A 56,097-nucleotide genomic window follows, 5' to 3' on the forward strand; every position below is an offset into this window, starting at 1 on the left:
TTGCATGCCCATGCGCCCGGCCAGCGGCGCGTAGATATCCATCGTCTCCTCGGCGATGCGCAGGCGCTTGGCCTCGGGCATATGGTCGAGGGTGCGCATGTTGTGCAAACGGTCGGCGAGCTTGACCAGCAGAACGCGGACATCCTCCGAGATGGCCAGCAACAGCTTGCGCAGGTTTTCCGCCTGCTCGGCCTTCTTGGAGACGAGATCGAGCTTCTTCAGCTTGGTCAGGCCTTCGACCAGCTTGCCCATTTCGGGGCCGAACAGATCGTCGATCTCGGCCCGCGTCGCGGTGGTGTCCTCGATCGTGTCATGCAGCAAGGCGACGGCGATCGTCGCCTCGTCCATGTGCATTTCGGTGAGGATGGCGGCGACTTCGAGCGGATGCGAGAAATAGGGATCGCCGGAAGCTCGCTTCTGGTGGCCATGCTTCTGCATGGCGTAGACATAGGCCTTGTTGAGCAGCGCCTCGTTGACGTCAGGCTTGTAGCGCGCAACGCGCTCGACAAGCTCATACTGACGCATCATGGGCGGGTTCTCACGGTGCTGAAATGATTGATGCGCCGCACTGATGTACGGCGCATCTCATAGATAGCCACGAAACTCACGGGACGGAAGTGCCGGAACCATATTCCCGGCAGGTCCAGGGCAGCGATTAGTAGTCGTCGCTCTTTTCCGGGGGCACCAGGCCCTCGATGCCGGCCAAAAGGTCTTCCTCGGTCATGCGATCGAAGGTGACGTTTTCTTCCGCGTCGTCGGCGTCGGTAGCTGCAACTGCGTTGCCGGTCTGGTCGGCGATCGCCTCGCCGTCGGCCTCGGGCTCGTCAACCTCGACATGCTTCTGCAGCGAGTGGATCAGATCTTCCTTGAGGTCGTCAGGCGACAGCGTCTCGTCGGCGATCTCGCGCAGCGCCACGACCGGGTTCTTGTCGTTGTCGCGCGGCACGGTGATCGGCGCGCCCTGGCTGATCTGGCGGGCGCGGTGGCCGGCGAGCAGCACGAGCTCGAAGCGGTTGTCAACCTTGTCGATGCAGTCTTCAACGGTTACGCGGGCCATTGATTGCCCCTTTCATGCCTGGATTTGATGGAAAACAGGCGCGGTCCATAACCCGAACGCCGCCGAAATACAAGCATTATGGCGCTGTGGCCTCGTGGGCTGGCGGATGCCAGTTTCTGGGCGCCGGTGAATGCCTTGCCGGCGAAGCCCGCCTACCGGCGACGACACGGCTCCGATCACAATTGCTTGCAGTGCGCCCCGGCACCCTTGGATTGCCGTAAAACTGGCGCTATCTCGGTTGACGATAGGTCAGCCGGCTTATTTACGAGCCCAGCGATATAACGACCCATTTCGATTAGTCCGCCACCTATTTCGAAAAAGGAATATTGCCATGTTCGACCCCCGTGAAAAGATCGCTCTATTCATTGACGGCGCCAATCTTTACGCCACGTCGCGCGCACTCGGCTTCGACATAGACTACCGCAAACTGCTATCCAGCTTTCAGAAGCGCGGCTACTTGCTGCGCGCCTATTACTACACCGCATTGGTCGAGGATCAGGAATACTCTTCGATCCGCCCTTTGATCGACTGGCTCGACTACAATGGCTTCAAGGTGGTGACCAAGCCGGCCAAGGAATTCACCGACTCGACCGGCCGCCGCAAGATCAAGGGCAATATGGACATCGAACTGACCGTCGATGCGCTCGAACTTGCCGATGTCGTCGACCACTATGTCATCTTCTCCGGCGACGGCGACTTCCGCACACTGGTCGAAGCGCTGCAGCGGCGCGGCCGCAAGGTCTCGATCGTCTCGACCATGGCTTCGCAGCCGCCGATGATCTCGGACGATCTGCGCCGCCAGGCCGACCATTTCATCGATTTGACCTCGCTGAAGAACGAGGTCGGCCGCGATCCCTCCGAGCGGCCGGTGCGCAGGCCCGAGCCGGCCGAAGTCGAAGAGGAAGACTATTGACGGCGCGGCCTTGGACGCCGCTCCCGAACCCGACCGCGACTGCCCCCTCTGCCCACGCCTGCATGATTTCATCGCAGACTGGCGGCAGCGCGAGCCGTCGTGGTTCAACGCGCCGGTGCCGACCTTCCTGCCGCCTGATGGCGAGGACGCCGTCGAGCTGCTGATCGTCGGGCTGGCGCCCGGCCTGCGCGGCGCCAACCGCACCGGGCGACCGTTCACCGGCGACTATGCCGGCGACCTGCTCTACTCAACGATGATCGCTCACGGTTTTGCCCGCGGCGAATTCAAGGCGCGGCCGGATGATGGGTTGCAGCTGGTCGGCACCGCGATCACCAATGCGGTGCGCTGCGTGCCGCCTGAAAACAAGCCGATCGGCGCCGAGATCGCCACTTGCCGCAGCTTTCTGGTGCCGACGATTGCACGCTTTCCCAAACTGCGCGCCCTGCTGGCGCTGGGCTCCATCGCCCACCAGTCGACCGTCAGGGCGCTGGGCCAGCGCGTCGCCGCCTATCCGTTCAAGCACGGCGGTCAGTTGCCGGCCGGCGGCGTCACGCTGTTTTCCAGCTATCACTGCTCGCGCTACAACACCAACACCGGTGTCTTGACGGAGACGATGTTCGTCAAGGTATTCAGCGAGATCGCGTCGTTCCTGCGGAACTAGACGCTGCCTCTCAAAATCCCTCGAGCACGATCTTGCCCTTGGCCTTGCCGGTCTCGATCAGCGCATGGGCGCGCTTCAGATTGGCGGCATTGATTGGGCCGAACGTCTCGCCCAGCGTGGTGCGGATGGTGCCGGCGTCGACAAGGCGCGCCAGTTCGTTGAGATGTTCGCCCTGCGCGGCCATATCGGGCGTTTCATACAGCGAGCGGGTGAACATCGGCTCCCAGTGGACCGAAACGCTCTTGCGACCCAGTCGCGGGTTTCGGGCCGCGATGCGGTGGCGATCATCGTCAGATCGGTCAGCTGGCGCGCGAGCTGGACCGCGATCGACCCGACGCCGCCGGCGCCGCCGACGATCAGGATGGTGTTCGCGGCGCCGATGACTAGCTTCTTCACATTGAGGCGGTCGAACAGCGCCTCAAAGGCGGTGATCGCCGTCGTCGGCAGTGCTGCCGCCTGCGCATAGCCGAGCGAGCCAGACTGGGCTCATCGCCCGCAAGCTCTATGCGCAGATGCCGCCGAAGGTCGAGTACAGCCCGACGCCTCGTGGCCGAAGCCTGGAGCCCGTGATCACCGTGCTGAAGGTCTGGGGCGATGCGAATGTGACGCTGGCGCCGGAGGTTTCCCAGGCCGCTTGAAGCGGAGGCGTGGCAACCGCTTGCGTTGGTCCGGCCCTCACACCGGCAGCAGCGCGTCCGGCTTCACGTCCGATATCGACGCATAGGTGTGCGTTTCCCTGACACCCGGCAGCGGCAGGATCACGCGCTTCAAAAAATCCTGATAGGCGGCCATTTCCGAAATGCGCGCTTTCACCAGATAGTCGAAGCCGCCCACGACCATATGGCACTCCAGCACTTCGGGGGCCTTTGCTACCGCTTCGGCGAAACGGTCGAACACATGCGGCGCCGCCTGGTCGAGCCTGACTTCGATGAAGACGAGCGTGCCGCGGCCGATCTTTTGCGGATTGAGCACGGCCCGGACCGCGGTGATGAAACCCTCACGGAAAAGGCGCTTCACGCGCTGGCTGGCGCCGGTCGGCGACAGGCCGACACGGGCTGCTAGGTCAAGCGTCGTGCGACGCCGTCCTCCTGCAGCAACCGAAGCAGGCTGCGATCGATGGCGTCGAGCTGATCGGATTCATGATTCACGTTTGCAGCGCCCATATCGCGTGACTTTCACTTCCACATTGCGAAAACAGCATATTTTGACGCACCATTTTCGACAATAGGCTGCGTTTTCAACGAAAGCCGTCTGGAGGAAGTACCCTTCCGCTGGCAGGATCGAGCGGGACAAGAATGCGCGTGACAGAGGACCGAAACACGAAGCCGGCAATCCTTGCTGGCCTGGCCATGATCGGCATCTACGCCGTGCAGTTCGTCGCCGCCCGCTTCAGCCTGCGGGAACATCTGACCGCGACCGATTTGGCAACGTTGCGCTTTGCCGGCGCCGGCATGGTCATGCTGCTGGTCGTCTGGAGAAACGGCCGGGCGACTGGCAAGGCATTGGGCTGGAGGCGTGCCTTGACGCTGGCGGCACTGGCCGGACTGCCCTACCCTATCATCATCAATTGGGGACTGACCTATGCGCCGGCAGCGCATGGTGCCGCACTTTGCCCTGCCTCGATCGTTTTCTTCTCATTCGTGCTGTCGCGCATCGCCACGAGGGAGAAAACCTCGCGCCAGCGAACCATCGGCGTCGCAGCCATCATCGCCGGGCTGATCCTGTTCATTGCACCCGTGCGCACTGGCGGCGGCATGAAGGATGTCCTCTTCGGCGATCTTCTGTTCGTCGGATCCGGCGCGATGTTTGCCACCTATGCCGTTCTCGTGCGGCGCTGGCGCGTCGATCCGGTTGCGGCGACCGCAACGGTGGTGCTGCTGTCATGCGTGCCGCTGCCGTTGCTCTATTTCTTTGCCCCAAGCGGCCTCCGCGCGGCATCAGTGGCCGAGATTGCCAGCCAGATCGTCATTCAAGGGTTTTTGGCAGGTGCGGCCGCCATGTTCCTGTACACCTATATCGTCCGGCAGCTGGGGTCGCAGGCGGCATCGCTGTTCATGCCATGCGTGCCGATCGCAACCGTGCTGATCGCGATGACGGTGCTCGGCGAGACGCCGACCGGCGCCCAGTTCGCCGCCGTACTGATCATGGCCGCGGGGATGGCTTTTTCGGCTCTTTCCAGGCCTGTTCCCAAGCCTGCGTAAGACTGCGGATGCCAAACTCAAGGCCAGCTGATTCGTTCAAGGCGATGGAGGCTTTTGCGAAGAGAGCGATGCGGGCGCAGCAAATAGCTCGGCCAGCGTTTGCTGCCCACCCTGCAGGACGTTGAGATCGACATCGCCCTCGATCCCGTCGACACGGCCCATATTGTGGTACTGCCAGTAAATCCAGCCGTCCTCGCTCGGCTTGAACGCCAGCGAGCGCAGCCAGCGCTGCCGCACTGCCATCTGTCCGGCATAGGCGTCCTCAGCCTCGTCGGTCAGGTAGATGATCGCCGGCTTGCCGAACGCAGCTTCAACCGGTCCGAGGAAGGCCTGGAGTTCCGCGCTCAGCTGCTCCGGCGACGGGCGTTGCGGGCAGTTGCCGCCGAATTCGATGTCGACGACCGGCGGCAGCAGCGGCTGGTCGTGCGGCACCACCGCGATGAAATTTTTCGCCTGGTCGGCGCCCGGCCGGCAGAAGGTGAAGAAGTGATAGGCGCCGACGGCAAGTCCGGCCGCGCGCGCCTCGCGCAGGTTTTTGGCGAAGGCATCGTCGACATGGTCGCCGCCCTCGGTCGCCTTGATGACAGCGAAGGCGACATCGTCGGCGGCAACGCGGCGCCAGTCGATCTCACCCTGATGATGGGAAACGTCGATACCCCTGACCGGATAGCTGTCACGATCGGGCGAGAAGGTCCGGAAATAGAAGAAGCCGCCTGCTGCGACGAGGCCGGCAAAGACCAGACTGGCCGCACCCCAGAGGATGATCCGGTTCTTCAAACCTTTCCCCATCGTGTTTTGCTGTTGCAGCTGTTCGAAACTTGAAAGCCGATGTCTGGCTTTTCTGGGGCTGCCTGAGATTCTAGCCGCGTTCCTTCATGAGCCGGCCCTTTTCGCGCGACCAGTCGCGCTGCTTTTCTGTCTCGCGCTTGTCGTGCAGTTTCTTGCCGCGGCCGACGGCGAGCAGCAGCTTGGCACGGCCCTGGTCGTTGAAGTAGATTTTCAGCGGAACCAGCGTCATGCCTTCGCGGTCGATGCTCTGCGCAAGTTTTGCCATCTCGCGCTTGTTGAGCAGCAGCTTGCGGCGCCGTCTGGGCTCATGGTTGAAGCGGTTGGCCTGCAGGTATTCCGGCAGATAGGAATTGATCAGCCAGATCTCGCCGCCCTCCACCGAGGCGTAGCTGTCCTGGATGTTGGCCTGGCCCTGGCGCAGCGACTTGACCTCGGTGCCGGTCAGCACAAGGCCGGCCTCGACGGTGTCGAGCACCTCATAGGAAAACCGCGCCTTGCGGTTTTCCGCAACGGTCTTGTTGTTGGGATCGGCTTTTCTGACCTGGTTCATGATGCGGAGAGGTGGCGCCTCATCCTTAATTTATCAAGCCGGCGTGCTTCATCGCCGCATCGATCTTCTCGGCGGTCGATGGCTCGATCGTCACCAGCGGCGAGCGCACCACGTTCTCGACCTTGCCAATCTTCGACAGCGCGTATTTGACGCCGCACAGGCCGGGCTCAAGGAAGATGGCCTTGTGCAGCGGCAGCAGACGGTCCTGCAATTCCAGCGCCTTGGCGCTGTCACCGGACAGTGTGGCTTCCTGGAATTCGGCGCACAGCCGCGGCGCGACATTCGACGTCACCGAGATGCAGCCGACACCGCCATGAGCGTTGAAGCCGAGGGCAGAGGCATCCTCACCTGAAAGCTGGATGAACTCCTTGCCGCAGGTGGCGCGCTGTTCGGACACGCGCTCGACCTTGCCGGTGGCATCCTTGACGCCGACGATGTTCTTGAAGTCGTGCGCCAGCCTGCCCATCGTCTCCGGCATCATGTCGATCACCGAGCGCGGCGGGATGTTGTAAATGATGATCGGCAGCTTGGTCGCCCTGGCGACGGCAGCGAAATGCTCGTACAAGCCGCGCTGTGTTGGCTTGTTGTAATAAGGCGTGACGACCAGAGCGGCGTCGGCGCCCGCCTGCTCGGCGTACTGCACCAGACCGACCGCTTCAGCGGTGTTGTTGGAGCCGGCGCCGGCGACGACCGGAGCGCGGCCCTTGGCCACATCGATGCAGACCTTGACGACATGGCGATGCTCGTCATGCGACAGCGTCGGCGACTCTCCGGTGGTGCCGACCGGGACGAGGCCCGTCGTGCCCTCGCCAAGTTGCCATTCGACGAAGGCGCGAAAGGCTTTCTCGTCGAAACGTCCGCTCTTTTCGAACGGCGTCACGAGCGCAGTAAGCGAGCCTCTCAGCATGTCGTCCAACTCCTTGGAACTTGTTTGTTTATGCGTGTCATCGTCCCAAAACCGGTTCCCGCTTTTGGGCGACATGCATCGGGCGCCTTCTAGCCGAAAGCGAAGCCGCGCACCATAGTCTCGACACTGTTGCGCGGCAAGCATGCCGATGGTGCCAGCAAGCGCAATTCGAACGGCCTCGATAACCCTTTGTTTACGAGCTCTTCACGACCTAAGTCTAGGCTCTCGGGCACCTGGGCTTGCCATCTAAAGTGCCGCAACAGGGAAAGATCAGGATCATGCCGGCCAGTCGGCCACTCCGCTTCATATTGCTTGGCGCCGTTGCCCTGCTGATAGTGGGAACGGCGGCAAACGAGAGCGTCGACGAGCAGACGACCTCATCGATCCCGATGCCTGACATGCAAGACAGAGCGCAGACCGATGCGCCCTCCGCCAATATCGCCGTGTTGAAAGGCAGTCTCGACGCGTTGGCGACCGGCGATATCGCCGCGGCACGAGCGGTGCGCGAAACATTGCCGGCCAGTTCGCTGGACCGCCATATCCTGGCCTGGGCGATCGCGCTCTATGGCGGCGACCGTGTGCCGAGCAGCGAGATTGCCGATACCGCAAAGATGTTGCCGAATTGGCCCGGCACCATCGCTCTGCGCAAGAACAGCGAGCGCGCGCTTTATCGCGAAAACCCCTCGCCGCAGACCGTGGTGAAAGCCTTTGACGGCAGCCAGCCGCTGACCTTTCAAGGCGTGGTCATCCTTGCCCGTTCTTATGTAGCTCTTGGCAACACCAAGGCTGCGCTTTCCGTGCTGTCGCCATTCTGGCGCACCGAGAAGCTGGAAGCCAGGGACGAGGCGGCCGTCAGCAAGGAGTTTGGCGCCATCATTCCGGCTGCCGACCATCGTTTCCGCATGGAGCGGATGTTTTATGCCGACCGGGAGAATTCGGCGCTGCGGGTCGCAACCCTTGCCGGCGCGCAACCGCTGGCCGATGCCTGGGCCGCCGCCTCGCGTGGCGACAAGAACGCGGCCAAGCTGTTGAAAGCAGTGCCTGCCGCACAGCAATCGGCCGGCTATTTCTTCGCGCAAGCCGAATATCTGCGCAAGCAGCGGAAGTTTGCGGACGCCGCCGCGGTGATGATGAAAGCGCCAACGAACCGCGACGCGTTGGTCGATCCCGATGCCTGGTGGGTAGAACGCCGCGTGCTGTCGCGCGCGCTGGTCGATCAGAGCGACTGGAAGACCGCCTACAAGATCGTTGCCGCGCATGCCGCCGAAAGCCCCGCCAGCGCCGCCGAGGCCGAATTCCACGCCGGCTGGTATGCGTTGCGCGGCCTCAACGATCCTGCGACGGCCTCGACCCATTTTGCCCGCATCGCCGATCTCGCGCAGGGGCCGATGTCGCTGTCACGCGCCTATTACTGGCTTGGCCGCGCGGCGGAAGTCGGCGGTCCCGGCAATGCGAAGGATTATTTCACCAAGGCGGCAGCCTATGGCACCACTTTCTACGGGCAGTTGGCGGCGGAACGGGTTGGCTTGCGCACGCTGAACATCGCCTATCCCGAGCCAAGCACTGTCGACCGCCAAAGCTTTGACGGCCGCGAAGCCGTCAGCGCCATCAAGCGGCTGCAGGAGGCGGGCTACGACCGCTATGCCGAGACGCTTTACCGCGACCTCGCCGGGCAGTTGACCAGCCCCGGCGAGCTGGCGCTGCTTGCCGTGCTGGCGGAAAAGCAGGGCAATCATTTCATGGCGCTGAAGATCGGCAAGATCGCCGGCGCGCGCGGCATCGATGTCGGCGCGCTGTCGCATCCGCTGGGCGTCATTCCCGACACCGCCGACATTTCCGGCTCGGGCAAGGCGCTGGCCTACGCGATCGCCCGCCAGGAAAGCGAATTCAATGTCGGCGCCGTCTCCAGCGCCGGCGCGCGCGGCCTGCTGCAGCTGATGCCGGGCACCGCCAAGCAATTGGCGAAGAAGGCAGGACTGAGCTTTTCCCAGGATCGGCTGACCAGCGATGCCGGCTACAATGCGACGTTGGGGGCTGCCTTCCTCGGCGAGCAGCTCGACCGCTTCGGCGGCTCCTATGTGCTGACCTTCGCCGGCTACAATGCCGGCCCCAACCGCGCCAGCCAATGGGTAGCCAAGTACGGCGACCCGCGCGGCAAGGGCATCGACGCCGTCGTCGACTGGATCGAGCGGATTCCCTACACCGAAACAAGAAGTTACGTGCAGCGCGTGATGGAGAATTACGAGGTCTACAAGATGCGTATTTCGGGGAAGTACGACATCGTTGGGGATTTGGTGAACGGGCGGGGTTGAGGCGGCAGAGCTGTCGCCATGGGCAGACGTTGGCTTCGCGCCCCCCTCTGGCCTGCCGGCCATCTCCCCCACGAGTGGGGAGATCAGCTGTCGTTGCCGATTTCGCCAATCTCCAACGTCGAAGGAAGGGCGTAGCGCCTGAACCGCCAATCTCCCCCCTCGTGGGGGAGATGTCCGGCAGGACAGAGGGGGGCGCTGTCCCTCCGACATTTCCAAGAGTGTCAGCTTGCCGACAACCCTCGATTTGACCGCTCCCACCCTCGCCTGTAGCAGACGGAGACAATCCGGCCAGGGAGTCCTTTCAATATGTCGAGCACCGACGGCTTTTCCGATTTCTTCTACACAGCGCCGGACGGCCTCAGACTTCACGCTCGCATCTACGGTGAGACAAACTCGGGAAACTGGCCGGTGGTCTGCCTGCCCGGCCTGACCCGCAACGCGCGCGACTTTCATGAGTTGGCGCTTTATTTGTCACAGCGGGCCGACAATCCGCGCAAGGTCATCGCCTTCGACTACCGTGGCCGCGGCCAGTCCGCTTACGACCCTGATATCGGCCACTACACTATCGGCATCGAGGCCGGCGATGTCCTCGCCGGGCTGGCTGCCCTGGACGTCGAGGAAGCGGCCTTCATCGGCACATCGCGTGGCGGACTGATCATCCACGTGCTCGGCGCGCTGCGGCCAGCCATACTGAAAGCCATAGTGCTGAACGACATCGGACCCGTGATCGAGGCCGCGGGGCTGGCCCATATCCAAACCTATCTCGACCCGGCACCGAAACCGAAGAGCCGCCATGAGGCGATCGATGCGCAACGCGTCGCGCACGGCGCGGATTTTCCCGCTCTGACCGCGGCGGATTGGGAGCGGATGGTGTCGGCCCTCTACCGCGAGACGGACGAAGGCCTCCTGTTGCCGGATTTCGACCCCCAACTGGTCGAGACGGTGGCGGGCCTCGACCTCAGCAAGCCGTTGCCGGATCTGTGGCCACAGTTCGAGGCGCTGGCGGCGATACCTTTGCTTGCCATTCGCGGCGCCAACTCGAAACTCTTGTCGGCCGACACACTCGACGAGATGCAAAAGCGTCATCCCGGCATGGAAGCGACCACCGTCGAGGGCCAAGGCCATGCCCCCTTCCTGGAGACAGGCAACCTGCCGGGCGCTATCGCGGCCTTCCTGGATGGAGTACTAAATACGGCCCAGGAACAGTAAACCCCAAGATCAAATATGATCCTGGGGTTACCATGGCAGTATATGAAAGCCTTGGGTAACTATTTGGCTTTCGAGCTTTTCCGGGGCGTCTTGGGTGCCTTCGCCGCTGCCGTTTTGCTCTTTTGGGCAGGCGTTGGCACTGAGGCCGTGGTCAGCGGCGATGCGAAGGCCGAGCTTTTTCCATCGCCGGACAGCCCTTCGCCGCGTGGTGCCTCCAGCACGACGACGCAGCCGTCGAGATCGTTGGTGGCCAGATGTGCGTAGCGCATGGTCATCGAAAGCGTCTGGTGGCCAAGCCACATCTGCACGCGGCGGATGTCGATGCCGCCCTGGACCAGACGTGAGGCGCAGGTGTGACGCAAGATGTGCGGCACCACCTGGTCGTCGGCGCCGAGGCCGACCTCGGCCTTGGCATCGTTCCAGATGGCGCGAAACTGGGCCTGGCTGAGTTTGGTGAACGGGCCTTTGGGCCGGCGGCCCTCCGAGGGCGGCAGTTTGATCACCTCCTTGACCCGCTCGGTCATCGGGATGGTGCGGCTGCGGCCGGATTTGGTGATCCAGAACGAGACGCGGTGTTCCTGGATGTCGTTCCAGATCAGTCCGAGCGCCTCGCCGAGACGGCATCCGGTGTCCACGAGAAAGCACGAAAGACGGTAGGCGTCTTCGCTGCGGGTCCTTATGGCGGCGAACAGCCTTGCTTCTTCGTCCCTTTCGAGGAAACGAATTCGTCCCGCCCGCTCCTTCTGGCGGCGGAACTCGGGCAGGCTGTGGATATCCCCCATCTTGTAAGCCTTGCGCAGCAGTTTGCTGAGGGCAGCCATCTTTCGATTGATGGTTGCGTTGCTGTTGCCGCGCTGGCGCAAGGTGCCGATAAGATTGTCCAGGGTGCTCTGGTCGAAGGCGCTGAACCGTTCTCCGAGGAGAATCTCGTCTATTTCGCCGATGAAGGAGCTGACATTGTATTTATGTCGCCCATCATCCCAGAGTATGTCTCGGTACGCTGAAAAAAGCTCTCCGACCCGGTGCGACTTTACTTCTCTAATCTTGTTGTAGCTGTATTTTATCTTCGCATTTTGAGAAGAGAACATTGAGAAATGTTCGGAGGGGTCGCCCTCTTGTATCGCGTCGATGGTCATAAATTGCCACACCCCCGAGTGGATAGAGTCAGACCTACCCGCTTGGAAGCGTCCTTTCAAGAGATTTAATCACGCAGTTGTGAATTCATCCGCCCATCAGCGGATCCCACGAACGCACCCTACGGACTGTTCAGCTGCCGATTCCCCCTGTTCCTTCTGCTTGTCTTGTCCAGTCACGAAACAAAAACAGCCCGGGCGTTTATGCGCCCGGGCTGGTATTCACCTGTATAAAGCCAGCCCTTAGAACGAGCGCTGGAAGCGGAGCATGCCGCCGATGGCGTCGTCGCCATCAGTAATACCGGTCCAGTTGTGGTTCGTGCCAAGGGTATCGACCTCATCGATCTTGCCTGCATTGACGTAGTCAACTTCGGCAGTGATCGTGAACCCGGGAACGACGTCGTAGGCGATGTTGGCTGCGATGCCGAGGTTTTCACCTTCGTCATACGAAACCTGAGCGTTGAACGAGGTCTTCTCGTTGATGGTGTAGGTGCCACCACCCCAGACTGCCCAGTTGCCATCCCACGGCTTGTAGAAGCCGCGGCCGCCGGCCGGGAACGCGTAGCCCGTATCCGTCAGGTTGTCGTCGGTGCCGTAGCCGCCCATGATGAAGAGCGACAGGTTCTGCATCGGGGTGATGTCCAAACGCACCTTGCCGGAGACTTCTTCATAGTTGCTGTCGTAAGCGATGACGCCGGTGATGGCGCCCCAGCCCTGCGTGTACTTCAAGCCGCCGACGACATGCGGAACGTAGCTGTCGATCGTGCCCACGCCGTAGGAACCGGCAGTACCGCCGCCCGCGCCTTCTTCGAGCGAGATCACGGCCGAGAAGCCGTTGCCAGCATCGAAATAGTACTGGATGACGTTGGTATCGAAATCACCGTAGGGAACCAGCGTATCCTGGATGACGTTGCCGGCATAGCCGATGAACGTGTTGAAGGCCGATTCGTCCTTACCGACGCGCAGGCCACCGAGCTGGATCCAGGCGAAGTTCAGCGAAACGGTGTCGCCGTTGCCAGCCGCATTGATGCTGGGGCCGACGGGGCCAACAGGATCCGCGCCCGCATCGCGATTGTTGTTCTGGAAGTTGAAACGGGTCTCGGTGTAGGTCTTCAAGGTGCCGAGCTCGGTTTCCTGGCCGGTCCAGGTCTTCAGCGAGAAACGGGCGTGCTTGAACCAAGTGTCGTTGCTGCCACCGTCCTCAACGTCGGCAGACGTCGCACCGTCGAACGAGCCGACGTCGCCGGCGCCGATGTCGTAGCGGATATAGCCGCCGATGCGCAGGCAGGTTTCGGTGCCGGGAATGTAGAAGTAGCCCGAGCCGTAAACGTCGCAAATCTTGACGTATTCAGCCGGTTCCGGCTCGGCGACGACGACGGCGTCGGCGGCGCGCGCACCGGAAACTGCGATCAGGGCCGCAGCGGAGCCGAGAAGAAGGCTCTTAATGTTCATTTTCTGACCTCCAGTCAAAAGTTAAAAAACGGGTCTGGGTATTCTTTGCTGAAGGACAGCGTTCCCTGCCCCATCCCCACTACCGAAAAAGATGCGCACCGCGCCGCTCCTTCGAAATCGACATTACCCATGAGGCGGCGGCGTTCAACCATGATCGTACCGGCGAAAGGGCTGTGCGGGCGCTATCCCGATGCGTTGTTGCACAAATGACACGATTTGGCCTCAGTCAGAAAGCTCTCATTAACTATCGAAGGGCCGCAAGCCTTTGCCGCAGCGCCGGAATGCGGCCGAATCCGGCGAGGAACGGCCGAGATTGCGGCCATGTCGCCGAGTCGCCAGCCAGGGAACTGCCGCAGAATCGCCGCATGCAAAAGGCTGCGCTGCGGCCGAATCCGGAATTTTCAGAGATAATGGCGCCGGCTTGTTGATTGTGCCGGCGCTTTTCTTTATCCAGCGGCGCAACGGAGAGGTGGCCGAGTGGTCGAAGGCGCTCCCCTGCTAAGGGAGTAGAGGTCAAAAGCTTCTCGTGGGTTCGAATCCCATCCTCTCCGCCATCCTGCTTCGCTCTTCGAGCTTCGCAGGACAAGCCCAACCCTCAGCGCGAAGCAGGATGGCGGAGAGGATGCCCTCCGAAGCCTTGGCGTAGGAGGGCCGGACCGTGTGGTGTGCTACGGGCCGCACAGCGTAAGCCCAGAGAACCCCTTGCAAAATTCGATTGGCAGTCCTGCTTCGCTCTTCGAGCTTCGCAGGACAAGCCCAACCCTCAGCGCGAAGCAGGAAGGCGGAGAGGATGCCCTCCGAAGCCTTGGCGTAGGAGGGCCGGACCGTGTGGTGTGCTACGTGCCGCACAGCGTAAGCCCAGAGAATCCCTTCCAAAATTCGATTGGCAGTCCTGCTTCGCTCTTCGAGCTTCGCAGGACAAGCCCACCTCAGCGCGAAGCAGGATGGCGGAGAGGATGCCCTCCGACACCCGGCAAAGGAGAGCAGCTCATGTGGTATGTGTATCTTCTGGAGAGTGCGGCTGCCGAAGGCGAACGCTATATCGGCATAACGACGGACCTGAAACGACGGCTTGTCGAGCACAATGCGGGGAAATCCAGCCATACATCCAAGTTTCTGCCGTGGCGGATCGTCACCTATATGGCCTTTTCGAACCAGGCCAAGGCAGCTTCATTCGAGCGCTATCTCAAATCCGGTTCAGGGCATGCTTTCGCAAACAAGCGCCTGTGGTGATGGCCGCATCACCCGCAGCAAAGTCCATTTTTCAATAAACCTCAACAATAACAACTGATTACAGCGAAAACGCCTGTCGCCGGCTTCACTGTCTTGTTCGATTCTGACTGGAGGTCAGAAAATGAACATTAAGAGCCTTCTCCTCGGCTCCGCTGCGGCCTTGATCGCAGTTTCCGGTGCGCGCGCCGCCGACGCCGTCGTCGTCGCCGAGCCGGAACCGGCTGAATACGTCAAGATCTGCGACGTCTACGGCGCCGGCTACTTCTACATTCCCGGCACCGAAACCTGCCTGCGCATTGGCGGCTATGTCCGTTACGACATCGGTGCCGGCGACGTCGGCTCGTTCGACGGTGCGCGGTCGTTCGACCATAAGGATGGCGACGAGCAGGATACCTTCTACAAGAATGCCCGTTTCACGCTGAAGACCTGGACCGGCCAGGAAACCGAACTCGGCACCTTGAAGACCTACACCGAGACCCGCTTCAACTTCGGCAATCGCAACGGCTACCCGTCGGCAGACGATCCGACGACCGAAGCAGACGAGTTCAACTCCAACCCTGCCGGCAACAAGAACGTTTCGCTGAACTTCGCCTGGATCCAGCTCGGTGGCTTGCGCGTCGGCAAGGACGAATCGGCCTTCGACACGTTCATCGGCTACGCCGGCAACGTCCTTCAGGATACGCTCGTTCCCTACGGCGATTTCGACACCAACGTCGTCCAGTACTACTTCGATGCGGGCAACGGCTTCTCGGCCGTGGTCTCTCTCGAAGAAGGCTCCGGAACCGTTGGCACCATCGACAGCTACGTTCCGCATGTCGTCGGCGGCGTGAAGTACACGCAGGGCTGGGGCGCCATCACCGGCGTCGTCGCTTATGACAGCAACTACGAAGAAGTCGCCGGCAAGGTGCGTTTGGACATCACCCCGATGCAGAACCTGTCGCTCTTCATCATGGGCGGCTACGGCACCGACGACAATTTGACGGACTCGAGCTATGCGATCGACGCCGGCGGCCGCGGCTTCTACAAGCAGTGGGGCGGCAACTGGGCTTTCTGGGGTGGTGGCACCTACACCATCAACGAGAAGACCTCGTTCAATGCCCAGGTCTCGTATGACGAATGGAAGAATCTCGGTGTTGCCGCCAACATCGCCTACGACGTTGTTCCCGGCTTCACGGTCACGGCCGAAGTCGACTACCTCAATGCAGGCAAGTTCGACGACGCCAATTTCTCCAACTTCACCAACGCCGACAAGAAGAGCAGCATCGGCGGTCTCCTCCGCTTCCAGCGCTCGTTCTAAGACGCTCAGCCTGGCTGAAAATCGAACCCGGCGGGCAACCGCCGGGTCTTCTTTTTGAAGCGCCCGTCGCCATTGGCTGCAGTGCTGGCCTTCAAAAGGGTTGCCGCCTACCGGCGGTCAGGTCGTAGAGCGTGGCCACCCGCGCCGATTTCATCACGGGCGTGATGGCCACTATTTCCAGCCGCGCCAGAACTTGCGCCGTCCTATTGGGCACGCTAGCAAGAAGGCCCATCTTCTCGTGAGCCTTTGCCATGCGCCAGCGCCCTGCCCTCACGCCGCTTGTCGGCGCGCTTCCCTCGACGGTGCCGTTTGTCGGACCGGAAGCGCAGGAGCGCGAGCGCGGACGTGCTTTTCGCGCCCGCATCGGCGCCAATGAAAGCAGCTTCGGGCCTTCGCCGCGCGTTATCGCCCGTATGGAGCGCGTCGCGCGTGACCAGTGGATGTATTGCGATCCCGACAATTACGATCTGAAGCAGGCTGCGGCCCGCCATCTCGGCGTCGGCGCCGAAAACGTCGTGGTCGGCGAAGGCATAGACGGGCTGCTCAGCCTGGTGGCGCGCATGTATGTCGCGCCCGGCGACGCAGTGGTCACCTCGCTCGGCGCCTATCCGACCTTCAACTTCCACATTGCCGGCGTCGGCGGCCGGCTGGTCACGGTGCCTTACGAGAACGACAAGGAAAGCCTGGACGGCCTGCTCAAGGCAGTCATCAAGGAGAAGGCGTCGCTGGTCTATCTCTCCAATCCGGACAATCCGATGGGCAGCTGGTGGGAAGCAGGAGATATCACCCGCTTCGTCGAAGCGTTGCCGGAAACCACCATGCTGGTGCTCGACGAGGCCTATGGCGAATTGGGGCCGGCCTCGGCGCTGCCGCCGATCGATGTCGCGCGACCCAATGTCATCCGCATGCGCACCTTCTCCAAGGCATACGGGCTGGCCGGCATACGCTGCGGCTATGCGGTGGCGGAAGCCGAGGTGATCCGTGACTTCGAGAAGATCCGCAACCATTACGGCGTCAGCCGCATGGCGCAGATCGCCGGCGTCGAGGCGCTGGCCGACCAGGACTGGCTGCACAGCGTGGTGGCGCGAGTCGCTGCCGGCCGCACACGTATAGCCGGGATTGCGGAGACGAACGGGCTGAAGCCGCTGCCATCGGCGACCAATTTCGTCACCATCGACTGCGGCCAGGACGGCGCCTTCGCACTGAAAGTGCTGCAAACCCTTTTGTCGCGCGACGTTTTCATCCGCAAGCCGATGGCGCCAAGGCTCGAACGTTGCATCCGCGTCAGCGTCGGCCTCGATCATGAACTCGACATCTTTGCCGAGGAACTGCCCGGCGCACTCGCCGCGGCGCGGGGAAACTAGCCCCGCCGATTGCCATCGCAACAGAGCCTGCCGAGGCCGCCAAGGCCAAAACAGAATCAGCCGCGACCCCGACTCCGTCGATCCAGCAGCAATCCGACACTCAAGCCTGTTGCTTTCGTCCGATTCCGCGCCAGTTTCTGTGCATGGGAGGCAACGATGGATGACCGGCAAAGGGCAGTGCAGGCGCGTGTGCATGGCAAGGTGCAAGGCGTCGGCTACCGGATGTGGGCGCGAGGCGAAGCGACAGGGCTTGGCCTCGTAGGTTGGGTACGCAATGAACGAGACGGCACCGTGACGACCTGGATTGCCGGTGCCGATGCTGCGGTTTCCACAATGATCGAACGGCTGCGGCAAGGACCAACGGGATCCTCGGTTTCGAAGGTCGAGACCGAGGAATTCGAAGTCCTCGACGCGCCCGTGGACTACCGGATCATCGTTAGACGGTTCTTATCGCCCACTTGAATTAATTGAACGTTCGTTTTATTCTTGCTGCATTCAGGGAGGCGATCATGGCACGCACAACGGGATCCGACGGCGAAAAAACTGAAGCGGCCGTCCGCGAGGCAGCGGTCAGCCTGATCGCCCGCTTCGGCTATGAGGCGACGTCGATGCGGCAGCTTGCCGCCGAGGTCGGCGTCCAGGCGGCCGCGCTCTACCGCTATTTTCCGACCAAGGGAGACCTGCTGTTCACGCTGATGCGCGAACATATGGAAGGGCTGATCGAAGCGTGGGACGCCGCACGCCCCGACGCTGCCGATCCGGCAACGCGGCTTGCCGCCTATGTCGAAAACCACATCGCTTTCCACATCGAGCGCCGCCACTCCACCCATGTCTCGAACATGGAATTGCGCAGCCTGTCACATGACCGGCTGACGCAGATCCTTCGCATGCGCACCGCCTATGAGAAGGAGTTGCGCGCCATCCTGCGCGACGGCGCGGAGGCCGGCGCCTTCAGTGTCGATGACACCGGGCTCACTGCCATGGCGCTGATCCAGATGATGACCGGCGTCATCGTCTGGTTCCGGCCGGGCGAGCGGCTGTCGATGGCTGAAGTCACGGCGACATATCTTTCAATGACAATGCGCCTGGTTGGCGCGAACATAGACGGCAAGACTTACAGCGCCGCGCGTCCCTTCGGACGCGCAAAGGACGCTGTAGCATTTTGATTTCGCGCATGATCCTTTCCGAAAATCAAAGTTGATTTCGGGGTCATGCGGCAGGAGGGAACGGCATGTACACGAACACACTCAGCTTCGGGCATGACGAGGACATCGAGGCGCTGCGCGATCTGGTGCGCCGCTTTGCCCAGGAGAAAATAGCGCCGATCGCCGCCGAGATCGACCGCAGCAATCAATTCCCCGCGCATCTGTGGAAAGAACTCGGCGCGCTCGGCCTTCTCGGCATCACCGCCGATCCCGATTTCGGCGGCAGCGGCATGGGCTATCTTGCCCACGTCATTGCGGTGGAAGAGATTTCGCGCGCCTCGGGCTCGGTTGGTCTCTCCTACGGCGCCCATTCGAACCTCTGCGTCAACCAGATCAACCGCTGGGCGACGCCGGCTCAGAAGGAGAAATTCCTGTCGGCATTGTGCTCGGGCGAAAGGGCAGGTGCGCTGGCCATGTCGGAATCGGGCGCCGGCTCCGACGTCGTCTCGCTCAAGCTGCGCGCCGAAAAGCGCAACGACCGCTATGTGCTCAACGGCTCGAAAATGTGGATCACCAACGGCCCCGATGCCGAAACGCTGGTGGTCTACGCCAAGACCGATCCCGAGCGGAAATCGCGCGGCATCACCGCCTTCATCGTCGAAAAGACCATGGCCGGCTTCTCGGCATCGCCAAAGCTCGACAAGCTCGGCATGCGCGGCTCCAACACCGGCGAACTGGTGTTCGACAATGTCGAGGTGCCCTATGACAATGTGCTGCATGAGGAGGGCCGCGGCGTCGAGGTCCTGATGTCGGGCCTCGACTACGAGCGCACCGTGCTCGCCGGCGGCCCGCTCGGGCTGATGGCGGCGAGCCTCGACGTTGCCGTCCCCTATGTGCATGAGCGCAAGCAGTTCGGCCAGCCGATCGGCGAGTTCCAGCTGGTGCAGGGCAAGCTCGCCGACATGTATTCGACGATGAACGCCGCGCGCGCGTACGTTTATGCCGTCGCGGCTGCCTGCGATCGCGGCCAGACGACACGCAAGGATGCCGCCGGCTGCGTGCTGTTTGCCGCCGAGAAGGCGACGCTGATGGCGCTCGACGCCATCCAGCTGCTTGGCGGCAACGGCTATACCAACGAGTATCCGACCGGCCGGCTGTTGCGCGACGCCAAGCTCTACGAGATCGGCGCCGGCACCAGCGAGATCCGCCGCTGGCTGATCGGGCGCGAGATCATGGCGGAAGGGGTTTAGCATGGCCGTACTCCAAACCCAGATCTCGCCCTCCTCCGAAACCTACCTCGCCAATGCCGAGCGCATGCGGGCGCTGGTTGCCGACATTGCGGACAAGGCGGCAACCGTCGAGCGCGGTGGCTCGGAGGAGGCGCGCGAGCGTCATGTTTCGCGCGGCAAGCTGTTGCCGCGCGAGCGGCTGGCGCAGTTGCTCGACACCGGCTCGCCTTTCCTCGAGATCGGCCAGTTCGCGGCATGGTCCATGTATGGCGAGGAGATTTCCTCGGCCGGCCTCGTCGCGGGCGTCGGCCGTGTCGAAGGCACCGAGGTGATGGTCGTGGTCAACGACGCCACGGTGAAGGGCGGCACCTATTATCCGCTCACGGTGAAGAAGCATTTGCGCGCACAGGAGATCGCGCTGCAAAACAATCTGCCTTGCGTCTATCTGGTCGACAGCGGCGGCGCCAACCTGCCTAATCAGGACGAGGTGTTTCCCGATCGCGAGCATTTCGGCCGCATCTTCTACAACCAGGCCAACATGTCGGCGGCCGGCATTCCGCAGATCGCCTGCGTCATGGGCTCATGTACTGCGGGGGGCGCCTATGTGCCGGCAATGTCGGACGAGACGATCATGGTTCGCAACCAGGCGACCATTTTTCTCGGCGGCCCGCCTCTGGTGAAGGCGGCTACGGGTGAAGATGTCAGCGCCGAGGAGCTTGGCGGCGCCGACGTGCACACCAGGCTGTCCGGTGTCGCCGACCACTATGCGCTGGACGACGAACATGCGCTGGCCATCTGCCGGCGCATCGTCAAAAATCTCAACCGGCGCAAGACTGTAAGCCTGACCTTACAGAAACCCATGCCGCCGCTTCATGACGCGCAGGAGCTCTACGGCATCGTGCCGACGGATCTGCGCCAGCCCTATGATGTGCGCGAGGTGATCGCGCGCGTCGTCGACGGCTCCGAGTTCGACGAGTTCAAGCAGAATTACGGCACCACGCTGGTCACCGGCTTTGCCCATCTTCAGGGCATGCCGGTCGGCATCATCGCCAACAATGGCGTGCTGTTTTCCGAAAGTGCTGTGAAGGGCGCGCATTTCATCGAACTGTGCTGCCAGCGCAAGATCCCGCTGATCTTCCTGCAGAACATCACCGGCTTCATGGTCGGGCGAAAATACGAGGCCGGCGGCATCGCCAAGGACGGCGCCAAGCTGGTGATGGCGGTCGCCACCGCCAAGGTGCCGAAGGTGACGATGATCATCGGCGGGTCGTTCGGCGCCGGCAATTACGGCATGTGCGGACGCGCCTACTCGCCGCGGTTCCTGTGGATGTGGCCGAACGCGCGCATTTCGGTGATGGGCGGCGAACAGGCGGCGACCGTGCTGGCGGTGGTCAAGCGCGAGGGCATCGAGCGCAAGGGCGGTGAGTGGAGCGCGGACGAGGAAGCGAAATTCAAGAAGCCGATCCTGATGAAATACGAGCATGAGGGCCACCCGCTCTACTCCTCGGCGCGGCTATGGGACGACGGCATCATCGACCCGGCGAAAACGCGCGAGGTGCTGGCGCTCAGTCTGTCGGCCGCGCTCAACGCCGGAATCGAGGAAACGAAGTTCGGCGTGTTCAGGATGTAGGATGAGCAAGTTCGGCGAACGGATACATGTCCACACCGGCGACATCACCAGGCTTGCGGTCGATGCCATCGTCAACGCCGCCAATTCCTCGCTGCTGGGCGGCGGCGGCGTCGACGGCGCCATTCACCGCGCCGCCGGCCCGGAGCTCGAATTAGAATGCCGGATGCTGAACGGCTGCAATGTCGGCGAAGCAAAGCTTACCAAGGGCTATCACCTGCCGGCACGTTACATCATCCACACGGTCGGACCTGTCTGGCAAGGCGGCGGCAAAGGCGAAGCCGGGCTGCTCGCCTCCTGCTATATCAGGTCGCTCGAAATCGCCGCCGCCAGGGATTGCCGGACTGTGGCATTTCCGGCGATCTCCACCGGCATCTACCGTTATCCGAAAAATGAGGCGACGCAGATTGCCGTTGGCATCGCAGGTACCTTCGTCGGACAGAACTCAACGCCCGAAACAGTTATTTTCTGCTGCTTCGACGAGCCAACAGCTCAACTATACCGACAAGCCGTTGCTGCCATTGGAGGATGCTAGTCTGCATGGATAAGATGGTTCATCCACCTACGCAAAAGCAATTTTCGGTGAGCAGGCTGGCGGTACTGGAGAATAGACGCTATTGTTCATCCCGCATTGGGCAACGGGGATGGGGTAAAGATGAGGCCGAAATATTCGGGAAAAACGACTGCGTCGGTACTTGCAGTCTTGCTTATATTTGCGGTACCCGGCGTTGGCGCCGCGGCATCGCTGGCGGGAAGCAAAGGCGACATCCATTTCTATCCGTATTTGCCGAAAAGCCCGAAAGACCAGTGCACCATGGCTTACAACGCCTATGTGGCCGCCGGCGGCCATTCGGCCTATGCGACCACGCCCTATGCCCGGATCCGTTCGTTGTACATCATCTGCGGCTCGGGCTTGAATGCACCGTCACAGAAGGCTGCCGAAGAACGGGCGATGAAATCCTGCGAGTCTGCCCGCAGCCATTACAAGGTCATTACAGGGGCTGGCTGCGAAGTTGCGGCATCGAAGTAGGCCGACAAGCATCGGCTTGGGCATTTTTCAAATGGGCGGCGCAAGATGAAATCGGCACGCATCAAACGAATTACTGTATCGATGCTTGCCGGCCTGCTCGTATTTACGGCACCCGGTATCGGGGCGGCTGGATCGCTGGCGGGCAGCAAGGGAGACACCCGATTTTGGCCTCCGTTGTCACTGAATCCAAAGGAGCCCTGCACGAAGTCGTACAACGCCTATGTCGCGGCGAGTGGCCACTCGGCCTACGCGACCACATTCTACTCGCGCGTCGACGATCTTTACATCATCTGCGGTGCGCGGCTGAACGCGCCATCTCAGAAGGCCGCGGAAGAGTTGGCGTTGCGAAGCTGTCAGGTTGGCCTGAAAAAGTGGAAGGTTCAGACCGCGAGCGGCGGCTGCAAAATCGCGGCTTCGAAATAGGCTCATTCCTGCCAGACCGGCGCCGCCCGAGACAAACTCTGGAGGCTCCATGTTCGCCAAGATCCTGATCGCCAATCGCGGCGAGATCGCCTGCCGGGTGATACGCACGGCCAGGAAGATGGGAGTGCGCACCGTTGCCGTCTATTCCGACGCGGACGCCAAGGCCCTGCATGTCAAAATGGCCGACGAGGCAGTGAGTATCGGTGCCTCGCCGGTCGGCGAAAGCTATCTGCGCGGCGACAAGATTGTTGCGGCGGCGCTGGCGACCGGCGCCGAAGCAATTCACCCCGGGTACGGCTTCCTCTCGGAAAACCCCGATTTCGTCGACCTGGTGGTGGCGGCGGGGCTCACATTCATCGGCCCGTCGGCCGCCTCGATCCGCGCCATGGGGCTGAAGGATGCGGCCAAGCGGCTGATGGAAAAGGCCGGCGTGCCGGTGGTGCCGGGCTATCATGGCGAGGCGCAGGAGATCGTGCTGCTGGCGTCCAAGGCGCGTGAGATCGGCTATCCCGTGCTGATCAAGGCGCGCGCCGGCGGCGGCGGCAAGGGCATGCGCTGCGTCGAACATCCCGAAGATTTTTCGGAAGCGCTGTCAGGCGCACGGCGCGAGGCCAAGGCCGCGTTCGGCGACGATCGCGTGCTGGTCGAAAAATACGTCGACAAGCCGCGCCACATCGAGGTCCAGGTGTTCGGCGACAATTTTGGCAATGCCGTGCATCTCTACGAGCGCGACTGCTCGGCGCAGCGCCGCCACCAAAAGGTGATCGAGGAAGCGCCGGCGCCCGGCATGACGCTGGCGCTGCGCGAGGCGATGACGGAAGCGGCGGTCAAGGCCGCCAAGGCGATCAGCTATTCCGGCGCCGGCACCATCGAATTCATCGTCGATGCCTCGCAAGGGCTGAAGGCCGACCGCTTCTGGTTCATGGAAATGAACACCCGCCTGCAGGTCGAGCATCCCGTCACCGAAATGGTCACCGGCACCGACCTGGTCGAGTGGCAGTTGCGGGTAGCCGCCGGCGAAAAGCTGCCGAAGACGCAGAGCGAAATCACGCTTTCCGGCCACGCCTTCGAGGCGCGCATCTATGCCGAGGACGCGGCGAAAGGGTTTCTGCCGGCGACCGGCACGCTGCATCACCTGGCGTTTCCCGACAACGCGCCCGAAGGCGCCAGCATGCGCATCGAGACCGGCGTGCGGGCCGGCGATGCGATCTCGCCCTTCTACGATCCGATGATCGCCAAGCTGGTCGTCCACGCCAAGGACAGGCAGGCGGCGCTCGATGCGCTCGGGACTGCGTTGTCGCAGACCGAGATTGCCGGCTCGACCGTCAACACCGCCTTTCTCGCGGCACTTGCCGCGAACGCCGATTTTTCGGCCGGCGACGTCGATACCGGCCTGATCGGCAGGCATCAGGAAGCGCTGACCGCGGTCGCCCCGCCGAGCAGCGAGATCGTTGCCGCGGCGGCCCTTGCCGCGGCGGGCGCCGGTGCCTTGCCGCCGTCGAACGATCCGTGGTCGTCGCTTGCCGGCTATGCGCATTTCCACAGCATTGCGCGCCGCACGCGCCTGCGGCATGGCGAGGACGATATACTGGCGCGTGTTTCAGTGCGGCCGGACGGGCGCTTCGAGGTGGCGCTGGACGCGCCCTATGACAGCGTCAATTCGCATGATCTTCGCGCCGCCCCTCGCCTTGCCCGCTGGCCAGGCCACGTCACCGTGTTCGAAGGCGCCGTCGGCTACAGTTTCCTCGTCCCGGATCCGCTGGCGCGAACCGACGAGGCGGCCGCCGCTTCCGGCAGCCTGCGCGCGCCGATGCCGGGCCTGGTCAAGCTGGTGCGCGCGGCAAAGGGCGAAAGGGTGATCAAGGGCCAGCCGCTATTGATCCTGGAAGCGATGAAGATGGAGCACACGATCGCGGCCAGCCATGACGGCGTGATCGCCGAGATCGCCACAGAGGGCGCGCAGGTCACCGACGGAACGGTGCTGGTGCGCTTCGTTGAAGAGGCTTCATAGCCGGCTGGAGGCTTGAACAAAAATGGCCGGGACAAGCCCGGCCATTTCCATGAGTACGCGGCCGCTTACTGCGCGATCGGTGCGTATTTGCCGTCGTGCCACTGGTTGATGTCGTAGCTGGCGTTCTTCAGATCGCCCTTTTCGTCGAAGGTCACGTCGCCGACCACGGTGCTGAACGGCGTGCCGTTCTTCAGCGCTTCGGCGACCTTGACCGGATCGTCTGTTCCGGCGCGCTTGACGCCCTCTGCAAACGCCTGAACGACGGCGTAGGAGAACAGCGTGAAGCCTTCCGGCACGAAGCCGCCCGCCTTGATCTTGGCGATGGCTTCCTTGGCTTCCGGCTTGGCCTGCGGGTCCGACGGGAAGACGAACAGGGTGCCTTCACCGGCGGGGCCGGCGACCTGCCAGAATTCCGGCGAGGCGATCGAGTCCGGCATGATCAGCTGGAACTTGACGCTCTGCTCGGCCGACTGACGCAGGATAAGCCCGGCTTCCGGGTGATAGCCGCCGAAATAGACAACGTCGGCCTTGAGGTCCTTCAGCTTGGTGACGAGAGCCGAATAATCCTTCTCGCCGGCATTGATGCCTTCATAGTCGATCTCCTTGAGGCCACCGGCATTCATCGTCGCCTTCACGGCATCGGCAACGCCCTGACCGTAGGCGCTCTTGTCATGCAGGATAACGACATTCTTGCCGGCATATTTCTTGGCGATCCACGGGCCAATGAAGGCGCCCTGCGCGTCGTCACGCGTATAGAGACGCATGATCGTCGGCCAGCCGGCCTTGGCGGCGGCATCGGTCAGCTCGGGATTTGAAGAGGCCGGGCTCATCATCAGCGCGCCGGCCTCGGCGTAGACGGCGGAAGCCGGGATGCTCGAACCTGAACAGGCATGGCCGTCAATAAACTTGACGCTGTTGGCAACGATCCGGTTGGCCACCGAAACCGCCTGCTTGGGATCGCACTGGTCGTCCTCGATGTCGAGCTTGATCATCGAGCCGTTGACACCGCCGGCGGCGTTGATCGCGTCGGCGGCTGCCGTTGCGCCCTGCTTGAACTGGTCGCCGATCGTGGCGAGCTGTCCGGTCATCGGGCCGACCACCGAAATGGTGATGTCATCGGCAAAGGCAACCGGCGCGCTGATCATCAGGCCAAATACGGCCGCGCTCAAAATACCCATTTTTTTCATGGTGATAGAACTCCTCCCACACTCGCGCAGCCGCTCTGGCCGCGCTTCTTTCCGAAGGCGGGACAATTTCATCCTTCATTGGGCCTGTCTAGGCGCATCGGCGCCGCTCGATTGGGCCTCATCAACGCAAAAAGCCACGCCAGCCTGTTCCGGCCGGTCGTGGCTTTTTGCCCGTAGCAGTCCCCATGCGCCCCCGCGCCACGAAAACCTGCCCGCCGTCCCCATTGTGCACGACTGGACCGTGCCGGCCTGCCGCGTTCTTGTTCTTTCATGGTCGGCCGTCTTGTCGCGGCCTTGTCGTTTCACCGGTTCCGACCGTCTTTGCGGTCTTGATCCCGGGGCTTCCCTGCTTTCGATAATCTGCCTGCGATAATCTGCTCGCGATCTCAGTGCATCGTCATCCATTCGCGGGCTTCGCGCAGCGCCTTGGCGATCTCGACCTTGGACATTGCGGCCGACAGTTCCGAGCGCAGTTCCGCGGCGCGGACCGAGCCCTTGATGGCGGCGATGTTGAACCATTTGTGGGCGGCAACGACATCGGTCTCGCAATCGCGGCCGGTCGCATACATCATGCCCAGTTCGAAAAGAATGTCGGCCTGGGCAGTTGCCCCCATGGCGCCGAAGCCGGCTTCAAGCATTTCAAAACGTGCCATTTTAGTCCCCTGTCTGGCTCCCGAGAGCGGGCCTCTTCTGTCCCCCGGTGTTCCCCGGGGAGCCGCTCTTTCGATGCTTCCGAGAATGAGGCCGAGCCTTGAATCCGTCGTTAAATGGCGTGCTTAATTTGGAGAAAACAAAGCTAAAACAAGAGGTAAACGCGGAAATTCGTTAAGGATACAAAGTCAGCAATCCCGCCGTTTTTCGATCGATTTGACGAAAATTTGCAAGACGCCGATCAACACTCTGCTAACCACGCAAACCAAAGCCAACGCCTCGATCGTTTCATTTTCACGGGCTGCGCTCTCCCGACCCCGCATGAAAATTGCGAAACCTTCCGTCGCGGCACCCGCTTTTGTTTTGCCGGGAGCTGGATTAGCTTACGTTTGCGTAAGGGGCAGAGAGGCGGCTGCCCCACCTAACACCAGGGAGGACAGATATGTTTCGCAAAGTGAGCTTGGCCCTGGCGGCCACCGTGATGATGGCTGGTGCGGCCTGGGCCGATCCGATCGAAGGCAACTGGAAGACACAAGCCGGCGACACAGCAGTTATCGGCGGCAGCGGTTCATTCTCCATCACCCTGAAGACCGGCAAATATGCCGGGAAGACCATCGGTTCGCTCAAGGCGGCCGGGGCCAACAAATATGCCGGCAACATCACCGATCCGGCAAACGACAAGACCTATTCGGGCAAGGCAACACTGTCGGGCACCTCGCTCAAGATGAGCGGCTGCGTGCTCGGCGGGCTGATCTGCAAGAGCCAGACTTGGCATAGACTTTAATTCTGCAGAGTGATATTGGGCGATCTTCCAAGGCAACAAGGGAGATCGCCTAGCCATGTTACAGCCACGAGACCTCAAGGGACGCCGCGCGATTTCCTATGCTCGCTGGAGTTCCGGCAAGCAGGCCAGCGGCGACAGCCTTGACCGACAGACTAAGAATGCCAAGGAGTTCTGTGCAATCCACGGCGTTACCCTCGACAGTGAGTTGGTCGACGATGGTGTGAGCGCATTCAAGGGCGCGAACCTAGAGGCCAGCCTAGGCAAGTTCGTTGGGGACGTGAGGTCCGGGAAGATTCCTAGTGAGGTCGTCCTCATTGTTGAGAACATTGACCGCATCACCCGCGTGAAGCCAACGCGAGCTATCCGCTACTTCCTTGATCTCTTGGACACCGGGCTAACCCTTGTGACCCTGACGGACCAGCGGGTCCACACGTCTGAGGGCTACGACGACAATTTCTCAAACCTCATGATGTCCCTAATGGCCATGCAAGCGGCCCACGAGTACAGCGCCAAGCTGTCCTATCGGGTGGGCGAAGCATGGAAGCGGAAGGCCGAGAAGGCACGAGCCGCTGTCGCAAGCGGTAGCGGGGCACGGATCAAAGTTGCGAAGGTCCCCTTCTGGATTGACCGTGAGACCAACGAATTGAATGGACGTGCTGTCGATGCGCGGCTTCTCTTTGCACTCGCGAAGGAAGGGCACGGCCAGCAATCCATTACGCAGATACTGAACACGCGCGGTATCGCCTCTCCTTCTGGGAAAACATGGGCACAAGCTGTCGTAGGCGAAGTCCTCCGCTCGCCAGCCGCCTATGGGTGCCTTGTCCTCAAAGGCGAGGAGGTGCCAGGCTACTTCCCCGCGCTGATCAGTGAGACGGAATGGCTGGCCACTCGGCAGCGCACCAAGGCCCGGCGTCACAGTAGACAGCAAGGGCGCACATCAAACCTATTTTCCCGCATGGTCCACTGTGGGCACTGCGGCTCCCCAATGGTCCTCACGTCGTCCAAGAAGGGCGGTGCGGTATGGGGCTATTTCACCTGCACGGGAAAGACGTTCAAGCGCACGGAATGCACCGCGCCTAACTGGCGCTATGATCAGTTCGAGCAAGAGATGATTGACCGCATTGGGTTCCTGGCTATTCCTATACCGCAGGACCAGACGACCCCTGATCTCTCAAGGCAACTTGAGGAAACCATAGGTGCCCTTGAGGCCAAGCAGTCAAACGTCCTTGCCGGTATTGCCGAAGCTGACACACCTGAAGTCCGCAAGGTTCTCTTGGGGCAGGCCGATCAATTGGCTCGCCAGATCGAGGCGAAGCGGAAGGAGATACTAGCCATCCGCGAGAACGACGCGAGGTACCGGGAGAGCGCGGCGGCTGTCATCGATTTTGAAGCGGATCAGGATGAGATTAGACGGCTGGCTAAAGAGGACCGGAAGGGTGCCCAAGGGCTCATCTCCAATCTCGTGCAGCGCATCGACCTTGAGAGCGACAGCAAGACCCTCAGGCGGGCGGTTGTCACCATGCGAGGCGGCTACAGCCACACGCTTATCTTTGACAGCACCGGCGAGCCGGGATGATTAGGTACTCATATAGAACATAGAACCTCCGTCGCTTAAAGGCGTGAGAAAATCGTTCCTCAAACACTCCCAAAAGGAGGGGCGATAAGAACAAAATAATTACCCTCTCATATGGGACATAGAACCGGAAAATTTTCTTTCCTTCTCTCCCGAAGTACCCCTCCATACTGAACATAGAAGCTGCTCATTGGTGAGCTAATTAGGGGCCCATACTGGACATAGAAGCCGTTCATTGGGTTCTCACATAGAGGGATAGAACGCCCTCGGCAGCGATTACCTGCCCATCATGATTGCGGGCAAAGCTCGCCGCCGCGCGTCCGCTCCTGTTTCGTCCATTGATTGAGCAGCGTTGCAGCTTGTCGCCGAGGGCACCCGACGTCCCAAAGACACCCCAAACCTAAAGCCTGACTGGTTCACCCGCCGCTATTCGGTCGATGAATTAAGGGCCCTTGGGGACGGCAACGCCGCCCGACCCCAGAGCCTGGCCTGAGAAGCGTCAAGCCCTGGCCAGCTCCTATACTGCCAACCTCAGCCAATCGACTCCCAACACGCCGTACGGCCCGAAGAAAGGCATTCCGTCGCCATGACCATGCACACCAATCCCACCCCCTGCCTTAGGGGATGGATCAAGCAACACAAGTCGGCAGGCGTTGCCCGTGGCGGTAGGTCACTCACCGCAGCAGAGGTGATCGCCGAAAGCGTCCGCTACAAAGCCGAGTTCGCTCGACCCCTCCTTGCTCGCGGAGAAATCTTCAACCCCATCACTGGAGAGATCGTCACCGGCTGCCTGTCACTCTCCAAAGCCTTGGATGCCCTTCGAGAACGCCACGGCATCGACACCACTGTCAGAAAGCTCATCCCATTGCTGGAGCGTAAGGGGCTTGTCGAGCGCCACCTTGCTTGGCGCATGGTGCCCATGGTGACCGATCCGACTGCAAGGAAACCGGAGTATCGCCATGACGCAATCGCCACCAGAGCAGCGGTGGGCGACGGCCTTCTGATATCCATTCACTACGGACACAAGGAAGAGAACTGGGTCCGAACCTTGGTGACCCTATATGGACTTGAGTTTCTCGCCCGGCTCCTGAAGACACCAGCGGTAACCGTCAAGAAACCTAAGGCTCGGGATACCGTGCGCGCATTGTTGGCTGAAGGAAAAACGCAAGCCGAGATCGTTCGATCGAGCGGGATGTCGAAGCAGGCGGTCTCGTATCACGCACGTCTATTAGCGACCTCTAAGTCAAAGAAATCGGTCGTCGCTATACTATAGACAAGAGGTAACCGGCGGTGCGTCAGGCCTCATCGATTAGACAACTGGCGTGGGCAGTCGGGAACCCATGGATGAGACGGCTTCGCCGTTCATGGGATAACCGACCGTGCTGCCAGCTTCGCTTGGCGGCAGACAAGATTGATAGTCATCATAGATGATCATCTTTTTTGTCTCGCCAACGGCCATGGTTTCAGGACCGTCAGGCTCCTCTATCGGTACGGGCAAAGCCCGTCTCTCCGATGGCTGACCTGACGATAACCTGAAGTTAGGCTTTGATGGGCTCGCATACGCCCGGCGTCCCTGTCCCCACCTTTTTTCGCTGGAGGAAAAGCGCCATTAAGAGAGGCTCATGAACGCAAGTCGCTCTGGCTATCTCTACACTTTAGGACAGGCACTTCACCGCTACCCACCACCCTCGTGCAGAACAGGTACTCCACCGGTTCCGACCACGCTTCTGTCCCTTGCCCTGCGATGCAGGACTCGGCCCGGAGGCTCATCTCTTCAAGGGCTTTCGCCCCACTCTGACCAGTCAGGCGCCACCACATCGTGCTTTCCTTGCTGCAAACATCTCCAACTCTTTGGGCATCGTCGAGCATCTTCCATAGCGCCGCCGAGGACCCCACAACCACGGCACCAGCCACAAAGCCGATCAGCAGATCAATCTTCCGGATCGGCATTTTAACCCCCCCAATGTCGCCACCACTCCTTAACCCTTCGCTGCTTTTGCAACAAGTGATCGGCCCGACCGTCTGCTGATCACATGTCCTGACGGGTAACCAGGAGCGCTGTCGCAGCGACTGCGGTAGCGAAGAGGACAGTCGATGTTCATTTCTTCTTGTCGCGACCCGAACCGGCGCGGCCTTAGGCCCCAAAGAGACCGCCGGATAGCCGTTGCCATTTACGGAACTGTCAGCTTTAGTCTCCGCAAAATGATTTGGGGGGTTACCACAGTTGAACCAGCAGGCACTTTCGGCGTTCATCTGGTCCGTGGCCGATCTCCTCAGGGGGGACTACAAGCAGGCCGACTACGGCAAGGTCATTCTTCCCTTCACCGTGCTGCGGCGTCTGGACTGTGTACTGGAGCCGACCAAGGAAGCGGTGCTGGCGGAACATGCGGCCAAGATTGCCCAAGGCATGAACCCCGAGCCCTTCGTTCTGCGCAAGGCCGGGCAGACCTTCTACAACACGTCAAAGCTCGACATGCGCAAACTGATGGGCGATCAGGACAACATCGCCCAAAACCTGTTCGCCTACATCCAGGCCTTCTCGCCGGATGTGCGAGACGTCTTCGAGCGGTTCGAGTTCGCGGTACAGGTTGACCGCCTCGCCAAGGCAGGGCTGCTCTATCAGGTCACCGAAAAATTCGCTCGCATCGATCTGCACCCCAGCAAGGTCGACAACCACCAGATGGGCCTCGTGTTCGAGGAACTGATCCGCAAGTTTGCGGAACTCTCCAACGAAACCGCCGGTGAACACTTCACACCGCGCGAAGTCATAAGGCTGATGGTCAACCTGCTGTTCGTGGAGGACGACGCCATCCTGTCGAAGCCCGGCGTGGTGCGAACGATCTACGACCCGACGGCGGGAACCGGCGGGATGCTATCGGTGGCCGGTGAGCATCTGGTCGAACACAACGATAAGGCCTCGCTCGTCATGTACGGGCAGGAGCTGAACCCCGAGTCCTACGCCATCTGCAAGGCCGACATGCTGATCAAGGGGCAGGATGTCGGCAACATCGTCTTCGGCAACACACTGTCCGACGACGGCCATCCGCACGAAAAATTCGACTACATGCTTTCTAATCCGCCCTTCGGCGTCGAATGGAAGAAGGTCGAGAAGGCCGTCCGCACCGAACACGAGAGCCAAGGCTTCAACGGCAGGTTCGGCCCCGGGTTGCCCAGGGTGTCCGATGGCTCGCTGCTGTTCCTCATGCATCTCCTCTCCAAGATGCGACCGGCGGTCGATGGCGGCAGCCGCTTCGGCATCGTGCTGAACGGCTCGCCTCTGTTCACCGGAGGAGCTGGCAGTGGCGAGAGCGAGATCAGGCGCTACGTGCTGGAGAACGATCTGGTCGAGGCCATCGTCGCACTGCCCACCGACATGTTCTACAACACCGGCATTTCCACCTATGTCTGGGTGCTTTCCAACCGCAAGCCAGCCCACCGCAAGGGCAAGGTCCAGCTCATCGACGGCTCAAGCTTCTGGCGCAAGATGCGCAAGAGCCTCGGCTCCAAGCGCAAGGAGATGGGCGACGACGACATCGCCACAATCACCAGACTGTTCGGCGGCTTCCTTGAGGCGAAGCTTGCAACCGTGCTGCACGCGAATGGCAAGGAATTGGCGCGGCAGGTTGTGCTGGAGGGCGAGCAGCCCCCGGCGGCTCCCGAGGGCGGCAAGGTCAAACTTGCGCCGCTGTCGCTGATCTTCTCGAACGAGGAGTTCGGTTATCGCACCATCTCAGTCGAGCGTCCCCTGCGTGACCAGGAGGGCCACTTCGTCCTTGGAGAGCGCGGCAAGAACAAGGGCAAGCCTCAGGCCGACAGTGCGCTGAGAGACACTGAGAATGTGCCGCTCAGCGACGACGTCGAGGCCTATTTCCGGCGCGAGGTTCTGCCCCATGCCGCCGATGCTTGGATCGACCACGACAAAACAAAGATCGGCTATGAGTTCCCCTTCAACCGGCACTTCTATGTCTTCGAGCCACCGCGTCAACTCGCTGAGATCGATGCCGATCTGAAGCAGGTCACCGACCGCATCCTAAACATGATCGGGGAGCTGTCGGCATGACCTTTCCTAATCACAAAGTGTACAGGGATACGGGACTCCAGTGGCTAAGGCGCGTCCCCGACCATTGGGAGATCCTACCCCTTTGGACTCTTTTTCGAAGAGTGAAACGGGTCAACTTCGAAGATGAGCAATTGCTTTCAGTCTATCGCGATTACGGGGTTGTTCCGAAAGCGAGCAGAGATGACAATTTCAACAAGCCATCCGATGATTTGAGTCTCTATCAGCTTGTCGAGCCGGGTGATTTAGCCATCAACAAAATGAAGGCATGGCAAGGCTCAGTTGCCATTTCTGACTTCCGAGGCATCGTCAGTCCCGCCTATTTCGTTTTCAAGGCTTTGCATAACGAGAATTCCCGATACCTTCATTATCTGTTGCGTTCAGCAGAATACACAGCAGCATACCTATCTATTTCGAAAGGCATCCGCCCAAATCAGTGGGACTTGGAGCCCCAAGAACACTCGCGAATGCCTGTTCTGGTGCCGCCCCCACCCGAACAGGCCGCCATTGCCGCCTTCCTCGATCGCGAGACGGGCAAGATTGATGCGCTGGTGGAGGAGCAGAAGCGGCTGATCGAACTGCTCAAGAAGAAACGTCAGGCCGTCATTTCCCATGCGGTCACCAAGGGTTTGAACCCTGGCTTCCCGATGAAGGCCTCGGGCATCGAGTGGCTGGGCGACGTGCCAGAGCATTGGGAGGCAAAGAAACTCAAGGCACTTACCCCACAGATCACTGTAGGTATCGTCGTTGAACCGTCCAAGTACTACGCGGACAGTGGCGTGCCCGCTTTGCGATCACTCAACGTAAGGCCAGGTCGGATCAACAGCGAGGGATTGGTATACATCTCTGCAGAGGCCAACGAAGCCCTGGAAAAGTCGCAGATAAGGGCAGGAGATCTTGTTGCTGTTCGGTCAGGTCAGCCAGGAACGACTGCGGTGGTCCCCGAGGAGTTCGACGGCGCCAACTGTATTGACCTCATCATAATCAGAAAGCCAACTTTCGGCTCAGAATGGTTTCTGTGCTGGTTTCTCGCGTCTGATGTTGCCGTCCGCCAGTTCGCTGAGGGGTCGGGAGGAGCCATTCAGCAGCATTTCAACATCGGAACGGCTATGAACTTGGTGGTCGCGGTCCCACCGCCCGACGAGCAAATTGAGATCGCCAACTTCTTGAGGGACGCGACCAGCAAAGTGGATTTACTGATTGAGGAGGCCGAGCGGGCGGTGGAACTTCTTTGTGAGCGTCGCACCGCCATCATTTCTGCTGCCGTCACGGGCAAGATCGACGTACGTGGCGTCTCACGGGCAAATACTGCAGGCGCAGCGAGCGCCAAGAAAGCCGCCTTCGCATGAGCCTCGAAGCAATTCTTGCCGGAATTCCGACCATGGATGCACAGAAACGCGCAACCGTTCGCGCCAATGCCGAGGCCAGGCTGAGCCACCCCAGTGCTGGAGAGGATGCTCGGCGCGTTATCGACGCGCTGGACGCCCAGATCTGCGTTGAGGCCCATGTCCTCTCTGAGCATGTGTCCGGATTGCCAGTCGCGCGGCGCGTGATCGAGGCCTTTACGCATCAGCCAATGTCCGAAACGGAACGCAGGATCGTTCAGGTTCTTCTGGACACCCCTGGCCTATCATCGGAAGGCCTTAGCCAGAAGCTCGGCTGGGGCGCACAAAGCTGGCACATGCACTTCGGTGAGATGTGCAAGAAGCGCGAGGCGCGGCTCTGGCCAGCAAAGAACGCCGTTGTGCGCAATGCTGCTTTCTTCAGCGGTATTCTTGCTGAGTGGTCCGAGGAGAGCGGCTGGAAGATGAAACCCGACGTCGCCGAAGCATTTTCGGCGCTGGGGCTCAAAGCAAAGCGATGAGCCTTCACAAGGAGATCAGCTTCGAGGCGGAAATCTGCAACCATCTAGCTGCAAACGGCTGGCTCTACGCGGAGGGCGACGCTCAAGCCTATGATCGCGCCCGTGCGTTGTTTCCCGCCGATGTCGTGGACTGGGTCAAGGCGAGCCAGCCGAACGCTTGGGATGCCCTGACGAAATCTCACGGCGCTGCGGCGGAGACGACCTTGCTCGACCGTGTCCGCAAACAACTCGATGAACGGGGGACGCTCGACGTCATCCGGCACGGCGTCGAGATGATCGGCCTCAAGGCCCCCTTGGCACTCGCCCAATTCAAGCCAGCACTGGCAATGAATGCCGACATCCTCGCACGCAATCAAACCAACCGGCTGCGTGTCGTCCGGCAAGTGCGCTATTCGCTCGCCAACGAGAACGCCATCGATCTCGTGCTGTTTCTCAACGGGCTGCCAGTCGCCACCGTCGAACTGAAGACCGACTTCACACAATCCGTCACCGACGCGGTGGACCAGTATAGGTTCGACCGCCTCCCGAACCCGAAGGGCCAGGCCCCTGAGCCGCTGTTGAGCTTCCCGAACGGCGCGCTGGTTCACTTCGCCGTCAGCAATGCCGAAGTGATGATGACGACAAGGCTTGAGGGCCCGCAGACGCGCTTCCTGCCCTTCAACAAAGGCAATGGCGGCGGCAAGGGAAACCCGCTGAACGCCGAGGGACACCCGACGGCTTACCTATGGGAGGACATCTGGCAGCGGGACTCTTGGCTGGAAATCCTCGGGCGCTACATGGTGGCCGAGCGGGACACGAAGAAGAAGATCAAGGGCGTCATCTTCCCGCGCTTCCACCAGCTCGACGCCACGCGGAAGCTTCGCGCCACCGTGCTTGCCGAAGGGGCTGGCGGCAAGTACCTGATCCAGCACTCGGCAGGTTCTGGCAAGACCAATTCCATCGCGTGGACCGCGCACTTCCTCGCCGATCTTCACGACGACAAGCACCACAAGGTCTTCGACACGGTTTTGGTGGTTTCCGACCGTAACGTCATCGACACGCAGTTGCAGGAAGCGATCTTCAACTTCGAGCGGACCACCGGCGTTGTCGTCACCATCAAAAGCGACAGCGGCGCGAAAAGCGGGCAACTGGCGGACGCGCTGGCTGGCGGCAAGAAGATCGTCGTCTGCACCATCCAGACCTTCCCCTTTGCCCTTAAGGCCGTGCAGGAACTGGCGGCATCGCATGGCAAGCGGTTCGCGGTCATTGCCGATGAAGCGCACAGCAGCCAAACCGGGGCGGCTGCAGCCCAATTGAAGGCCGTGCTTTCCCCACAGGAACTTGCCGATCTCGGCGACGGCGGAGAGATCAGCTCAGAGGACATTCTCGCCGCCCAGATGGCTGCCCGGGCAAGCGACAAAGGGATCACCTATGTTGCTTTCACCGCCACGCCCAAGGCGAAGACCCTTGAGCTGTTCGGTCGCCGCCCCTTTCCTGATCAGGCGGCCAGCGAGACAAACCTGCCAACGGCCTTCCACGTATATTCCATGCGACAGGCGATCGAGGAGGGCTTTATCCTCGACGTGCTGCGTAACTACACGCCCTATAGCCTTGCCTTCAAGCTTGCCCATGAGGGCAAGGAGATGGACGACACCGAGGTCGAGCGCAGTGCTGCGGTCAAGTCTCTGATGCGCTGGGTGCGGCTGCACGACTACAACATCAGCCAGAAGGTGCAGGTGGTGGTCGAGCACTACCGGTCGCTGGTACAGCCGCTACTCGATGGCAAGGCCAAGGCGATGGTGGTGGTGGGCAGCCGCATCGAAGCCGTGCGGTGGCAGCTTGCCATCAACAAATACATCAAGGAAAAAGGCTACAAGCTCGGGACGCTGGTGGCGTTCTCGGGCGAGGTCAACGACCCGGCGAGCGGACCAGACCCGTTCAGTGAAACCAGCAAAGAGTTGAACGCAGGGTTGAACGGGCGCGACATCCGCGAAGCCTTCAGGCTCCCCGAGTATCATATCCTCCTGGTGGCTAACAAATTCCAGACCGGGTTCGATCAGCCCCTGTTGTGCGGCATGTATGTCGACCGGCGGTTGGCAGGCATTCAGGCGGTCCAGACATTGTCACGGCTCAACCGTGCGCATCCGGGGAAGGACACAACCTATGTCCTCGATTTCGTCAACAGTAGCGAAGAGATCCTCAAGGCATTCCAGACCTACTACGCGACTGCCTCGCTGGAAAATGTGACCGACCCCAATCTTGTCTTCGACCTGCGGGCCAAGCTGGACGTCTTGGGGTACTACGACCATTTCGAGGTCGAGCGAGTGGTCAACGTTGAGCTGGACCTGACATCAAAGCAGGGTGACCTCGTCGCCGCCATCACGCCTGTCACCGACCGTCTCTTGCGTTCCTACCGGGACGCCCAAGAGCGCTCGCGCATAGCCCGGTCGAAAGATGATATCAAGGCAGCCAAGGATGCTCAGGACACGATGGATGCGCTCGTGCTATTCCGTGCCGACATGGGCGCGTTCGTGCGCCTTTATGCTTTCCTGTCCCAGATATTCGACTACGGCAACACTGCCATAGAAAGCCGCCACATCTTCTTTCGCCGCCTGATCCCGTTGCTGGAGTTCGGGCGCGAGCGGCAAGAGATCGACGTTTCTGGGCTGGTGCTGACCCACCACAAGCTCGCAGACAAGGGGAAGCGGACGCTCGCTCTGGGTGGCTTCGGAGAGCCGTTGCAGCCGATCTATGATGCCGGTTCCGGTTCAGTGCAGGAGAAGCAGAAAGCGTTGCTGGCGGAGATCGTCGCCAAGCTGAACGACCTGTTTCAGGGCGATGTAACCGACGACGATCAGCTCATCTATGTGAACAACGTCATTAAGGGCAAACTGATGGAGTCTGAGACGCTTGCTCAGCAAGCCGCAAATAACTCCAAGGAGCAGTTCGCAAATTCCCCCGATCTGTCCAAGGCGATCCTTGACGCCATCATCGACGCCTTTGAGGCGCACACGACGATGAGCAAGCAGGCGCTGGACTCGGCCAAAATCCGCGAGGGTCTTAAGGACGTGCTGCTGGGACCGGGACAGCTTTGGGAAGAGTTGAGGGAAACGCGCGAGTATCAAGGGAGCGATGATGTTTAGTCATGACTGGACACCAGCTATCGCACTGGTCGGATTGCTTCTCGCAATCATTCAATGGGTCATTTCGCTAGGCAAAGCAAAACGGGAGCGTGACAGCGACCTGACCGGTTGGGGCAGCGACGTTATTGACCTAATGGCTGAGCTTGAGACCCACTGCGATCCGATAGTCAAAGATGGAACTCTCGACAGGGCTGCTGTGGAACGGCTCAGCTTTCAAGCCAGCGCACTGGTCGACAAAGGGCGCTTGTTCTTTCCAAACGTAAAGGACAGCCCCCAGAGCGACGGCATCAGAACCAAGATTTTGGATGAAGTGTTGCGAGCCTGCTACGCGGCGAGATACCTGTCTGCGCATGGAGTTACAAACAATCGGGCGCTCAGGGAACAGGTCTGGGCGATGCGCAAACGCTTTGTCGAGCTTCTCCAGCAAGAAATGAGACCATCACTTCGGAAGGTCGGGAAAGACCATATTGGTCAGCATGTCGAGATGGAGCCAGCGTTGTGGGTAAAGCATCGAAGAAAGCTAGTCCTGGCTGGGGACGCGAATGGCCCAAAGCTAACTACACCGGCGACTGAAGGGATGAAGGGATAGATGGGCAAAGGTGGCTACCGTGGAGGAAGCACCATTGTTGGCGGGTTTGGTTGGTCCTCCTTTGACCCTGCAAGTGGAAGGATGGCAAAAGGCAAGGCCATGCCAAAAAAGCAGTCGCCTCAGAAGGCGAAGGCTCAGTCTACGAGGAAAAAAGCGTCGGTTGAGCCGCCAAAGAAGATGGCTCAGAAGGAAAACCGGCAGCCTAATATCAACCTGTTTCGGCGGATATATCTTGAGGCTATCATCGACGCGGCGCTTCGAGCCATGGCCGCGCCTTTGCCACCGAAGCGCGCTCGTGAACAACTGAACGCGGAAACGTTGTTGGCTGGTGGTCCTGTCCGATGGGCAAAGGCCCAGCCCGAGTATCAGGTCACGTTAGAGCGGAAACAGCAGAGACTTGCCAGCAAGGCCCAAGCTCCTCTGACCGTGGTGAAGAAACGCATCTGGACGCTGGACGCCCCTCCCAAGGGATCGCGGCAACGGCCGGTAGTTGAGGTCAACCGAGCCTCTGTCTAGTCTCTGTGTGAGGAACGGGCGCGACTTAGCACCGCTCTTGCTGCTGCCGAGACCGACATCCGCAAACACAAAGAGGCTATCGCCGAAATTGACCGGCTGCTTGCGACGGCAAGTTCAAGCCGAAGGTAGGACGAAACCTTCTGCCGGGTACAGAGGAGTTCATGGGCTGCAACCTCGACGGTCCTGCAGTTGAACCGATGACCGGCCTCGCTCCTGACGGGAACTGCGGCGAGAACCAGTGGGGTGCGTTACTCCTTAAGGGTCCCTCGGGGTTGCGGACCTTTCTGAGAAAAATTCGTATGACTGTACGTATATCTGGGTACCGCTCAATCCCCCCGGTGGGGGTGCTTACCTATGCACATTGCAAGGGATGCACACCTCGGCCCAGGGCATTTGCCGCTATAAGGGATGCTTGCATGGGCCTCCGGAGCCTTACAAATCCGATGTTAGGAGCTATGCCCTCAACGCATTCCGTAAAATAAAAGCTAAGTCTGGCACAAGCTCTGATCTTGCTGCTTTGAGTTGACCAACGGGGCCTTCACGGCCCCGTTTTCTTTTGCAGGACGGTCCGCGCCATAGCGACGACCGTGCCGTTTGCGGCGGTTCAAACCCGAACCGACGCTCTCTCTAAGACCTCGTCAATCACTTTGAACCGCAGATGAACGCCGGCATCAGCGCCGGTTCAGTCGCATCAGGGCATTTTGATGGCGTGTTCAAGGAGACACTCCGCAAATGCTCGCTCGCCGCTTCACCATCGTCTGCCTGTTGATGAGCCTGTTCGGGATGCTCTTCGCCATCCTCGTGGCCGAATCCGGCCGTCCGGCCCGTTCCTGGGATGCAGCCAGTTCCTGCCAATTCGATTGCATGAACCATTTTCGCCCCTGAGACGACAAAGACATAGATCCAAACAGAAAAGCAAAAGCCATGAACCGCATCGCCATCAACGCCCTCCAGACCCTTCGGCTCCTGCCGCGGGCGGCGCTCGTCCTGGTCGTGCTGTCGGCGCCGGTCCTGGCCATGCCAATGATGCGGGCCAATGCCGACACGACGATCGACGCGCCGGCGACGAAGACGCATGGCGTCGGCTTTGTCTTGCTGGTCAGTCTGCAGCGCGGGTAAGGTGTGCCGGTATTAAGGTGATGCCGGCCTGCAAGTGGCGGCCTTGGTGCTCACATGCTTCGAGTACGCTCCGCTCCGGTTCTCGAAGCCAACCAGTTTGGTCGCTTCGCGCCCGTCCTCGACTCCGGCTCAGCCTTACCTGAATCTCAGCACACCTTGGGCGTGGACGAATAAATCGACCACTTGGCGGCCACCCTCCCCTCCCAAGTGCGGCCTCAAGTCTCTATATTGAGCCATGGAAAAGCGAATCTACCCACAAGCTATCGAATCGGTCGTCATGCCGGAGCCTTTCGGCAAGCAGAGCTTCGACGACGCCAAAAAGGCCGTGGCCGCCTTGCAGGTGCTCTACGACCGCAACACCAAGTTTCTGCGCGACTCCTTTGCCACGCTTGCCGCCGGCGGCGACGAAAGCAAGCGCTACCGCGCCTTCTACCCGGAGATCGGCGTCACCACCAATTCGTTCACCCAGATCGACTCGCGCCAGGCCTATGGCCACATGCCGACCCCCGGGCATTTCTCGACCACCATCACCCAGCCGGTGCTGTTCGAACGCTATCTCGTAGAGCAGCTTCGCCTGATCATGCGCAATCACGGCGTGCCGGTAACGGTTTCGGAATCGACCACGCCGATCCCGCTGCATTTCGCGTTCCTTGAAGGAACCCATGTCGATGGCGCCGCCGCCGACCGCATCAAACGGCCGATCCGCGACCTGTTCGACGTGCCGGATCTCGACGGCACCGACGACCAGATCGCCAACGGTACCTTCGAGGTCGCGTTCGGCGAACCAAGGCCGCTGGCGCCGTTCACGGCGCAGCGCATCGACTATTCGCTGCACCGCATGACGCACTACACGGCGACCAGCCCGCAGCATTTCCAGAACTTCGTGCTGTTCACCAACTACCAGTTCTACATCGACGAGTTCGTCGCCCGAGCGCGGGCCCAGATGGCTGAAGGCGGCCACGGCTATACCGAATTCGTCGAACCGGGCAATGTCATCACCAAGGCAGGGCAAAACGCGCCCAGCGAAGGCGTGGCGGCGCCGCGCCTGCCTCAGATGCCAGCCTATCATCTGAAGAAGCCGAACCATGGCGGCATCACCATGGTCAACATCGGCGTCGGCCCGTCCAACGCCAAGACGATCACCGACCATGTCGCGGTGCTGCGGCCACATGCATGGCTGATGCTCGGCCATTGCGCCGGCCTGCGCAACACTCAGGCGCTGGGCGACTATGTGCTGGCGCATGCCTATGTCCGGGAAGACCATGTGCTGGACGATGACCTGCCGGTGTGGGTGCCGATACCGCCGCTGGCCGAGATCCAGGTGGCGCTGCAGGAGGCGGTCGCCGAAGTCACCGGACTTTCCGGCTACGATCTCAAGCGCATCATGCGCACCGGCACCGTCGCCACCATCGACAACCGCAACTGGGAACTGCGCGACCAGCGCGGACCGGTGCAGCGGCTGTCGCAGTCGCGCGCCATCGCGCTCGATATGGAATCGGCCACGATCGCCGCCAATGGCTTCCGCTTCCGCGTGCCCTACGGCACGCTGCTTTGCGTCTCCGACAAGCCGCTGCATGGCGAGTTGAAGCTGCCCGGCATGGCGACCGAATTCTACAAGCGGCAAGTGGCGCAGCATCTGACCATCGGCATCAAGGCGATGGAGAAGCTGGCGGAAATGCCGATGGAACGGTTGCATTCGCGCAAGCTGAGAAGCTTTTCGGAGACGGCCTTTCAGTAGACCGGCTTGCCGTAAATGTTTGCCGCGAGGCGTTTCGTCATCTTGATTGGGCCGCATTTCAGCCGATAAAGGCCTGATACCTCGGCAATGTATTACCCGGTCTATGGGCAAAACCCGGTCTGATGGCACGCGTGCGAAAGATGATGGCTTCAATGGCGTTCCTGGCAATGCTCGGCCTCTCGGCCGCGCTTGTAGCCGGGTTCTTTGGCGCACTGCATCCGGCCTTCGATTCCTTCGCCCATTTCCGCATCCATTTTGCCGTGCTGATGGGGCTGATTGCGCTGCCGCTGCTCGCCACCTCGTTTCGCCTGCAGGCGGGCGTGGGCCTGCTGCTGGCCGTGGCCGCCTTCGCCAGCACGTTGAGCACCTTGCCGCGCCTGTGGCCGGTGCAGGCCGCCAATGACGCCGCGCCCGGCAACGAACCGGTCTACCGGCTGCTGCAGATGAACCTGCGTTTCAACAATCCGACACCCAAGAAGGTTCTTTCGCTGATCGCCAGGACCAACCCAGACGTGATCACGCTCGACGAAGTATCGGCCATGTGGGCGACCGAACTCGGCTATATCCAGAACGCCTATCCCTATCGCATCCTGTGCGCCCATCCCGACGGCGTGTGGGGCGTGGCGCTTTTGTCCCGGCGACCTTTTGCGGCCGGCACCGAGCCGCATTGCGAACCGCGCGGCGCGATGGCGGCCGCCACCATCGATTTCGGCGGCACTCCGGTCGATGTCGCGGCGATCCATTTGAGCTGGCCGTGGCCGAAGGAACAATACTGGCAGATCGGCGAGTTGACCGAGACGCTCACCTCGCTCGGCGAGACGGCGATCATGGCCGGCGACTGCAACGCCGTGCCGTGGAGCGCCGCGGTACGGCGCGTTGCCTCGCTCGGCGGACTGACCGTGATGCCGTCGGCCGGACCGACCTGGATCCACCGGACCCTGCCCGATTTCCTGCGGCGCTATGCGGGCCTGCCGATCGACCAGGTGTTTTCGAAGGGCGGGGTGACCATCCTGTCGTCGACGCAGATGGAAGAGACCGGCTCCGATCATCTGCCGGTGATGGTGGAATTTTCATTGATGCGCGACGAGACCAAGCCGGTCGACGAGGATTCTACCGCGACTGTGTCGCTGATCCAGCCCAGCATGGGCGGCTAGATCGTACGCCACGGGGCTTACGGTTTCACAAGCCTACCAAGGCCTCGATGATGCGCTCGACATGGCCGCCTTCACTGTGCTCGCGCGCGTCGAACGCGATCTGTTTTGCCTCATAGAGCTTGGAAGTGGCTTGCAAGCGCCGCGTGGCTTCGACGCGCGTTTTGTTGCATTGCGGATCGTTGGCAAATTTCAGGCCGCGAACCGACCGCTCGGCAGCCTGCATCATCTGCCCGGCGATACGGCCATGGGTTCCTTCATGAGCGAGAACGCCTGTGAAAAACCGGTTCCAGCGTTTGCGCAGCGCCGGCGTGATGGCCGAGGCGACGCGCGGGTAGGTGTAGGCGATGTTGAGCGTTCCATTGGCCTGGCGCAGGCGGCAGACGCCGTTGACCTGACCCACGTCCAGGCTCCAGTCGGCGGTGTAGCTTGTCTGCGCGATGGCGTGGGTCATGAAACCGTGCTTGGGGCCCCTGCGGTTCATGGCGATAACCAGACCGGCACCTGTCGTGCCGGTGATGTCATAGGTTCGCGTCTTGACGACGGTTTTCACCCCCGCCGACGCCGTCCCGACGACGCCGCAGGCCGCGCTTACGACGGCGACGCAAAACAAGACCAACACGCGCATGCGATTTTCCCCATGGACGCGGCAATGAGACCACAAGCAGACGACGGTTTCAACAATCTTTGGCGCCGAGCGCCTTACATGCCTTGGTAAACCCGGCCATCGCCGCCATTTTTGCTGGTTGAGACGGCCCCGGTCGGTGAGGCTCACATGCCCTGATAGACCGGGCCTTCGCCGCCTTGTGGCGGCACCCAGTTGATGTTCTGGTTGGGATCCTTGATGTCGCAGGTCTTGCAGTGCACGCAGTTCTGCGCGTTGATGACGAAACGCACATCCTTGTCAGACGGATCGGCGGCGGCGTTGCCGTCCTTGTCGACCCATTCGTAAACACCGGCCGGGCAATAGCGGGTCGAAGGCCCGGCAAAGACATCATGCTCGGAACGCTTCTGCAACTCCATGTCGCCGACGATGAGATGCACCGGCTCGTTTTCCTCGTGATTGGTGTTGGACAGGAACACCGAGGACAGGCGGTCGAAGGTCAGCACGCCGTCCGCTTTGGGATAGGCGATCTTCTTGTGCTTGGCCGCAGGCTCAAGCGTGGCATAATCGGCCTTGCCATGTTTCAGCGTGCCGAAGGGCGAGAAGCCGAACAGCGTGTTCAGCCACATGTCGAGACCGCCGAGGCCGACGCCGATAATGGTGCCGAAGCGCGACCAGAGCGGCTTGACGTTGCGGACCTTCTTCAAATCCTTGCCGATATCGGTCGCGCGCCAGGCGTCCTCATAAGAAGACAGCTCGTCATTGGCACGGCCGGCGCCGATCGCTTGCGCGACATGCTCGGCCGCCAGCATGCCGGACAGCACCGCATTGTGCGAACCCTTAATGCGCGGCACGTTGACGAAGCCCGCCGCACACCCCATCAGCACGCCGCCGGGGAAGGAGAGTTTCGGCACCGACTGCCAGCCGCCTTCGGTAATGGCGCGCGCGCCATAGCCGATGCGCTTGGCGCCCTCGAAGGTGCGCGATATCGCCGGATGCGTCTTGAACCGTTGGAATTCCTCGAAGGGCGACAGCCAGGGGTTCTTGTAGTTGAGATGCAGGACGAAGCCGACCGCGACCTGGTTGTCCTCGAGGTGGTAGAGGAAGGAGCCGCCGCCTGTCTTCAGGTCGAGCGGCCAGCCGAAGGAGTGCTGCACCAGGCCCGGCCGGTGGTTCTCGGGCTTGACCTGCCACAGCTCCTTGAGGCCGATGCCGTACTTGCCGGGCTCACGGCCGTCGGACAGTTTGTATTTTGCGATCAGCTGCTTGGACAGCGAACCGCGCGCGCCCTCGCCGATCAGCACGTATTTGCCCATCAGCGCCATGCCCGGCGCAAAGCCCGGGCCATGTGTGCCGTCTTTTTCGACGCCCATGTCGCCGGTGACGACGCCCGTGACCGCGCCGGCATCGTTGTAGACGAGGCTGGCGGCAGCAAAGCCCGGATAGATTTCGACGCCTAGCGCTTCAGCCTTGGTTGCCAGCCAGCGGCAGACATTGCCGAGCGAGACGATGTAGTTGCCGTGATTGCTCATCAGCGGCGGCATCAGGATATTGGGCAGACGGAACGAGCCGGCGGGGCCGAGCACCAGGAAATCGTCGGCCGTAACCGGCGTCTTGAAGGGGTGGCCATCTTCCTCGCGCCAGCCCGGCAACAGGCGGTCGATGCCTATGGGATCGACGACGGCGCCTGACAGAATGTGGGCACCAACCTCGCCGCCCTTTTCCAACACCACGACGGAAAGCTCGGGATTGACCTGCTTGAGACGGATCGCTGCGGCAAGGCCCGCCGGGCCGGCCCCGACGATGACCACGTCGAATTCCATGCTCTCGCGTTCGATCTCGCTCATCAACCCCTCCGCACTGGCCGACCGTTTCCGGGCATTTTGCTGGCTCCTGCGCTGCATAGCGCATCAATCCGCGACAGGAAACCGGCGCTGACGTGACAATGCCGATTTCGACAAAAAGTCGCGGATGACAACTCTGCCGCAAGCGTTTTGCGCGCGGCCGCGCTCAGCGTCCCATATTTTAATTGTTCGACGGCTCTCTTATCGGCCATACTTATTTCCATGCGCACGCCGTCCGGCTATTCATTGACGCGCTTCCCCCTTCCGCCCGGCCGGACCTGCCGAGCGATCCTTCTCGCCCTTTCAATGCTTACGCCGGTTCGCGCTCAGGCCGAGCCGGTGAAGGTGTGGGCGACCGGCGCCTATTCCTTTTCCGACGAGCTTGGCGGTTTCCACATCACCGGCGCCTCGGGCACCGGCACCAAGGAAGATCCGTTGGTCATCTCCGAGGAGCTGAATTCGTCGACGCCGGTGACGCTCACCATCCGCACCACCAAACCGATCCAGCCGTTCAGCACCAACGGCGAATTCGCCAACGGCATCCTGTACATGCGTATCGAGGTGCTCAACAACAGCGGCCAGGCCTGGGTTGAATTCCAGTTCGAGCTGCAGGAGATACTCAACCAGCCGAGCGTGTTCGGCGACGGCCTGTCCTTCGACCAGCGCAACAAGACGCCCGACAACATCCTGTCGAGCGCGTACGCCGATTTCGACCGCGATTTCGAACCCTATGACCGGCTCTTGTTCAAGAGTGGACAGATCGACCCGCTGAAGAGGGGACGCTTCGAGTTTCTGATCACCGACTACACGCCGCGCTGGACGTTCTATCTGGTGCAGGATCCGCGGATACCGACGGGGTAAGCGGCAGACGCCGTGAAAATCGCCACGAAATGCCCTTCGTGATTGGCGAAAGCCGACGAGCGCGTAATCTCCCTCCTTGAGGGGGAGATTACTAACCGCCCAACCTTGCAAATCGTCTCTCGGCGGACGAATGTGCCCGGTATGACTGCCGCCTCCCCCAACAACCGATCCGACCTGGCCGAGTTGCTCGCCTTCTACGCCTCTGCCGGTGTCGACGAAGCGTTGGAGGACGCGCCAGTGAACCGGTTTGCCGGGGCAGCACCGAAGCGCCCCGAGCGCACAACGGCGCCTGCCGCGCCGCCTCGCGAAAACAAGTTTCCGGAACAAGCCGCCGCCAGCCCCGGGCTGGACGCAAGCCGGGTGCCGGACGCGCCGGCGCGTTCCGTTCCGGCCATGGCGACGGTGCCCGACGAGGCACAGGCGGCCCTGGCCCGGCAAATGGCGGCAAGTGCCTCGACGCTCGACGAACTGCGCCAGCACATGGCGTCGTTCGATGGCTGCAACCTCAAATTCACCGCCAAGAACCTGGTCTTTGCCGACGGCAATCCGGAAGGTTCGGTGATGTTGGTCGGCGAGGCGCCCGGCCGCGACGAGGATATTGAGGGCCTGCCCTTCGTCGGCCGCTCCGGCCGGCTGCTCGACCGCATGCTGGGGGCGATCGGGCTTGACCGGACTTCGGTCTATATCGCCAACGTCATTCCCTGGCGGCCGCCCGGCAACCGCACGCCGACGCCGCACGAGACCGAAATCTGCCGCCCCTTCATCGAGCGGCAGATCGAGCTGGTCAATCCGAAGGTGCTGGTCAATCTCGGCGGCCCTTCGGCCAAAACCCTGCTCAATACGACCGAGGGCATTCTGCGCCTGCGCGGCAATTGGCAGGTGCACACGACGGTGTCGGGCACTGCCATTCCGGCCATGCCGACGCTGCACCCGGCCTATCTCTTGCGGACGCCGGCGCACAAGAAACTGGCGTGGCGGGATTTTCTCGAGGTGAAGGCGAAGTTGCGGGAGCTGGGGTGAAGCGCGCCTCTTCCTTCCACCCTTGTGGGGGAAGGTGGATCGGCGCGCAGCGCCGAGACGGATGAGGGGTGTTCCAGCGGAGTGAGACGTTGGCGTTCCCTGGAACACCCCTCATCCGACCGAGCTTCGCTCGGCCACCTTCTCCCACAGGGGGAGAAGGGAGAACCGCGCCAATGACCTCCCAGGTAATTGAAATACGCCTCTCCCCGGCCTACTCATCCCCCATGACAACAGCCCAAACCTCCGCCGGCAGCCTGATCCGCGAATGGCGCACGCGCCGGCGCATGAGCCAGCTTGATCTCGCAATGGAGGCTGAGATTTCCCAGCGTCATCTCTCCTTCGTCGAAAGCGGCCGCGCCGCGCCCTCGCGCGAGATGGTGCTGCATCTGGCCGAGCAGCTTGAGATTCCGCTGCGGCAGCGTAATCAGCTGTTGCTGGCTGCCGGCTTTGCCCCGAGCTTCAGCGAGCGGCCACTCACAGATACGACGCTGGCGCCGGCGCTTGCCGCGGTCGAGAGCGTGCTCAAAGGGCATGAGCCGTTCCCCGCCCTCGCCGTCGACCGGCACTGGAACCTGATTTCCGCCAATGCCGCCATCGGCCCGTTTCTGGCCGATGTTGCCGAGCCGTCGCTGCTCCAGCCGCCGGTCAATGTGCTGCGCCTCAGCCTGCACCCGAACGGCATCGCACCGCGCATCGTCAATCTCGCGGAATGGCGGGCGCATCTGCTGGAGCGGCTGAAACACCAGAACGATGCCGCCGGCGATCCCGTCCTGGTCGAGCTGGAGCGCGAATTGCGAACCTATCCGTCCGGGCTCAAGGGTGCGCGGCCGGTGCCGGTCGAGCCCAACGGCATCGTCCATCCGCTGCGGCTGGCGCATGGCGACCAGGTGCTGTCCTTCATCAGCACCATCACCGTCTTCGGCACGCCGCTTGACGTGACGCTGTCGGAACTGGCGATCGAGTCTTTCTTCCCGGCCGACGAGCAGACGCGAGCGGTGCTGGTGCGGCTGGCGAAGGAACGTGCGGAAGCTAACTGAGCCAACCCCGCGGACCTCCTCACCCCTGTGGTGGCGCTGCCTTGCGCGTTCGGGTGCGTTCCAGGCCGAGTTGGCGCTCGCGCCAGATGATGAACATGCCGGCGGCAACGACGATCACACCGCCGACGAGCGTGTTGATGGTGGCGATATCGCCAAAGGCGAAATAGCCGACGACCACGCCGAGGATCATCGAGGTGTATTCGAACGGCGCCACCACCGAAGCTTCGGCATGGCGGTACGCCGCCGTCATCAAAATCTGCGCCAGCCCGCCACAGAACCCTGCTGCGACCAGCAGACCGGCCTGCAGCGGCGTCAGCGCCTGCCAGCCGAAGGGCAGCGTAAGCAGCGCCATGACACTCGCCGTCGCCGAGAACCACAACACGATGGTCGCTGTTCGTTCAGTCTGGACAAGATTGCGCACGAGCAGGATGGCATTGGCGGAGATTGCTGCAGAAACAAGAGCAGCGATGACGCCCAGCACCTCCTGGTCGCCGAGCGCGACGCCCGACGTGAGCAGCGTCAGCTCCGGCCAGGAGATGATCAGCACGCCGACCAGACCGACCGCAACCGCGCTCCAGCGATAGACGCGAATGGCTTCGCCGAGGAATAGCGAGGAGAACACCACCACCAGCAAAGGCTGGGCATAGTTCAGCGTGATCGCCTCAGGCAGCGGCAGCCGGGTCAGCGCAAAGAAGCCGAGCCCCATGGCGCAAACGCCGACGACACCGCGCGCAATGTGGTTCAGCGGGCGTTTGGTGGCGAACGCCGTACCGAGTTTTCTCTTGAAGGCCAGGAAGGCGATGATCGGGAAGATGGCGAAGAAGGAGCGGAAGAAGACGATCTGGCCGGCCGGCAAAGTGCCGGCGGCCTTGATGCAGGTTTGCATGCCGACAAAGACCGCCACCGACATGACCTTGAGCATGATCCCGGTGAGAACATTAGAGCGCCGCGCGTCGTCTTCGACGCGCAAAGGACGCTCTGACACTTTAAATCTGCGCATCGTGCTTTCCAAAAATCGACATCGATTATTGGGCCGATGCGCGCCGGGATGATCGGACAGTTTCCCGCCCGCTTCGTCTCCAGGTCCGGCTTTCACTGTTCTGTTGCTTCCCGGATCTCCGCTGAGATGCGCGTCGAACGACGCGGTACACAGGCGCCCATGCCGAACTTCGATCTGACGACGGTCATCAAGGCCTCACGATGATGGCGGAAGGGGAACGCCCCGAAATAGGCATTGGCGCAGTTTTGTCGAGTGACCGTTTCGTGTAAAGAGCGCGCAACTTTAGATTAATGGGCCAGGACACGTCAGCGGCTCCGATAGCGACAGGGAAACCCAAGGGAATGCGAACCGATACCGGCCAGGTCTTCAAGCTCGAAGACTACCGCCCCAACGACTTTTCCATCCCGCAAACCGGCCTCACCTTCCGCCTTTCGCCAGACGCAACGCGTGTCACCGCAGTGCTGACGATCGAACGCCGCGATGGCGCCGCCGCCTCGACGTCGCTGGTGCTGGACGGCGACGGGCTGGTGCTCAAGCGCATTGCCATCGACGGTCGCGAGCTTGCCCCGGCCGAGTATCTCGCCACGCCGGACCAGCTGACCATTTTGAGGCCGCCGGCCCGTTTCCAGCTGCTGCTCGAGACCGAGATCGCGCCGGCCAGCAATGAGGCGCTGATGGGCCTCTACCGCTCCAGCAATGTCTATTGCACGCAATGCGAGGCCGAGGGCTTTCGCCGCATCACCTATTTCCTCGACCGCCCCGACATCCTGTCGGTCTACACCGTGCGTATCGAGGCAAGGCTGGACGAAGCGCCGCTGTTGCTTTCCAACGGCAATCCGGTCGAAAGCGGCGGGCTTGCCGACGGCTGGCACTTTGCAGTCTGGGACGACCCCTTCCCCAAGCCGTCCTATCTGTTTGCGCTCGTGGCCGGCAATCTCGGCAAGGTTGCGGACAGTTTCGTCACCATGTCCGGGCGCGAGGTCGAACTCGGCATCTATGTCGAGCCAGGCAAGGAGGGGCTCGCCGGCTACGCCATGGACGCGCTCAAGCGCTCGATGCAATGGGACGAGAAAGCGTTCGGCCGCGAATACGACCTCGACGTCTTCAACATCGTCGCCGTTTCCGACTTCAACATGGGGGCCATGGAGAACAAGGGCCTCAATATCTTCAACGACAAGTATGTGCTGGCCGACCGGGAAACCGCCACCGATGCCGATTTCGCCAATATCGAGGCGATCATCGCGCATGAGTATTTCCACAACTGGACCGGCAACAGGATCACCTGCCGCGACTGGTTCCAGCTCTGCCTCAAGGAAGGGCTGACGGTTTTTCGCGACCATGAATTCTCAGCCGACCAGCGCTCGCGCGCGGTCAAGCGCATCGCCGAAGTGCGCACGCTGAGGGCGCACCAGTTCCCCGAGGACCAGGGACCGCTGGCGCATCCGGTGCGGCCGCGCCGCTACCGCGAGATCAACAATTTCTACACGGCGACGGTCTACGAAAAAGGCTCGGAAGTCGTGCGCATGATCCGCACTATCCTCGGGGCCGAGGCTTTCCGCGCCGGCATGGACCTCTATTTCGAGCGCCATGATGGCGAGGCCGCGACGATCGAGGACTTCCTGAAGGTGTTCGAGGACGCCTCCGGGCGCGACCTGTCTCAGTTCGCGCTCTGGTATCACCAGGCGGGCACGCCGAACCTGACCGTCAGTTCGACGCACAATCCGGCGACGCGCGAGTTTACCCTCGAGATCGAGCAGTCGGTGCCGCCGACACCGTCGGAGAGCCGCAAGCGCCTGATGCACATTCCGCTCGCCTTCGGCTTGGTCGGCGCCGGCGGCGAACCGGTCGCCTATGGCGGCGTCGAAGGCGCCACCGTCGAAGACGGTGTCATCCATATCCGCAAGCGCCGACATATGGTGCGCTTCTCAGGCGTCGCCGAGCGGCCAGCGGTGTCGCTCAATCGCGGCTTTTCGGCGCCGATCACACTTTCGGTCGAGCAGAAGGCCGACGACCAGTTCTTCCTCGCCGGCCAGGACAGCGATGCCTTCGCGCGCTGGCAGGCGTTCAACACGCTGCTCACCGATGCGCTGATAGCGGCCTTCCGCCAGATCCTCGGCGGCGCGAAGCCGGCTTTCACCGCCAGGCTGACCGGACTTGCCGGCAAGATCGCCGGCGACGAGACCCTGGAACCTGCCTACCGGGCGCTGGCGCTGTCACTTCCGGGCGAGGCCGACATTGCCCGCGACATCGGCACGAACATCGATCCTGACGCCATCTTTGCCGCTCGCGAGGCGTTGGCGCTGGCAATCGCGCGCGCCAACAAAGACAGCTTCGCCAAGCTCTACGGCCGCCTAGCCGACGACGGGCCGTTCAGCCCCGACGCGGCAAGTGCGGGACGCCGCGCGCTGCGCAACATCCTGCTCGACTACCTCTCGCTGCTGCCGGAAGGTGCTGCGCTCGCCGCCCGGCATTTCGAAACCGCGACCAACATGACCGACCGCGCCGCAGCGCTGACCGTCCTTGCGCACCGCCATGACGGTTCGCCGGAGGCGATCAAGGCGCTGGCCGATTTCGAGGCGCGTTATGGCGCCGATCCGCTGGTCATGGACAAATGGTTCCAGATCCAGGCCAGCGTGCCGGGACGCCGGACAGTCGACACGGTACGCGAGCTGACTGGCCACGCAGCTTTCTCGATGGCCAATCCGAACCGGGTGCGCTCGCTGGTCGGCACATTCGCCAGCGCCAACCAGACCGGCTTCCACCGCGCCGATGGCGAAGGCTACCGGTTTTTTACCCAGACCGTACTCGAGGTTGAAAAACGCAATCCGCAAGTGGCGGCCAGGCTGGCGACAGCGCTGCGCTCGTGGCGCTCGCTGGAGCCGGGCAGGCAAGCCAAGGCCAGGGAAGCGCTGCTGGCCATCGCCGGTGCCGAGAACCTGTCGGCGGATTTGCGGGACATTGTGGAGCGAACGCTGGCCTGATCCCTCCCCCTTGAGGGGACGGTGGACAGCCGCCGAAGGCGGATGGACGGGTGGGGTCGTTGCGGCAGTGCGCGACCTCGACCAACTTCGACCGTGATTGAGAGAGTCGAGCGCTTCGCCGAGGACCCCACCCGGCCCTTCGGGCCACCCTCCCCTCAAGGGGAGGGATTTCAGCGTTATTTCAATCAATTTTTAATGTTTTTCGGCCGCGCCTCTGGACAAGGCGAATCACCTTTGATTCTTTACAGACGATTCGGATGTGCGGTGTTGCCGGATCGTCAAGCGTACGGAAATTCGGGGAGTGCCATTTATGGCCAAGGCGGACGCGTGGGGCGCGCCCGAAGGGACGGCTTTTGAGCGGCGCAAGGCGCGAGGCGACGGCCTCGCCGGCAATACGCGGCTCATCGCTGAACCAGCCTACCGGCGGCTCCTGGCTGCCGAACCCCTTCTGCGCCGTTCGATACCGGCTCTCATCATCATCTTCCTGATCGTCATCGCCGCACTGCGCGTGCTGTCGCTGATGAACGAGCGCGACGAGGCCGAGCGCGATGGCAAGGCGGTGCTAGGTCTCGCCGCCGGCCAGATGGCGAACGCAATCTCGGCCGACCCGACCGCGGCATCCAGCGGTGCAATTGATCTTCTGGAAAGCACGAGCCGCCAGGGCGCCATGGGCAGAAGCCATGTGCTTGTGATCACCGACAGCGCCTTCAAGATCATTGCCGTGTCGCCGCTGTCGACCGGCTGGCAAGGGCGATCGCTGGACAGCCTGGTGCTGGACGGCCAGCCGCTGTTCATGTTCGGCGACCGCGCCGGGGTCATGGATATCAGCATCGGCGGCCAGGACTGGTACGCGGCGGTGAGCCTGACCCGGGACCGCAAGAACGCCGCCGCCGTGCTGGTGCCGCAGGAAGCGGCGTTCGACAACTGGCGCAAGACCGTCTCGCTCAACGTCACGCTGTTTGTGCTGACAGCCGGCGTGCTGATCATCATCCTCTACGCCTATTTCGGCCAGGCATCGCGCGCCCAGACAGCCGACCGCATCTATCTCGAAGCCCATCAGCGCATCGACATGGCGCTGGTTCGCGGTCGCTGCGGCCTGTGGGACTGGGACATGGTGCGCGGCAAGATGTACTGGTCGCGCTCGATGTACGACATGCTGGGCTACGAGCCCTGCAACTCGATGCTGTCGTTCGGCGAGGTCGACGACATCATCCACCCCGAGGACGGCGACCTGTTCGAGCTGGCCAACAAAATCGTCGAGCGCGAGATCGACCATATCGACCAGGTGTTCCGGATGCGTCACGCCGACGGCCAGTGGGTGTGGATGCGCGCCAGGGCCCAGGTGATCGACCCGGAAGCGCCTGAGATCCAGCTGATCGGCATTGCCGTCGACGTCACCGAGCAGCGGCATCTGGCGCTGCGCTCGGAGGCGGCCGACCTGCGCCTGCGGACCGCGATCGAAAACATCAACGAGTCCTTCGTGCTGTGGGATGCCGCCCAGCGCCTGATCATGTGCAATTCCAAATACCAGAAGGACAACGGCCTGTCGGACCGCGACGTCATGCCGGGCGCTGCGCGCGCCGTGCTTGAAGAGCGCATGCTGGCCTTCGCCTCTGAACGGCGGCTGGCCAACACCAACGGGCCGCAAGGGGGCGCAACCTTCGAGCGGCAGCTCTCCGACGGCCGCTGGCTGCAGGTCAACGAACTGAGGACCCGGGACGGCGGCACGGTCTCCGTCGGCTCCGACATCACCCAGATCAAGCTGCACCAGGAAAAGCTGGTCGACAGCGAGCGCCGGCTGATGGCGACCATCCACGACCTCAGCCTCGCCCGCCGGGCCGAGGAAGAGCGCGCCAAGGAACTGGTCGAGCTCAACCGCGAATATATGAAGGAAACCGAGCGCGCCGAGGCCGCCAATCGGGCCAAATCCGAATTCCTGGCCAACATGTCGCACGAGCTGCGCACGCCGCTCAACGCCATCATCGGGTTCTCCGAACTGATGGAACAAGGCCTGTTCGGGCCGCTCGGTTCGCCGCGCTACGAGGAATATGCCAACGACATCAACGGCAGCGGCAAATATCTGCTCGGCGTCATCAACGACATACTCGATATGTCGAAGATCGAAGCCGGCCAATTCTCGGTGGACCGCGAGGAAATCGATCTCTGCCCGCTGATCCGCGAGACGGTGCGGGTGATCTCGCTGCAGGCGGCGGAGAAATCGATCACGGTCGAAACCCGCATCGCCGATACGATGACGCTGTTCGCCGACCGCCGGGCGATCAAGCAGATCGCCATCAATCTGCTGTCGAATGCGGTGAAGTTCACCGGCCAGGGCGGCCATATCTCGGTGCGCGCCCGCAACACGTCAGGCGCGCTGGTGCTGACCATCGAGGACAATGGCTGCGGCATTCCGAAGGAGGCACTGAGCAAGCTTGGCCGCCCCTTCGAACAGGTGCAGAACCAGTTTTCGAAGAACCACGCCGGTTCCGGCCTCGGCCTTGCCATCTCGCGCTCGCTGGCCGAGTTGCAAGGAGGAGCGCTGAAAATCCGCTCGACCGAAGGCGTCGGCACGATCGTGTCGGTGCGCATCCCGGTGAAGAAGGCGCAACCGGCGGTGAAGGCGGCGGCCTGACGGCCCGCCAATGCGAGCGGTGCTCTCCGCCGCGTTCAAGGACTGAGTAGCCCCGGTCATGTAAGGGCTCCGGCGGCTTTCGCCGCCGGAGACATATCGCCATTTCACTCCATGCTGTCGTCGCCGCCGTCCCATTGGTGGTGGCGGCCCATGCGGCCTTTCTTTGGGAGTTCGTTGCGCTCGATCTTGCCGTCATTGTTGCGGTCGAGCATGGCGAACACCTTCTTCTCGCGCCCGGTGATGTCGTCCGTGGTCAGCGTGCCGTCGCCCTTGCTGTCGTAGCGGGCAACGATGCGCTTGGCCATTTCCTCGAACCGCGCCTTCTCCAGCGCGTCAGCGAGCTGGGCGACTGTCAGCTTGCCGCCATTATCGGCGACCAGCTTCTTCAGCCGCGCGTTCATGGCGTCGGAAAACTGGTCGAAGCTGATGGTGCCGTTGGAATCCTTCATCGCCTTGTCGAGGCGCATCATGGTGCCCTCGCGCATTCTGGCGCTGGCATTGTTCTCGGCATAGGCGGTGGTGCCGACGGCGCCGGCAAGCGCGATGAAGGCAAGGGCAAGTCCGGTTGTCTTTCTCATGGGTATCTCCTGTTGCATCGTCACCCCCGATGCGATCCGAAACAGCCGCCAGCGCTTCACGCCCTCACAACCGTTTCGTACGAAGCAAAAGGTCGAAATCCTTTCTGACCTTTTGCGACGTCTCCTTGAGATGTGCTTCCAGCACACCGAAATCCGGCAGGTCAGTCACCGCCAGAAGCAGATCCGACAATCCCGGCGGAACGTCATCGCGTTCGAATGCGCAGGTGAGGCAAAGCCGCGTCATCTGGGTCAGCGCCAGATAGAGCTGGTAGGCTTCGCAAAGCTGCTGCCTGACGTCGGCCTCGGCGAAATCCGGCGACAGATGCGCCAGGATTTCGCCGGTCGCGGTCACCCTGCGGCCGCCTTCGACCTGCCCGGTTATAACCGCCACCTGCGCGATGAATTCGAGGTCGATGAGGCCGCCGGAGATGAGCTTGATGTCCCAGAGATCGCGCGGCGATTTTTCCTTCTCGATCAGCGCGCGCATCTCGGATGCCTCCGCCCTCACCTTGGCGGCGTCGCGCGGCAAGGCCAGAAGTGCCGCCACCTCGGCCTCGACCTCGGCGCAAAGGGCCGCGTCGCCGCCGATGGCGCGCCCCCGGGCCAGCGCCATGTGCTCCCAGGTCCAGGCCTCCTGGCGCTGGTA

General features: G+C 61.7%; 51 protein-coding genes, 1 tRNA gene and 2 pseudogenes (2 of these 54 only partly in view). 36 read left to right on the plus strand and 18 right to left on the minus strand.

Annotated elements, in window-relative coordinates; genetic code table 11:
- Both ACYG9R_RS02810 and rpoZ read right to left on the minus strand, forming a co-directional pair.
- On the minus strand, positions 1 to 528 hold the 5' portion of the coding sequence (locus tag ACYG9R_RS02810; RefSeq protein ID WP_023670236.1) for a RelA/SpoT family protein. It extends 1,704 nt beyond the left edge of the window; only the first 528 of its 2,232 coding nucleotides appear in the window; it begins with the start codon at positions 526 to 528; the stop codon falls past the left edge of the window.
- A gap of 127 nt (positions 529 to 655) precedes the next feature.
- Positions 656 to 1,057: a DNA-directed RNA polymerase subunit omega gene (rpoZ, locus tag ACYG9R_RS02815; RefSeq protein ID WP_023670235.1), complete on the minus strand. Its 402-nt coding sequence runs from the start codon at positions 1,055 to 1,057 to the stop codon at positions 656 to 658.
- A 331-nt stretch (positions 1,058 to 1,388) separates the two neighbouring features.
- Here rpoZ and ACYG9R_RS02820 point away from each other — a divergent pair, with 331 nt between their 5' ends.
- Entirely contained in the window at positions 1,389 to 1,970 is a 582-nt protein-coding gene (locus ACYG9R_RS02820; RefSeq protein WP_023670234.1) for a LabA-like NYN domain-containing protein, read from the plus strand.
- Positions 1,966 to 2,631 carry a uracil-DNA glycosylase gene (locus ACYG9R_RS02825; protein ID WP_031199471.1) on the plus strand — a complete coding sequence of 222 codons (666 nt, stop codon included), beginning with the start codon at positions 1,966 to 1,968 and terminating at the stop codon, positions 2,629 to 2,631. The genes ACYG9R_RS02820 and ACYG9R_RS02825 overlap by 5 nt, the downstream gene beginning before the upstream one ends.
- Positions 2,632 to 2,641: 10 nt before the next feature.
- On the opposite strand, the pseudogene ACYG9R_RS02830 reads toward ACYG9R_RS02825, so the two are convergent.
- Positions 2,642 to 3,105 (minus strand): annotated as a pseudogene (locus tag ACYG9R_RS02830) (zinc-binding dehydrogenase); the annotation flags it as partial.
- Between the two features lie 38 nt (positions 3,106 to 3,143).
- Between ACYG9R_RS02830 and ACYG9R_RS02835 the strand changes: the two are divergent.
- Complete coding sequence (locus tag ACYG9R_RS02835) at positions 3,144 to 3,269, plus strand: winged helix-turn-helix transcriptional regulator (RefSeq protein WP_155923286.1); 126 nt, start codon at positions 3,144 to 3,146, stop codon at positions 3,267 to 3,269.
- Between the two features lie 37 nt (positions 3,270 to 3,306).
- Here the strand turns inward: ACYG9R_RS02835 and ACYG9R_RS02840 are convergent.
- Positions 3,307 to 3,794 (minus strand): annotated as a pseudogene (locus ACYG9R_RS02840) (Lrp/AsnC family transcriptional regulator).
- Positions 3,795 to 3,932: 138 nt separating this feature from the next.
- On the opposite strand from ACYG9R_RS02840, the gene ACYG9R_RS02845 reads away from it, so the two are divergent.
- Positions 3,933 to 4,832 (plus strand): DMT family transporter, encoded by a 900-nt coding sequence (locus ACYG9R_RS02845; protein ID WP_245260076.1) that lies wholly within the window; start codon positions 3,933 to 3,935, stop codon positions 4,830 to 4,832.
- A gap of 36 nt (positions 4,833 to 4,868) precedes the next feature.
- Here the strand turns inward: ACYG9R_RS02845 and ACYG9R_RS02850 are convergent, their stop codons facing one another.
- The 3 genes from ACYG9R_RS02850 to dapA form a co-directional block, all read right to left on the minus strand.
- Positions 4,869 to 5,609, minus strand: coding sequence for a glycoside hydrolase family 25 protein (locus tag ACYG9R_RS02850; protein ID WP_023670227.1), 741 nt, complete (start codon positions 5,607 to 5,609; stop codon positions 4,869 to 4,871).
- Positions 5,610 to 5,691: 82 nt separating this feature from the next.
- On the minus strand, positions 5,692 to 6,171 hold the full coding sequence (smpB, locus tag ACYG9R_RS02855; protein ID WP_023670226.1) for an SsrA-binding protein SmpB: 480 nt from the start codon (positions 6,169 to 6,171) through the stop codon (positions 5,692 to 5,694).
- 25 nt (positions 6,172 to 6,196) lie between these two features.
- On the minus strand, positions 6,197 to 7,078 hold the full coding sequence (gene dapA, locus ACYG9R_RS02860) for a 4-hydroxy-tetrahydrodipicolinate synthase (RefSeq protein WP_023731414.1): 882 nt from the start codon (positions 7,076 to 7,078) through the stop codon (positions 6,197 to 6,199).
- 278 nt (positions 7,079 to 7,356) lie between these two features.
- On the opposite strand from dapA, the gene ACYG9R_RS02865 reads away from it, so the two are divergent.
- Positions 7,357 to 9,390, plus strand: a complete 2,034-nt coding sequence (locus ACYG9R_RS02865) for a lytic transglycosylase domain-containing protein (RefSeq protein WP_023824173.1) — start codon at positions 7,357 to 7,359, stop codon at positions 9,388 to 9,390.
- A 306-nt stretch (positions 9,391 to 9,696) separates the two neighbouring features.
- Positions 9,697 to 10,599: an alpha/beta fold hydrolase gene (locus ACYG9R_RS02870; RefSeq protein ID WP_023824174.1), complete on the plus strand. Its 903-nt coding sequence runs from the start codon at positions 9,697 to 9,699 to the stop codon at positions 10,597 to 10,599.
- Positions 10,600 to 10,658: 59 nt separating this feature from the next.
- Here the strand turns inward: ACYG9R_RS02870 and ACYG9R_RS02875 are convergent, their stop codons facing one another.
- Together ACYG9R_RS02875 and ACYG9R_RS02880 are read right to left on the minus strand one after the other, a co-directional pair.
- Positions 10,659 to 11,735 carry a tyrosine-type recombinase/integrase gene (locus ACYG9R_RS02875; RefSeq protein ID WP_023824175.1) on the minus strand — a complete coding sequence of 359 codons (1,077 nt, stop codon included), beginning with the start codon at positions 11,733 to 11,735 and terminating at the stop codon, positions 10,659 to 10,661.
- A gap of 240 nt (positions 11,736 to 11,975) precedes the next feature.
- The gene (locus tag ACYG9R_RS02880; RefSeq protein ID WP_352545437.1) at positions 11,976 to 13,184 is read right to left on the minus strand and encodes a porin; all 1,209 of its coding nucleotides are present in this window, start codon (positions 13,182 to 13,184) and stop codon (positions 11,976 to 11,978) included.
- A gap of 463 nt (positions 13,185 to 13,647) precedes the next feature.
- On the opposite strand from ACYG9R_RS02880, the gene ACYG9R_RS02885 reads away from it, so the two are divergent.
- From ACYG9R_RS02885 to ACYG9R_RS02895, 3 genes are all read left to right on the plus strand, one after another.
- Positions 13,648 to 13,738, plus strand: a tRNA-Ser gene (locus tag ACYG9R_RS02885).
- A 436-nt stretch (positions 13,739 to 14,174) separates the two neighbouring features.
- Entirely contained in the window at positions 14,175 to 14,417 is a 243-nt protein-coding gene (locus ACYG9R_RS02890; protein WP_023699414.1) for a GIY-YIG nuclease family protein, read from the plus strand.
- A 121-nt stretch (positions 14,418 to 14,538) separates the two neighbouring features.
- A complete protein-coding gene (locus ACYG9R_RS02895; RefSeq protein ID WP_023743754.1) occupies positions 14,539 to 15,714 on the plus strand; it encodes a porin in 1,176 nt (391 codons plus the stop codon).
- A 91-nt stretch (positions 15,715 to 15,805) separates the two neighbouring features.
- Here the strand turns inward: ACYG9R_RS02895 and ACYG9R_RS02900 are convergent, their stop codons facing one another.
- The gene (locus ACYG9R_RS02900) at positions 15,806 to 15,967 is read right to left on the minus strand and encodes a hypothetical protein (protein ID WP_023687272.1); all 162 of its coding nucleotides are present in this window, start codon (positions 15,965 to 15,967) and stop codon (positions 15,806 to 15,808) included.
- Between ACYG9R_RS02900 and ACYG9R_RS02905 the strand changes: the two genes are divergently transcribed.
- From ACYG9R_RS02905 to ACYG9R_RS02945, 9 genes are all read left to right on the plus strand, one after another.
- Positions 15,966 to 17,078 carry a pyridoxal phosphate-dependent aminotransferase gene (locus ACYG9R_RS02905; RefSeq protein ID WP_023824178.1) on the plus strand — a complete coding sequence of 371 codons (1,113 nt, stop codon included), beginning with the start codon at positions 15,966 to 15,968 and terminating at the stop codon, positions 17,076 to 17,078. The two genes, ACYG9R_RS02900 and ACYG9R_RS02905, sit on opposite strands and share 2 nt — an antisense overlap.
- A 156-nt stretch (positions 17,079 to 17,234) precedes the next feature.
- Positions 17,235 to 17,540, plus strand: a complete 306-nt coding sequence (locus ACYG9R_RS02910) for an acylphosphatase (protein ID WP_023743752.1) — start codon at positions 17,235 to 17,237, stop codon at positions 17,538 to 17,540.
- 47 nt (positions 17,541 to 17,587) lie between these two features.
- On the plus strand, positions 17,588 to 18,244 hold the full coding sequence (locus tag ACYG9R_RS02915) for a TetR/AcrR family transcriptional regulator (RefSeq protein ID WP_023743751.1): 657 nt from the start codon (positions 17,588 to 17,590) through the stop codon (positions 18,242 to 18,244).
- Positions 18,245 to 18,309: 65 nt separating this feature from the next.
- Positions 18,310 to 19,473 (plus strand): isovaleryl-CoA dehydrogenase, encoded by a 1,164-nt coding sequence (locus tag ACYG9R_RS02920; RefSeq protein ID WP_023743750.1) that lies wholly within the window; start codon positions 18,310 to 18,312, stop codon positions 19,471 to 19,473.
- A gap of 1 nt (position 19,474) precedes the next feature.
- Entirely contained in the window at positions 19,475 to 21,082 is a 1,608-nt protein-coding gene (locus ACYG9R_RS02925; protein WP_023743749.1) for a carboxyl transferase domain-containing protein, read from the plus strand.
- 1 nt (position 21,083) lies between these two features.
- Entirely contained in the window at positions 21,084 to 21,614 is a 531-nt protein-coding gene (locus ACYG9R_RS02930) for an O-acetyl-ADP-ribose deacetylase (RefSeq protein WP_023702171.1), read from the plus strand.
- Positions 21,615 to 21,734: 120 nt separating this feature from the next.
- Entirely contained in the window at positions 21,735 to 22,109 is a 375-nt protein-coding gene (locus tag ACYG9R_RS02935; RefSeq protein ID WP_023670207.1) for a hypothetical protein, read from the plus strand.
- A gap of 45 nt (positions 22,110 to 22,154) precedes the next feature.
- On the plus strand, positions 22,155 to 22,532 hold the full coding sequence (locus tag ACYG9R_RS02940; RefSeq protein ID WP_023702172.1) for a hypothetical protein: 378 nt from the start codon (positions 22,155 to 22,157) through the stop codon (positions 22,530 to 22,532).
- 49 nt (positions 22,533 to 22,581) lie between these two features.
- Complete coding sequence (locus ACYG9R_RS02945; RefSeq protein ID WP_023824179.1) at positions 22,582 to 24,543, plus strand: acetyl/propionyl/methylcrotonyl-CoA carboxylase subunit alpha; 1,962 nt, start codon at positions 22,582 to 22,584, stop codon at positions 24,541 to 24,543.
- Between the two features lie 65 nt (positions 24,544 to 24,608).
- On the opposite strand, the gene ACYG9R_RS02950 is transcribed toward ACYG9R_RS02945, so the two are convergent.
- A complete protein-coding gene (locus tag ACYG9R_RS02950; protein ID WP_023824180.1) occupies positions 24,609 to 25,730 on the minus strand; it encodes an ABC transporter substrate-binding protein in 1,122 nt (373 codons plus the stop codon).
- Between the two features lie 386 nt (positions 25,731 to 26,116).
- On the minus strand, positions 26,117 to 26,383 hold the full coding sequence (locus ACYG9R_RS02955; protein WP_006199745.1) for an SEL1-like repeat protein: 267 nt from the start codon (positions 26,381 to 26,383) through the stop codon (positions 26,117 to 26,119).
- Positions 26,384 to 26,823: 440 nt separating this feature from the next.
- Between ACYG9R_RS02955 and ACYG9R_RS02960 the strand changes: the two genes are divergently transcribed.
- The 3 genes from ACYG9R_RS02960 (at position 26,824) to ACYG9R_RS02970 (ending at position 30,011) form a co-directional block, all read left to right on the plus strand.
- Positions 26,824 to 27,165, plus strand: a complete 342-nt coding sequence (locus ACYG9R_RS02960) for a DUF2147 domain-containing protein (protein ID WP_023824181.1) — start codon at positions 26,824 to 26,826, stop codon at positions 27,163 to 27,165.
- 55 nt (positions 27,166 to 27,220) lie between these two features.
- A complete protein-coding gene (locus tag ACYG9R_RS02965) occupies positions 27,221 to 28,741 on the plus strand; it encodes a recombinase family protein (RefSeq protein WP_023824182.1) in 1,521 nt (506 codons plus the stop codon).
- A gap of 583 nt (positions 28,742 to 29,324) precedes the next feature.
- On the plus strand, positions 29,325 to 30,011 hold the full coding sequence (locus tag ACYG9R_RS02970) for a hypothetical protein (RefSeq protein WP_023824183.1): 687 nt from the start codon (positions 29,325 to 29,327) through the stop codon (positions 30,009 to 30,011).
- A gap of 347 nt (positions 30,012 to 30,358) precedes the next feature.
- On the opposite strand, the gene ACYG9R_RS02975 is transcribed toward ACYG9R_RS02970, so the two are convergent.
- Positions 30,359 to 30,688, minus strand: a complete 330-nt coding sequence (locus ACYG9R_RS02975) for a hypothetical protein (protein WP_023824184.1) — start codon at positions 30,686 to 30,688, stop codon at positions 30,359 to 30,361.
- A 274-nt stretch (positions 30,689 to 30,962) separates the two neighbouring features.
- On the opposite strand from ACYG9R_RS02975, the gene ACYG9R_RS02980 reads away from it, so the two are divergent.
- The 10 genes from ACYG9R_RS02980 to ACYG9R_RS03025 all read left to right on the plus strand — a co-directional run bounded on the left by ACYG9R_RS02980 (position 30,963) and on the right by ACYG9R_RS03025 (position 42,897).
- Positions 30,963 to 32,798: a type I restriction-modification system subunit M gene (locus ACYG9R_RS02980; RefSeq protein WP_023824185.1), complete on the plus strand. Its 1,836-nt coding sequence runs from the start codon at positions 30,963 to 30,965 to the stop codon at positions 32,796 to 32,798.
- A gap of 101 nt (positions 32,799 to 32,899) precedes the next feature.
- The gene (locus ACYG9R_RS02985) at positions 32,900 to 34,144 is read left to right on the plus strand and encodes a restriction endonuclease subunit S domain-containing protein (RefSeq protein WP_155923280.1); all 1,245 of its coding nucleotides are present in this window, start codon (positions 32,900 to 32,902) and stop codon (positions 34,142 to 34,144) included.
- Complete coding sequence (locus ACYG9R_RS02990) at positions 34,141 to 34,659, plus strand: hypothetical protein (RefSeq protein WP_023824187.1); 519 nt, start codon at positions 34,141 to 34,143, stop codon at positions 34,657 to 34,659. Before ACYG9R_RS02985 ends, ACYG9R_RS02990 begins: the two co-directional genes overlap by 4 nt.
- Complete coding sequence (locus ACYG9R_RS02995) at positions 34,656 to 37,781, plus strand: type I restriction endonuclease subunit R (RefSeq protein ID WP_023824188.1); 3,126 nt, start codon at positions 34,656 to 34,658, stop codon at positions 37,779 to 37,781. Before ACYG9R_RS02990 ends, ACYG9R_RS02995 begins: the two co-directional genes overlap by 4 nt.
- The gene (locus ACYG9R_RS03000) at positions 37,774 to 38,370 is read left to right on the plus strand and encodes a hypothetical protein (RefSeq protein ID WP_155923281.1); all 597 of its coding nucleotides are present in this window, start codon (positions 37,774 to 37,776) and stop codon (positions 38,368 to 38,370) included. Before ACYG9R_RS02995 ends, ACYG9R_RS03000 begins: the two co-directional genes overlap by 8 nt.
- The gene (locus tag ACYG9R_RS03005) at positions 38,371 to 38,886 is read left to right on the plus strand and encodes a hypothetical protein (RefSeq protein WP_155923282.1); all 516 of its coding nucleotides are present in this window, start codon (positions 38,371 to 38,373) and stop codon (positions 38,884 to 38,886) included.
- 732 nt (positions 38,887 to 39,618) lie between these two features.
- Positions 39,619 to 39,771, plus strand: coding sequence for a hypothetical protein (locus tag ACYG9R_RS03010; protein WP_023670201.1), 153 nt, complete (start codon positions 39,619 to 39,621; stop codon positions 39,769 to 39,771).
- 39 nt (positions 39,772 to 39,810) lie between these two features.
- Complete coding sequence (locus ACYG9R_RS03015; protein WP_023824191.1) at positions 39,811 to 40,005, plus strand: hypothetical protein; 195 nt, start codon at positions 39,811 to 39,813, stop codon at positions 40,003 to 40,005.
- Positions 40,006 to 40,282: 277 nt separating this feature from the next.
- Positions 40,283 to 41,743, plus strand: a complete 1,461-nt coding sequence (locus ACYG9R_RS03020) for an AMP nucleosidase (RefSeq protein WP_023731828.1) — start codon at positions 40,283 to 40,285, stop codon at positions 41,741 to 41,743.
- A 140-nt stretch (positions 41,744 to 41,883) separates the two neighbouring features.
- Positions 41,884 to 42,897 carry an endonuclease/exonuclease/phosphatase family protein gene (locus ACYG9R_RS03025; protein ID WP_155923287.1) on the plus strand — a complete coding sequence of 338 codons (1,014 nt, stop codon included), beginning with the start codon at positions 41,884 to 41,886 and terminating at the stop codon, positions 42,895 to 42,897.
- A 25-nt stretch (positions 42,898 to 42,922) separates the two neighbouring features.
- Here the strand turns inward: ACYG9R_RS03025 and ACYG9R_RS03030 are convergent, their stop codons facing one another.
- A complete protein-coding gene (locus ACYG9R_RS03030; RefSeq protein WP_348528143.1) occupies positions 42,923 to 43,669 on the minus strand; it encodes a DUF922 domain-containing protein in 747 nt (248 codons plus the stop codon).
- Positions 43,666 to 45,345 (minus strand): electron transfer flavoprotein-ubiquinone oxidoreductase, encoded by a 1,680-nt coding sequence (locus ACYG9R_RS03035; protein WP_023824193.1) that lies wholly within the window; start codon positions 45,343 to 45,345, stop codon positions 43,666 to 43,668. Before ACYG9R_RS03035 ends, ACYG9R_RS03030 begins: the two co-directional genes overlap by 4 nt.
- A 303-nt stretch (positions 45,346 to 45,648) precedes the next feature.
- Between ACYG9R_RS03035 and ACYG9R_RS03040 the strand changes: the two genes are divergently transcribed.
- The 3 genes from ACYG9R_RS03040 (at position 45,649) to ACYG9R_RS03050 (ending at position 48,260) form a co-directional block, all read left to right on the plus strand.
- Complete coding sequence (locus ACYG9R_RS03040; RefSeq protein WP_023698594.1) at positions 45,649 to 46,203, plus strand: hypothetical protein; 555 nt, start codon at positions 45,649 to 45,651, stop codon at positions 46,201 to 46,203.
- Between the two features lie 141 nt (positions 46,204 to 46,344).
- Positions 46,345 to 47,223 carry a uracil-DNA glycosylase gene (locus ACYG9R_RS03045; RefSeq protein ID WP_023824194.1) on the plus strand — a complete coding sequence of 293 codons (879 nt, stop codon included), beginning with the start codon at positions 46,345 to 46,347 and terminating at the stop codon, positions 47,221 to 47,223.
- A gap of 224 nt (positions 47,224 to 47,447) precedes the next feature.
- Positions 47,448 to 48,260: a helix-turn-helix domain-containing protein gene (locus tag ACYG9R_RS03050; RefSeq protein WP_023687252.1), complete on the plus strand. Its 813-nt coding sequence runs from the start codon at positions 47,448 to 47,450 to the stop codon at positions 48,258 to 48,260.
- Between the two features lie 19 nt (positions 48,261 to 48,279).
- Here ACYG9R_RS03050 and ACYG9R_RS03055 read toward each other — a convergent pair whose 3' ends face one another.
- A complete protein-coding gene (locus ACYG9R_RS03055) occupies positions 48,280 to 49,182 on the minus strand; it encodes a DMT family transporter (protein WP_023687251.1) in 903 nt (300 codons plus the stop codon).
- Positions 49,183 to 49,601: 419 nt separating this feature from the next.
- Between ACYG9R_RS03055 and pepN the strand changes: the two genes are divergently transcribed.
- Together pepN and ACYG9R_RS03065 are read left to right on the plus strand one after the other, a co-directional pair.
- Positions 49,602 to 52,241: an aminopeptidase N gene (gene pepN, locus ACYG9R_RS03060; protein ID WP_023824195.1), complete on the plus strand. Its 2,640-nt coding sequence runs from the start codon at positions 49,602 to 49,604 to the stop codon at positions 52,239 to 52,241.
- Positions 52,242 to 52,551: 310 nt separating this feature from the next.
- On the plus strand, positions 52,552 to 54,873 hold the full coding sequence (locus tag ACYG9R_RS03065) for a PAS domain-containing sensor histidine kinase (protein WP_023824196.1): 2,322 nt from the start codon (positions 52,552 to 52,554) through the stop codon (positions 54,871 to 54,873).
- A gap of 104 nt (positions 54,874 to 54,977) precedes the next feature.
- Here the strand turns inward: ACYG9R_RS03065 and ACYG9R_RS03070 are convergent, their stop codons facing one another.
- Both ACYG9R_RS03070 and ACYG9R_RS03075 read right to left on the minus strand, forming a co-directional pair.
- Complete coding sequence (locus ACYG9R_RS03070; RefSeq protein ID WP_023732018.1) at positions 54,978 to 55,451, minus strand: EF-hand domain-containing protein; 474 nt, start codon at positions 55,449 to 55,451, stop codon at positions 54,978 to 54,980.
- A gap of 64 nt (positions 55,452 to 55,515) precedes the next feature.
- Positions 55,516 to 56,097, minus strand: the final stretch of a protein-coding gene (locus ACYG9R_RS03075; RefSeq protein ID WP_023824197.1) for a bifunctional [glutamine synthetase] adenylyltransferase/[glutamine synthetase]-adenylyl-L-tyrosine phosphorylase. 2,373 nt of this gene lie beyond the right edge of the window; only the last 582 of its 2,955 coding nucleotides appear in the window; its start codon lies beyond the right edge, outside the window; it ends in the stop codon at positions 55,516 to 55,518.

This window comes from Mesorhizobium sp. RSR565B, assembly GCF_054719465.1.

Excerpts from the sequence above, each read along its gene's own strand:
- ACYG9R_RS02905 (WP_023824178.1), top strand. The coding sequence starts at position 15,966 with ATGCGCCAGCGCCCTGCCCTCACGCCGCTTGTCGGCGCGCTTCCCTCG.
- ACYG9R_RS02975 (WP_023824184.1), bottom strand. The coding sequence starts at position 30,688 with ATGCCGATCCGGAAGATTGATCTGCTGATCGGCTTTGTGGCTGGTGCC.
- ACYG9R_RS02890 (WP_023699414.1), top strand. The coding sequence starts at position 14,175 with ATGTGGTATGTGTATCTTCTGGAGAGTGCGGCTGCCGAAGGCGAACGC.
- smpB (WP_023670226.1), bottom strand. The coding sequence starts at position 6,171 with ATGAACCAGGTCAGAAAAGCCGATCCCAACAACAAGACCGTTGCGGAA.
- ACYG9R_RS02880 (WP_352545437.1), bottom strand. The coding sequence starts at position 13,184 with ATGAACATTAAGAGCCTTCTTCTCGGCTCCGCTGCGGCCCTGATCGCA.
- ACYG9R_RS03055 (WP_023687251.1), bottom strand. The coding sequence starts at position 49,182 with ATGCTCAAGGTCATGTCGGTGGCGGTCTTTGTCGGCATGCAAACCTGC.
- ACYG9R_RS02995 (WP_023824188.1), top strand. The coding sequence starts at position 34,656 with ATGAGCCTTCACAAGGAGATCAGCTTCGAGGCGGAAATCTGCAACCAT.
- ACYG9R_RS02865 (WP_023824173.1), top strand. The coding sequence starts at position 7,357 with ATGCCGGCCAGTCGGCCACTCCGCTTCATATTGCTTGGCGCCGTTGCC.
- ACYG9R_RS02870 (WP_023824174.1), top strand. The coding sequence starts at position 9,697 with ATGTCGAGCACCGACGGCTTTTCCGATTTCTTCTACACAGCGCCGGAC.
- ACYG9R_RS02900 (WP_023687272.1), bottom strand. The coding sequence starts at position 15,967 with ATGGCAAAGGCTCACGAGAAGATGGGCCTTCTTGCTAGCGTGCCCAAT.
- ACYG9R_RS03065 (WP_023824196.1), top strand. The coding sequence starts at position 52,552 with ATGGCCAAGGCGGACGCGTGGGGCGCGCCCGAAGGGACGGCTTTTGAG.
- ACYG9R_RS02935 (WP_023670207.1), top strand. The coding sequence starts at position 21,735 with ATGAGGCCGAAATATTCGGGAAAAACGACTGCGTCGGTACTTGCAGTC.
- ACYG9R_RS03000 (WP_155923281.1), top strand. The coding sequence starts at position 37,774 with ATGTTTAGTCATGACTGGACACCAGCTATCGCACTGGTCGGATTGCTT.
- ACYG9R_RS03035 (WP_023824193.1), bottom strand. The coding sequence starts at position 45,345 with ATGAGCGAGATCGAACGCGAGAGCATGGAATTCGACGTGGTCATCGTC.
- ACYG9R_RS02950 (WP_023824180.1), bottom strand. The coding sequence starts at position 25,730 with ATGAAAAAAATGGGTATTTTGAGCGCGGCCGTATTTGGCCTGATGATC.
- ACYG9R_RS03020 (WP_023731828.1), top strand. The coding sequence starts at position 40,283 with ATGCCGGAGCCTTTCGGCAAGCAGAGCTTCGACGACGCCAAAAAGGCC.
- rpoZ (WP_023670235.1), bottom strand. The coding sequence starts at position 1,057 with ATGGCCCGCGTAACCGTTGAAGACTGCATCGACAAGGTTGACAACCGC.
- ACYG9R_RS02990 (WP_023824187.1), top strand. The coding sequence starts at position 34,141 with ATGAGCCTCGAAGCAATTCTTGCCGGAATTCCGACCATGGATGCACAG.
- ACYG9R_RS03005 (WP_155923282.1), top strand. The coding sequence starts at position 38,371 with ATGGGCAAAGGTGGCTACCGTGGAGGAAGCACCATTGTTGGCGGGTTT.
- ACYG9R_RS02920 (WP_023743750.1), top strand. The coding sequence starts at position 18,310 with ATGTACACGAACACACTCAGCTTCGGGCATGACGAGGACATCGAGGCG.
- ACYG9R_RS03070 (WP_023732018.1), bottom strand. The coding sequence starts at position 55,451 with ATGAGAAAGACAACCGGACTTGCCCTTGCCTTCATCGCGCTTGCCGGC.
- ACYG9R_RS02925 (WP_023743749.1), top strand. The coding sequence starts at position 19,475 with ATGGCCGTACTCCAAACCCAGATCTCGCCCTCCTCCGAAACCTACCTC.
- ACYG9R_RS02875 (WP_023824175.1), bottom strand. The coding sequence starts at position 11,735 with ATGACCATCGACGCGATACAAGAGGGCGACCCCTCCGAACATTTCTCA.
- ACYG9R_RS02835 (WP_155923286.1), top strand. The coding sequence starts at position 3,144 with ATGCCGCCGAAGGTCGAGTACAGCCCGACGCCTCGTGGCCGAAGCCTG.
- ACYG9R_RS02820 (WP_023670234.1), top strand. The coding sequence starts at position 1,389 with ATGTTCGACCCCCGTGAAAAGATCGCTCTATTCATTGACGGCGCCAAT.
- ACYG9R_RS03040 (WP_023698594.1), top strand. The coding sequence starts at position 45,649 with ATGCTTACGCCGGTTCGCGCTCAGGCCGAGCCGGTGAAGGTGTGGGCG.
- ACYG9R_RS02910 (WP_023743752.1), top strand. The coding sequence starts at position 17,235 with ATGGATGACCGGCAAAGGGCAGTGCAGGCGCGTGTGCATGGCAAGGTG.
- ACYG9R_RS02960 (WP_023824181.1), top strand. The coding sequence starts at position 26,824 with ATGTTTCGCAAAGTGAGCTTGGCCCTGGCGGCCACCGTGATGATGGCT.
- ACYG9R_RS02895 (WP_023743754.1), top strand. The coding sequence starts at position 14,539 with ATGAACATTAAGAGCCTTCTCCTCGGCTCCGCTGCGGCCTTGATCGCA.
- pepN (WP_023824195.1), top strand. The coding sequence starts at position 49,602 with ATGCGAACCGATACCGGCCAGGTCTTCAAGCTCGAAGACTACCGCCCC.
- ACYG9R_RS02930 (WP_023702171.1), top strand. The coding sequence starts at position 21,084 with ATGAGCAAGTTCGGCGAACGGATACATGTCCACACCGGCGACATCACC.
- ACYG9R_RS02945 (WP_023824179.1), top strand. The coding sequence starts at position 22,582 with ATGTTCGCCAAGATCCTGATCGCCAATCGCGGCGAGATCGCCTGCCGG.
- ACYG9R_RS02965 (WP_023824182.1), top strand. The coding sequence starts at position 27,221 with ATGTTACAGCCACGAGACCTCAAGGGACGCCGCGCGATTTCCTATGCT.
- ACYG9R_RS03025 (WP_155923287.1), top strand. The coding sequence starts at position 41,884 with ATGATGGCTTCAATGGCGTTCCTGGCAATGCTCGGCCTCTCGGCCGCG.
- dapA (WP_023731414.1), bottom strand. The coding sequence starts at position 7,078 with ATGCTGAGAGGCTCGCTTACTGCGCTCGTGACGCCGTTCGAAAAGAGC.
- ACYG9R_RS03010 (WP_023670201.1), top strand. The coding sequence starts at position 39,619 with ATGCTCGCTCGCCGCTTCACCATCGTCTGCCTGTTGATGAGCCTGTTC.
- ACYG9R_RS03045 (WP_023824194.1), top strand. The coding sequence starts at position 46,345 with ATGACTGCCGCCTCCCCCAACAACCGATCCGACCTGGCCGAGTTGCTC.
- ACYG9R_RS02915 (WP_023743751.1), top strand. The coding sequence starts at position 17,588 with ATGGCACGCACAACGGGATCCGACGGCGAAAAAACTGAAGCGGCCGTC.
- ACYG9R_RS03050 (WP_023687252.1), top strand. The coding sequence starts at position 47,448 with ATGACAACAGCCCAAACCTCCGCCGGCAGCCTGATCCGCGAATGGCGC.
- ACYG9R_RS02955 (WP_006199745.1), bottom strand. The coding sequence starts at position 26,383 with ATGGCACGTTTTGAAATGCTTGAAGCCGGCTTCGGCGCCATGGGGGCA.
- ACYG9R_RS03015 (WP_023824191.1), top strand. The coding sequence starts at position 39,811 with ATGAACCGCATCGCCATCAACGCCCTCCAGACCCTTCGGCTCCTGCCG.
- ACYG9R_RS02940 (WP_023702172.1), top strand. The coding sequence starts at position 22,155 with ATGAAATCGGCACGCATCAAACGAATTACTGTATCGATGCTTGCCGGC.
- ACYG9R_RS02970 (WP_023824183.1), top strand. The coding sequence starts at position 29,325 with ATGACCATGCACACCAATCCCACCCCCTGCCTTAGGGGATGGATCAAG.